Source organism: Bacteroides reticulotermitis JCM 10512 (genome assembly GCF_000517545.1).
GTDB classification, from domain to species: domain Bacteria; phylum Bacteroidota; class Bacteroidia; order Bacteroidales; family Bacteroidaceae; genus Bacteroides; species Bacteroides reticulotermitis.
Genome location: NZ_BAIV01000016.1, coordinates 57,672 through 115,342, shown reverse-complemented (window position 1 = coordinate 115,342; position 57,671 = coordinate 57,672). Strand labels below are relative to the sequence as shown.

Below are 57,671 nucleotides of genomic sequence, written 5' to 3'. Positions count from 1 at the left end.
AAACAAGTGTTATTCTGTTCAGAAATAATAGATTCGGAATTGAAAGATAAAGTTTTTATAGCTATTTATATAAGATAATAATCATGAAAATAAGTATGTATTGTCTTTCTTATATTTTGAGGATTACCATCTTCAAAGAATTACAGAATTTAATTTCATATAAAAACTCGGTGGAATATAATAAAGAAAATTGAACTGAAAAATAAGAATGAAAAGTAGTTTTATATTATGAAAAACATATATCAATGGTCGAAATTGTAACAGAAGAGTTGTCGAAAAAAATTCTTTTTCTTGGCGTCTCTAAAAAGACCAAGGGAGGGATGACTGCAGTACTTGTCTCATACGATAAATATATAGAGAAAATGCGCTTTATTCCAACATGGAAATTAAGTAATAAACTAGTGAAGATATGTTATTTTCTCCAAGCAGTGGTTAGGGTATGTTGGCTTTGTCTTTTGGATAGAGATATTCAAATAGTTCATATTCATGGGGCTGCAAATGCTTCGTTTTACAGGTGTAAAATATTCATAAAGTTGGGGAAAACTTTCCGCAAGAAAATAATTCTACATGAACATGCAGCTGATTTTGCGACTTTCTATGAAGATTCGAGAGAAAAACAGATGATTATTGATACCATTAATACTTGTGATTATTTAATTGTATTATCGTATTCGTGGAAAGATTATTTTGTCTCAATTGGCGTTCGAAAGGATATAATAGAAGTTTTGAATAATGTTATTTCTCCTCCTATATTGCAACCTACTTCGCGCATAGATAATAGGTTGCATTTGTTGTATCTAGGGGAAATTAGTAAACGTAAAGGAGGTTTTGACTTATTGCAGGCACTATCTGATAATAAGGGCTATTTTAAAGATAAAATTATGCTCCGATTAGGGGGAAACGAAGTCGATGGTGATATTAGAACTTTTATTAAAAAACATGAACTATCCTCTTTTATAACTTATGAAGGTTGGATTTCAGGGCAAAAGAAAGTTGATTGTTTAAATTGGGAAGATGTTTATATATTGCCTTCCTATAATGAAGGCCTTCCCGTTGCAATATTGGAAGCTATGAGTTATAGTCACCCTATTATTGCTACACCTGTCGGTGGAATATCAGAAGTGGTACATTCTGGAGTGAATGGAATATTGATAGAACCGGGAAATTTAGTACAAATAGCGGATGCACTAAAGCTGTTTATTGAGCATCCAAATTTGATTTCTGAGTATGGGAAGGAAAGTTTTCGAATAGTTCAACCTTATTTCCCTGAAAATGTTTTTAAACGGTTGATTTCTATCTATAACTCTTTGTTGCATTAGTTCCTTGTTTCTTATATAACCTAATTATGGCTGAAAATGTGGTTCGAGTATTGAATGTGAACATATGTTCTATTACTCAAAAAGAACTTTTGAATAACCTGAGAAAAGGTTTTATGGTGACCCCAAATATTGATCACTTGGTTAAACTCCAGAAAGATAAAGAATTTTATAATGTATATCAGCAAGCTGATTGGGTTGTTTGTGATAGTAAAGTGCTATATCTAATGTCAAAACTTCTTAAGGAAACATTGCCAGAAGCAATTCCAGGATCCAGTTTTTTTACAGCATTTTATCAATATCATAAAGATAATGAAAACTGTAAGATCTTTCTTTTAGGGGCTGCGAAGGGAATTGCTATAAAAGCAATGGCAGAAATAAATAAAGCCATTGGAAGAGAAATTGTAGTAGGCGCTTTATCACCCTCTTATGGCTTTGAGAAAAATGAAGTGGAGTGTAATATAATTATTGATATTATTCGGAATTCAGGAGCTAATGTATTACTCGTTGGAGTAGGGGCACCTAAACAAGAAAAATGGATTGCTAAATATAGAGAAAAACTTCCTGAAATAGAACTATTTATGGGATTAGGAGCTACAATTGATTTTGAGGCAAAAACACTCAAACGAGCTCCAGTATTTTGGCAAAGAATAGGATTGGAATGGTTATTTCGTTGTATAAAAGAGCCTAGGAGGCTTTTGAAAAGATACTTTGTTGATGACATGAAGTTCTTTTATTACTTCGGAAAGCAATTATTCGGAAAATATGAAAACCCTTTTGAATAGATAATCTTAACTGCATTATACTTAGAAAATAGATCACTATGCTAGAAATCAAACGATTTAATAAAATATTGATGTTTCTTATTCTCTTTGGAGACATCATTTTGCTAAATTTACTCTTTGCCTTTTTTATCGTTTGTTTTGGTGAACGCTTTTGGGCACAAGGGTATATATCTCCTTCGCATGGAGCCGTACTTATGACACTTTGCTATGCCGTTTGCACAATGCAGACCGGTGTGGTGCTTCATCGTCCGGTGATTCGCATAGAACAGATTGTGACTCATGTATTTCGGAATATGATTCTTTTTGCGCTTCTTTCGATCACTTTGCTCTCTATTAGTCATTGGGCAGGGGTGCCTTCGTTGATTACTATTCTGTTTTATTTGGTCTATGGATTGGTGAATGTACTTTATCGAATTGTATTTCGCTATTTCCTGAAGATTTATCGTCGGAAAGGAGGCAACAGAAGGGGAGCGGTTTTAGTGGGAGCTCATGAGAATATGCAAGAACTGTATCATGTCATGACGGATGATATTACTTCAGGGTATCACGTATTGGGCTACTTTGATGATTTTCCTTTCCCACAATACTCGGAGAAGATTGAGTATCTAGGTCAGCCACATGAGGTGATTGCTTTCTTGGAGAGACACCGCGGGCGAGTGGAGCAGGTTTATTGTAGTTTGCCATCGGCACGTAGTGAGGAGATTGTGCCAATTATCAACTATTGCGAGAATCATTTGATACGTTTCTTTAGTGTTCCTAATGTGAGAAACTACTTGAAACGAAGGATGTGGTTTGAATTGCTGGGGAATGTACCGGTGCTTTCAATTCATCGCGAACCATTAACTATGCCTGAGAACCGAATATTGAAACGAGCCTTTGATGTGGTTTGTTCTCTTTTATTCATTTTTACCTTGTTTCCTTTTATATATCTGATTGTAGGAGCTGCTATAAGGCTGAACTCTCCCGGACCGATTTTCTTCAAACAAAGGAGGAGCGGAGAGGATGGACGAGAGTTTTGGTGCTATAAATTCCGATCGATGCGGATGAATAAGGATAGCGATGTACTACAAGCTACGGAAAATGACCCGAGAAAAACGCGCGTTGGTGAGTTTATTCGGAAGACGAGTATTGATGAATTACCACAATTTATTAATGTATTGAAAGGAGATATGTCAATTGTCGGACCTCGGCCACATATGTTGAAACATACAGAAGAATATGCAAGGTTGATTAATAAGTTTATGGTACGTCATTTTGCGAAACCAGGAATCACGGGATGGGCACAAGTGAGTGGTTTCCGAGGAGAGACCAAGGAGCTCTGGCAGATGGAAGGGCGAGTGATGCGCGACATCTGGTATATTGAGAACTGGACATTTGTTCTGGATCTTTATATAATTTACCGTACAGTTCTTAATGCTCTACGCGGAGAGAAAGAGGCATATTGATAGAGAGACTAAAAATGAAATAATAATAATTACATATAATTTGTTATGAGAAAAGTGAATCGATTACTCTGTTTTTTACTGGTTTCTTTTTTGTTGGCTGCTTGTCAGTCGTATAAAAAGGTTCCTTATCTGCAAGATGTGGAAGCGGTTACTCAGGCAGGACAACAAGTGCAGCTGTACGATGCCAAGATCCTGCCTAAAGACTTGCTGACAATTGTTGTCTCTTGTTCAAGTCCAGAATTGGCTGCTCCTTTTAATTTGACAGTCGCTACACCTACCAATATGGCAACGAATTACGCAACCACGCAGCCGGTATTACAACAGTATCTGGTAGATAATGATGGAACAATCAAGTTTCCGATATTGGGTGAGTTGAAGATAGGCGGATTGACCAAACATCAGGCAGAACAGTTGATTGTGGATAAGTTGCAGCCATTTATCAAAGATACTCCTATTGTGACGGTTCGCATGGTGAATTATAAAATATCCGTGATTGGAGAGGTGACTCGTCCAGGTACATTCACAATCACAAATGAGAAAGTAAACCTGTTGGAAGCCTTGGCCATGGCGGGTGATATGACGGTTTATGGTATTCGTGACAATGTGAAACTGATCCGGGAAGATGCCAATGGCAGACAGGAGATTGTTACGTTAGATCTGAATAAAGCCGAAACGATTCTATCTCCATACTATTGGCTGCAACAGAACGATATTATTTATATAACACCTAATAAGGCTAAGGCACGAAATTCAGATGTGGGTACGAGTACAAGTTTGTGGTTCTCGGCGACTTCTATTCTAGTTTCTGTTGCCAGCTTATTAATTAATATTTTAAAATAACTGCAAGAAACATCTATGAGTTTATAATAAACTGTAGTGACGTTTATTATAAATGATGACAGCGTTTATTATAAACTTTCAAGACCGCTTAAAATAGAAGAAGGGGATGCACATTTCAATGCATCCCCTTCTTTCTTTTAGAATATTGCCTTTAATCGAAGAAGCTTTTAAACTTCTTGAATATCTTTTCTTTCACGGAAGTACTAGGTTGAAAATTGTCCGAAGACTCTAATTTTTCAAGCGTACTCTTTTCTTCTTTAGCGAGTGTTTCCGGTACATAGATACTAACATTGACAAGTAAATCACCCGTGCCGTAGCCATTAACATTGGGTAGGCCTTTGCCACGGAGACGAAGCACCTTACCCGGCTGTGTACCCGGTTCGATCTTTACTTTTACTTTATTGTCTATTGTCGGAATCTCTACAGCTCCACCTAATGCGGCTGTGGGGAAACTGAGCAGTAAATTGTAGATCAAGTCATTGTCATCACGAATTAAATCCGGATGTTGTTCTTCTTCCACCAAGATGAGTAAGTCGCCCGGTACTCCGTTATGCTTACCGGCATTGCCTTTACCACTCATCGAGAGCTGCATGCCTTCTGCTACTCCGGCAGGTATCTTAACCGTTACAACTTCTTCACCGTATACAATACCGTCGCCACCACACTTCTTACATTTGTTTTTGATGATCTTTCCTTCACCATTACATGTAGGACAAGCGACACGAGTTTGCATGGTGCCTAGAATGGTTTGTTGATTGCGGATTACCGAACCACTTCCCTTACAAGTCTGACAAGTTTCCGAACCGCTGGTACCTTCGCACCCGAACCGTGACAATGGTCACAGGCTACATATTTCTTAAGTTTAAATTTCTTTTCTACTCCCGTTGAGATCTCTTTGAGGCTAAGTTTCACTTTCACACGAAGATCACTTCCCCGATAGCGGCGTTGCTGAGAACCTCCGCCACCAAATCCACCGAAGCCTCCGAAACCTCCACTATGGCCTCCGAAGATATCGCCAAACATGGAGAAAATGTCATCCATAGACATTCCCTGTCCGCCGAAACCTCCGCCAAATGGGCCACCATTGCCTGCAGCACCACTCATGCCAGCATGTCCGAACTGATCGTAGCGGGCACGTTTGTCCGCATTGCTCAGAACATCATAAGCTTCAGCTGCTTCCTTGAATTTTTCTTCAGCAGCTTTGTCGTCCGGGTTTTTATCCGGATGATATTGAATTGCTTTTTTACGGTAGGCTTTCTTTATTTCTTCTACTGTGGCTTCTTTCGTCACCTCCAGCACCTCATAGTAATCTCTTTTATCTGCCATCTTACTTTTTTGTCGATTTTGATAGTTAATTTGTAAGCTTGAAGTCTGTGGAGATTATTCTCCTATCACCACTTTAGAGTGACGGATGACTTTGTCGTTCAGTGTGTATCCGTTTTGAACACAATCCAAAATTTTACCTTTTAGCTCTTCACTCGGAGCAGGAACAACAGCGATTGCATCGTGATAATCTGTATTCAAAGGTTGATCTTTGGTTTCGATCATTTTTACGCCATTTTGTCCCATAACAGCAATAAACTTATTGTAGATCAATTCCACGCCTTCTTTCACTGCGGTTACATCAGTAGCCTTTTCCATCGTTTGAATGGCGCGTTCAAAGTCATCGAGAATAGGTAGAATACTGATAATGCTTTTTTCGCCGCCATTCAGTATCAATTCCGCTTTCTCCTTCATGGTACGTTTACGGTAATTGTCGAATTCTGCGGATAACCGGAGATACTTGTCTTTTTGCTCTTCGATATCTGCTTGAGCTTGTTCGAGATCTTTAGCCAATTGCTCTTCTGCCGTTAGGGGAGTCGCTTCTTCTGCCGGTTCATTTAATACTTGTTCTTCAGTCGTATACTGAGTCTCTTCTGCATTCAGTTCTTCTTCCCTTACTTTTTGTTCTTTTGGATCCATATCTTATTCTTATTTTTTATTCTTGTTAATGGTGCAGACAAAAACTTTGCCAAGTTGGCTGTTTTGCCAAAAAACGTTGCAAAGGTAACACTTTTATGTCAGATTGGCACATTCTCCATAGCTCATAATTCATTTAAAATACCTACCTTTGCACCCTCAATTGGTAAATAGTAAAAGTAGAATAGAAAAATAGATAAAAGAAGATGATTACAGTTTCAAATCTTTCAGTCCAATTTGGTAAAAGGGTGTTGTTCAATGATGTGAACATGAAGTTTACCAGTGGTAACTGTTATGGTATAATTGGTGCGAATGGTGCTGGGAAGTCAACCTTTCTTCGCACGATTTATGGTGATTTGGACCCTACTACGGGAACAATTACTCAAGGACCTGGTGAACGCTTATCCGTGTTGAGCCAGGACCACTTTCAATGGGATTCTTTTACAGTAATGGATACTGTAATGATGGGGCACACCGTGCTTTGGGATATCATGAAGCAACGCGATACGCTATACGCTAAAGAAGATTTTACAGATGAAGACGGAATGAAGGTGTCTGAACTGGAAGAACGCTTTGCCGAATTAGACGGATGGAATGCCGAAAGTGACGCAGCTATGCTCTTGAGCGGTTTGGGAGTAAAAGAAGATAAGCATTATACATTGATGGGCGAGTTGAGTGGTAAGGAGAAAGTTCGTGTGATGCTTGCACAAGCATTATACGGTAATCCGGATAACCTGCTTTTAGATGAGCCTACCAATGACTTGGATATGGAGACCGTAATGTGGTTGGAAGATTATCTGGGAAATTGTGAACATACGGTATTGGTTGTAAGCCACGACCGCCACTTTCTGGACTCAGTATGTACCCATACGGTAGATATTGATTACGGAAAAATCAATATGTTTGCCGGTAACTATAGTTTCTGGTATGAGTCTAGCCAGTTGGCACTTCGTCAGCAGCAGAACCAGAAGGCAAAGGCCGATGAGAAGAAAAAGGAATTGGAAGAGTTTATTCGTCGCTTTAGCGCTAATGTGGCGAAGAGTAAACAAACAACCAGCCGTAAAAAGATGTTGGAGAAGTTGAACGTTGAAGAGATTAAACCGTCTTCACGTAAGTATCCGGGAATCATCTTTACGCCGGAACGTGAACCGGGTAACCAGATTTTGGAAGTATCGGGATTGTCAAAGAAGGCAGAAGACGGTGATGTATTATTCAACGACGTAAACTTTAATATAGAGAAGGGTGATAAGGTCGTATTCTTATCACGGAATCCGCGAGCTATGACAGCTTTCTTCGATATTATTAACGGAGAGGTAAAACCGGATGCTGGACGCTATGACTGGGGAGTGACGATCACAACAGCTTATTTGCCATTGGATAATACCAACTTCTTCAACTCGGATCTGAATTTAGTGGATTGGTTAGGTCAGTTTGGTGAAGGGAATGAAGTTTATATGAAAGGCTTCTTGGGCCGTATGCTATTCTCCGGTGAAGAGGTGTTGAAAAAGGTAAGTGTACTTTCAGGAGGCGAGAAAATGCGTTGTATGATTGCTCGTATGCAATTGCGTAATGCAAACTGTTTGATTCTGGATACGCCGACCAACCACTTGGACTTAGAATCTATTCAAGCTTTCAACAATAACCTGAAAACGTATAAAGGGAATATCTTGTTTTCATCACATGACCACGAGTTTATTCAGACGGTGGCAAACCGTATCATTGAATTGACGCCGAACGGTATCATTGATAAGATGATGGAATATGATGAATACATCACTTCTGATCACATCAAGGAGTTGAGAACCAAGATGTACGGAGATAAATAAATGGATAGAATGACCTGAAGAACTCAGGTTGTGAGTATATAAAAAAGTGAATAGGAAACTTATAGAAGCCATCGGCTTACCATAGTTTCCTATTCACTTTTTCTTTTGTCTATCGTATATTCTTATTTGTAGATTAGTCTGCTAGGACCTTCGGTGCCAAAAAGATTATCACCCACAGTCGTGATTTTGTTTCCCAATGCCACAACCCTGCGAAGGTTATCACATCCCATAAATGCACCGAATTCAATGGCGGTAACACTTGCCGGAAGTTCTAATGTGCCTGTAAGACGTCCACAGTTACTAAATACCCGTTGGCCGATAATTTTAAGATTGTGTGGTAATTGAATATTTAGCAGATACTTCTTTTGCGAAAAGGTGAAGTCGGGTATAGCTGTTGCATTGGTACGCGAAATATTAACCGAAACTAAATTAGGCATATAATCTCGTATTAATTTAAAATCAGCATTATCCAATTTACCTTCTATCGTCAGGAAGTTAATATCTTTGGGTTGTAGTCCGGCTTTCATTACTTCGTCTTCCAACTTACCCATCATTCCCACTTGTATATTGCTACTGTCGGTTCTCCTTCGATGAAAGCAAAATTCTGCCATCTGTCTTTGATACGATAAGCATCGCTGCTACCCAGCGGAACGAAAACAGCGGTAATGCTATCAGCCAATGCTTCGGGCAATAGATTGGGGGGAGTCTTTTTACGGAGTTGACAAACCTTGAGATTCTCGCATCCCTTGAATGCAGCATCTTCAATATTCTTTATTTTCTCAGAAAGAATTACTTTCTCAAGCGTCGTTTTACCTTTCGTTACGCCATCGATAATGTCGGAAAAAGCATATGCAGGAATAAAGTTAGCCATATAGATATAAAACTTACCATTGGGATAAGTCCCGGACTTTCCGGTATACATTCTGATGTCGGCATTAGAAATGTCTAATACTTTAAGGCTGGCAAATTCATTACGGAGATGCTTGAAGTCTTCAGCGTTGATTTTCCCTGTTAGTGTGAGGTGCGTGACACTGTTGGCTTCCTCTTCGGTCATCATGGAGATTAGTGTTCCGGGTTTTGCAACAAAGTAGGTTTTACTTACTTGTGCAGCTGCTTGCAGCGTGCCTGTTGCCAACAGAAAACTAATCAGTAATTGTTTTAATTTCATGGTTATGCAGAATTGTTCAGACAAATATATGAAAAATAGAGGATATATGTTTTTTTTCATGTTTTATAGCTAAATTTGCTATGTGATTAACAATTATAAAAATGGGACAGGACGAAATTAGAACCGAAAAACACAATAGGGGACTTTCTGTATGGGGGGCTGTCTTGCTGTTTGTGGCAGGATTCTTATTGTTTACAGCATTGTATACTACAATTGCTTTTGAACTTTTACCTTGGATAGTAGGAAAGGAAGTTCAAAACGATGGATTGATTCCATACATAATGATAGAAGGTAGTATGTTGCTGGCGGTACTCACTCCCGCTGTTATACTGCTTCGTCTGGAGCGTCGTCCTTTTTCCGATTTAGGTTTGGGATTGAAAGGACACTCCATCGGATTACTTTATGGTACTTTGTGTGCTGTATTATTATACGCCATCGGTTTTGGTTGGTCTTTGTTGGCCGGATCTGTAGAGATTAGAGGGATTCACTTCGATTGGCAAGCTTTGGGAGCTTCATGGTTTTTCTACTTATTAGTTTCGCTAACGGAAGAATGCTTGGTACGTGGTTTTATCTTGGGACATTTGTTGCGTACCCGTTTGAATAAATTTCTATCTCTGTTGCTTACATCCTTACTGTTTGGCGCATTGCATCTGACTAATCCTAATATCGCTTTCTTGCCTATGCTCAATCTGGTGCTTGCAGGAATTCTATTAGGTTCTTCTTTTTTATATACGCGGAATTTATGTTTTCCCATTGCACTCCATTTGTTCTGGAATTGGATACAAGGCCCTATTCTGGGATACGAGGTAAGCGGCAATAAGTTCACGACTTCTATGCTTTCTTTGCATCTGCCGGAAGAAGATTTAATAAACGGAGGAGCTTTCGGTTTTGAAGGTTCTCTCGTCTGCACCGTCTTGCTCTTAATATTTATACCTTTAATTATATGGTGGGGAGAAAAGCGGGAAGCGATCGCTAATGTCTAATTAAGAAGATAGATCGAAATGGAATCGAATCATTGCGACAGTCTTTTTGAGATTATAACTGTCGCAATGAAAGATAGAAAATCTATTTATTCCTGTGGAACACCCACCATTGAGAGTTGGATACGTTTTCGATCGTTATCTACACTTATGATTTTAACCATGACATGTTGATGGATGGAAACAACCTCTGTAGGGTCGGAGATAAAACGGTCTGCCAATTGAGAAAGGTGTACGAGTCCGTTTTCTTTAATTCCTATATCTACAAATGCTCCGAAGTTAGTGATATTTCCTACGATACCCGGCAGAATCATTCCTTCGTGAAGATCGTTGATGGTACGTACATTTTTGTCGAATTCAAACACTTTAATACTCTTACGAGGGTCGCGGCCCGGTTTATCCAGTTCTTGTATAATATCCTGTAGAGTAGGCATGCCAACGGTAGGAGTGATATAATTGGCAATGTTGATTTTCCGGCGGAGTTCTTTATCGGCTATCAATTCAGCTACGCTACATTTCAGGTCTTTAGCCATTTGCTCTACAATGTGGTAGCTTTCCGGATGTACAGCTGTGTTGTCTAATAGGCTCTTACCCTGCGGGATACGTAGAAAACCGGCACATTGTTCAAAAGCTTTAACGCCCATGCGGGGAACTTTCAATAATTCCTTTCGCGAATCAAAAGCTCCATTCTCAGCGCGATAGTTTACTATATTCTGAGCCAGTTGAGGTCCTAACCCCGATATATATGTAAGTAAGTGACTACTGGCGGTATTCAGGTTAACTCCCACCAAGTTCACACAATTCTCGACAGTCTGGTCGAGAGCTTTCTTCAGTTTTGTCTGATCTACATCGTGTTGATATTGCCCTACACCAATTGATTTCGGATCTATTTTTACTAGTTCGGCAAGCGGATCCATTAGTCTTCGTCCGATTGATACTGAACCTCGTACGGTCACATCATAATCAGGGAACTCATCACGTGCGGTTTTGGAGGCAGAGTATATGGAAGCTCCCTGTTCGCTAACTACAAATACCGGAATTTGTCGGTCGAATGTTTGGCGGTTAATGAAGTCCTCAGTCTCCCGGCTGGCTGTACCATTGCCAATACAGATGGCCTCGATCTCGTAAGCTTCAATCATTTTACGTAGTTTTGAAGCAGCTTCGGAGGTCTTGTTTACAGGAGGGTGGGGGTATATATTCTCGTTATGCAACAAGTTACCTTGAGCATCCAAGCAAACAACCTTGCAGCCTGTACGGAACCCCGGGTCGATAGCTAATACCCGCTTTTGTCCTAACGGAGGAGAGAGAAGCAGTTGGCGAAGGTTCTCTGTGAATACGCGAATTGCTTCTTCGTCAGCTTTCTCCTTGGCTTGTGCAGCAAATTCGGTTTCTATGGAAGGTTTTAGTAATCGTTTGTAAGCATCGGCAACAGCTTCTGCCACTTGGCGTCCGCATTCGTTATCGTTGTGTACATACTGACGCTCCAAGCGTTCAACGCATTCTTCGTCTACCGGACTGATGGAGACTTTAAGCAGACCTTCCGACTCAGCACGACGGATGGCTAGTAAACGGTGCGATGTACAACGCTTCATTGATTCGGAAAAATCAAAATAGTCTTGATATTTAGCAGCCTCTTCTTCTTTTCCTTTAACTACTTTGGCTGTAATTATAGCTTGGCGATTGAATTGGTTACGAAGCATGTTGCGAGAACGTTCATCCTCGTTTACTTGTTCGGCAATAATGTCGCGGGCACCTTTAATGGCATCTTCCACGTCTTTTACTTCTCCTTTGACAAAAGAGGCAGCTCGGGCAGCCAAATTATTTTCACGCTGCACCAATAAGAGTATAGCTAGCGGCTCCAAACCTTTTTGGCGTGCTGCTTCCGCACGTGTTTTGCGCTTAGGCTTATAAGGAAGATAGATGTCCTCGAGTTCGGTTGGCGTCCATGTATTAGAGATTCGGTTTTTGATCTCGGCAGTTAATTTACCTTGTTCATCAATCGTTTTAAGGATTGTTTCTTTTCGTTTGGCTATATCGGAAAGCTTGTCGTTTTGCTCCTTTATTTGTTCTATTTGTACTTCGTCCAGCCCCCCGGTTACTTCTTTTCGATAGCGGCTGATGAATGGAATAGTGGCTCCTTCTTCCAGAAGTTGGAGCGTGCTCTTTATTTGTTTTTCGGGTATTCCCAGTGAGCTGGAAATCATTTGATAAAATAGTACCATATTTTTTTGCAATAAGTGAACGACAAAAATAGGCATAATAATGTTACTAACTGGCAACTTTTACTATATTTGCACATCGTATTAAGAGTAAACTATTAAACGAATGAAATATGTCGTTCCATACAAGAAGTATATTATCTCTGCTTATCATAGTTCTTGGGATCTCGTATCCTTCTAGAATCAGTGCCGGTATTTCCGATCATAGACCCATCCTCATTGTTTGTTCATATAATCCTGCTGCCCATCAAACATCCATTGCTATATCGGATTACATGGAGGGATATCGCAAGTTGGGAGGGAAGCGGGATATTGTTATTGAAAACTTAAATTGCAAAAGCTTTGCGGAAGCTTCCCGGTGGTCGAACGCTTTAAAACAAATCCTGTCGAAGTATAGTGAAAAAACTTTGCCTATACAGATTATTTTATTCGGTCAGGAAGCTTGGGCTGCTTATCTTTCCGTGCGTGACTCTATTCCGGTTAAGGTTCCGATCATGTGCAGCTTGGTTAGTAATAATGTGGTGGTATTGCCGAAAGACTCGACCGCCCTGTTAGATACGTGGATGCCGGAGTCTTTAGACTTTCTATCAGGCGATATCAAAGTTCCGGAGTTGCGTGCCGGATTTATGAATCAATATGATATCGATGGTAACATACGAATGATTAAGAGTTTCTATCCGAATACCCGGCACATTGTATTTATATCGGATAACACGTACGGAGGGGTTACGATGCAAGCTTTAGTGCGTAAAGAGATGAGGAAGTATCCTGATCTGGAACTGGATCTGCTTGATGGACGCAGGCATACGATTTATACAATTGTAGATGAACTGCGTAGCCTACCGAAGAATTCGGTTGTTCTCATTGGTACATGGCGCATTGATAAGAATGAAGGCTACTTTATGCGAAATGCTACCTATACCATGATGGAAGCCAACCCAACAGTTCCAGTGTTTACGCCTTCCTCAGTAGGGTTGGGATATTGGGCTATTGGCGGGGTGATACCCGACTACACCCGATTGGGTGAAGATATGGCAAAAGCTTCTATCAACATAGATAAGCATCCTGAAGATACAACCACTCATCTCAATATGATTAAGAGTAAGGCTGTGTTGGACAGTGAGAAAGTGAAGGAACTTCAACTTGATGTTCATGCTCTTCCTTTTGGAGTGACCTTGGTCAACCAACCTGTTTCGTTCTACGAGCAGTATACCTATCAGATTTGGGCTGCTATGATTGCTTTTGCTGCTTTAACGTTGGGCTTGTTTGTCTCGTTGTTCTATTATATTCGAACGAAGCGATTGAAAGACCGATTGTTGGACTCGGACAAAGAGTTGCGAATAGCTAAAGATAGGGCTGAAGAGTCCAATCGTTTGAAAAGTGCCTTTTTGGCTAATATGAGCCATGAAATACGTACTCCATTGAACTCCATAGTCGGTTTCTCTGAAGTTTTAACTGCAGAGGGAAGTACGATGGAAGAACAAAGATTGTACTCGCGCATCATTCAAACAAACTCTGAAATGTTGCTTCGCTTGATTAATGATATTTTGGATCTTTCGCGGCTGGAAGCCAATCGAGTGACATTGAACTGGGAAGCCTGTGATGTGATTCAGATTTGCGAACAGGTGATATCTTTAATCAGTGTATCTCACCAAACCGGAAATCGCTTTTTGTTTACGAGTCAATATACCGAGTTTCTTATGAGTACCGACGTACAACGCCTGCAACAAGTTTTGATTAACTTACTATCGAACGCTGATAAGTTTACGGAGAATGGAACGGTTACATTAGAATTTGCGATTACAGATGAAAAAGCCGTCTTTTCGGTGACAGATACAGGCTGCGGCATTCCGAAAGAAAAACACAGGCAAGTGTTCGAGCGGTTTGAAAAGTTGAATGAATATGCTCCCGGTACCGGGTTGGGACTCTCTATTTGTCAGTTGCTGGTACATAAGTGGCATGGAGAAATATGGATTGATGAAGCCTATACAGGTGGAGCGCGTTTTATGTTTTCACATCCTTTATCCGCAGAAAAGCCTGAAATAAATTAATATTTTCTTCAGCAAGTGTTCCAATAGGAGATAGGATTGTTCTATTTGTCTGATAATTAGAGGGGCACGCTTGCTTTTATATGATTGGTTGGTAACTTTGGCTTTTAAAAAGAAAGCTATGGAAGTACAAAGTGTTCCTAAGATTGGGATTTCTACCTTTTTGCATTCCAACCAATTGGCAAAGGCAGGAGTCAGAGTGATTGGTGATGATATTGTAATGCTTGATACGTTAGATGCGGTGCAAGCCTTGTGTTCTCCAAATCGTTTGGATGTTGCGGGGATTGGATTATGTCTTACCGGACATAGTCAGATTAATGTCAATTTGAGGGAATATGAATTCAGGTCAGGGAAGGTCTTAGTCGTTCTGCCGAATCAAATAATCGAAAATCGAGAGGTTAGCGAAGACTTTCATGCAGTCTTTCTTGCTGTTTCCAAGAAGGTTATGGAGTCGTTGCCCAAAATGGCGGATATACTGTCTCTCTTCTTTGTTATGAAAGATACTCCTTGTGTAGCGATTACAACTGAGGAACAACAGATGTTCCTGGAGTATTATTCTCTGATCTGGAAAAAGATGAAGGATAATGCAAACAGTTATCAGCGCGAAACTGTATTAGGAATTCTGCAAGCTTGCTTCTATGAACTTTGTAATATCTTTCGCCGCCATATTCCCGCTACCGCAGCTCAATTGGGATTAAAAAGCCGCAAAGAGTATCTCTTTGAACGCTTTTATGAAGAGTTGACACAAGCATACCAGTCAGAGCGCAGTGTGAAGTATTATGCCGATCAGCTTTGTTTAACTCCAAAACATCTCTCCGGTGTAATTAAGGAAGTTAGCGGAAAGACGGCAGGCGATTGGATTGATGAATTTGTAGTGCAGGAAGCCAAAGCATTATTAAATTCGTCGAGTATGAATATACAGGAGATAGCCAATTGCTTGAACTTCGCCAATCAGTCTTTTTTCGGGAAATACTTTAAGCACAACACAGGCATGTCTCCTAAGGAGTACCGAAAGGCCAGACTATAATCTATAAGGCTCCCGAACGCACGCGGCTTAATGTTTCCGGTGTCATCAATAGGTAAGAGGCGATATGTGCTAATGGAGCACGTTTAATCACCTCCGGGTGGCTTTTGAATAAGAAATTATACCGGTCGTGCGCATTTTCAAACCTCCATGAGTCAGCTTTGATTTGTGAAACGATCAGAGAGTATTCCAGTATCTTCCGGTAAAACATATTAATTTCACTGTTCTCCCGAGTCAGTTTCTGTACCAATTCGTAAGGGAATAGGTAAATTACGGCAGGCTCCAACGTTTCTACCATTAGGCGAGTCGGTTCCTGTTTCAAGAAACTCTCGATGCAAATCACAATACATCCTTCATAAGAAAAGTGCTCGGTGATATCTTTTCCGTTTTTATAATAGAACTGTCTAAGCATTCCTTTGCCTACAAAAACTAATTCATGGCATACCTCTCCTTCATTCAGCGCAATTTGTCCCTTAGGGATTTCCTTTCGTATTAATACGCTTTCGAGTAAGCGTCGGCCTTCAAGGCTCATTTCCGGGAAGCGTGAGTTTACAACAGCGTTTACAGTCTCTCGTAATAATGGATCCATGTTTATTCAGTTTTGTTCTATGCAAAAGTAATAAAACAGTTGACATAGATCAAGCGTGAGATCAAAAAAACTATTTTAGTTCGGACAAATTGGTTTGTAAATGCTTCTATTCTTTGAAATGAACGTTAAAGAAAAGATGATTTACGCATGACTACCTGTTTTATTACTATTTTTGCTTCCTTAATTTAATATATACGAATCGAAAATGAGTAAGATCATTCTTTTTGTTGGACTGCTGTGTTGCTTTTGTAGCTGTGTACGTGATAATGATGCCATTTATTATCCGGTGGGTAATATTGATATTGAAAGAGGGAATGCGAATCTTTCGGAAACTAGTGAAGCAACATTGATTGCCCGGAGTGCTAATCTGGACGATTATGTATTAGATACGTTGGCCGGTTATCCGGGAGATCCGACTATCGGTAAGTTGACATTTATGTTTAATTTGAAAAATCAGCAGCGTGATGTCTCAGTCGAAGGCTTTGATGGAGTAGGAGAGACTCAAATGAATATGAGTCTGGGATATAAAGATGGAGATTTTGCTGCTGAGAATCAGTTGCCGGTTTTTGCAACGGATATTGCCGGTAAATATGCGGTAAAGTTACGCCTGAAGGGAACACTCCTATTGAAAGGTGATGCTTGGATAGTTGATTATGCCTACGCTCAGTTGGCGTCTGCTTTTCATCTCTACCCACCGGCTACCCAAACGGAAGTTTTTATGTGTAAAGGAGGTTCTGCTTTCGGTACTTTCGATTCGGCTAGACGGACTTGTACATTCGATATAACTTACGAACGCTACGATTTATCGTTTAGTCAGCTTTACTTTAATTTGTTTGTAAACTTGTCCGGACAGGAAAGTGAGGAAAATATTCAGCTTCGAATAGATAAAGAATCTTATTTGGAAATATACAAGCAGCAGGAAAAATAAAAAAAGGCTGTGGTGTGACTACTAATTGTTAGACACCAGAGCATCTGAAGCTGTATAGCAGCGTTAGATAGTTATCTCGAACGTCTGGAGAAGAAGTTATCTATCCAACGTACCAGGTAGACTATAATAACTCCGGCTATGACCATAGCAATGATTCGGCTCAACATAATTTGCAGTTTTATTGTTTATATAAATCTTTGTATATCGTTGTCTCATGTAATAATTAGATGCAAAGATAATTAAACCGTATAGATCTGGATAATAATTGCACCAAATTTGTATAGCGGAATTAATTAATACTCGCTACGAATCGTATAAAGCGGGACTAAACCAAGAGTAATGGTATAAAAAAAGCAGCTACTATGATTTGTAACTGCCTGATAGCTAATTTGTAGTGAGTACGAGAATCGAACTCGTATTACATGCGTGAGAGGCATGTGTCCTAACCGTTAGACGAACCCACCGGATTCTGAAAGAGTCAAAAAGAGCTAAGTATTACACCTAGCTCTTTTCTTTTTGTTACTTTGGCGGAAGCTGGGGGATTCGAACCCCCGGTACAGTCACCCGTACGTCAGTTTAGCAAACTGGTGGTTTCAGCCACTCACCCAAACTTCCTTCAACCTGCATTTTCTCTCAAATGCGGTGCAAATATAGGGGGAACTTTTGGACTACGCAAATGTTTCAGCAATATTTTTTTGTCTGTTTAACGGAATGAATCTGTAAGGCGCTATGGCTCAAATGTTAAACGAATTATTTTTTTTGTAATCTTCTCGTTCTTTCTTCAGACTATTTAGAGGGAGCTAAAAATTGGGCATAAAAAAAGGCTATCTATCCCAGACAGCCAATCTTTTGTTAACCTTAAATCTAATACTATGAAAAACACATTGCAAAGATACGGATATGATGGATATTCGCAAATAAAATAAGGGGAAAACGCTTATCTATAACAATGTTTGACATAACTAATTGGTTTATTAACAAAAAAGAGCTATGAGAGGGTAATTTCCCTCTTGAATTTAGGCTATTCCCCTCCATCTAATAGGCGAATTCAGTTTGCAAGGGAAATACCATTCTCTACTTTTGTCTTATTGAAAGTAGAACTCTAAAAAATAATGATATGAAAACGAAAGCTTTTAAATATTTACGTTTGGCTTTGATGGCCGTGTTGTTAGTGAATCTAACATCTTGTGAAGTGGAAATACGCGATTTTTATGATCGTGATGATATTGGTAGCTCTTATTACAACCGTTCTTCTGAGTTGTGTAGCCGTACTTGGGTGAGCTTTTATTGGGATGCGAACGGTAATCGTTGTCGCCAGGAGTGGGACTTTTACATGGATCGAACCGGAGTCGATTATTTGCGGGTAGAATATCCGAATGGTGTTGTAGAGACCTTTGAACATAACTTCCGTTGGAATTGGGAAAATTACGCACAGACATCCATCCGTATGTATTACGCAGCTAATGATATCTCTTACTTTGATAATGTTTACCTGGGTGGAAATCGATTAAGCGGTTATTTGGACGGGCGGAATAATTATGTGGAATTTGAAGGAGTCAGATAATCCTGCTTTTTGCGATAGTAAAGTTTTGTATGCGGCTAAATAGTTTCTATCTTTGCACCGCATTAGCAAAAAGTACACATGGAGTGGTTATTTGAATTGTTTTTTGAACATTCTGCTTTACAAGCTGTGGTTGTCCTTTCATTGGTTTCCGCCATTGGATTAGGACTTGGTAGAATACATATTGGAGGGATCTCACTGGGGGTAACTTTTGTTTTCTTTGCCGGTATCCTGGCGGGACACTTTGGCCTCTCCATCGATCCGCAGATGTTAAACTACGCAGAGAGCTTCGGGCTAGTCATATTTGTCTATTCACTAGGCTTACAAGTGGGGCCGGGGTTCTTCAGTTCTTTCCGCAAAGGAGGAGTCACTTTGAATATGCTTGCGCTGGGAGTGGTGCTGCTAGGCACGTTGATGGCTGTGGCTTGTAGTTATACCACAGGAGTTTCCTTACCGGACATGGTGGGTATTCTTTGCGGTGCTACTACCAATACGCCTGCATTGGGAGCCGCGCAACAAACTCTGAAACAGATGGGGCTTGAGAGTAATTCACCTGCATTGGGATGTGCGGTCGCATATCCTTTAGGAGTAGTTGGCGTAATTCTTGCCGTGCTTTTCATCCGCAAGCTGCTGGTTCGCAAAGAAGACATGCAACTGAAAGAAAAAGATGATGCGAACAAACCCTATATTGCTGCCTTTCAGGTACACAATCCCGCAATTTTCAACAAAAGCATCAAAGATATTGGCCACATGAGTTATCCGAAATTTGTGATTTCTCGTTTGTGGCGTGATGGTCATGTGAGTATTCCCACTTCAGAGAAAATATTGAAAGAAGGTGACCGACTGCTGGTGGTTGCTTCTGAGAAAGATGCGTTGCCCTTAACTGTACTGTTTGGCGAACAGGAAAATACGGATTGGAATAAAGATGATATTGACTGGAATGCAATAGATAGTGAATTGATTTCACAAGGCATTGTGGTGACTCGTCCGGAATTGAATGGTAAAAAGCTCGGTTCACTTCGTTTGCGGAATAATTATGGCATCAATATCAGTCGTGTATATCGCTCAGGTGTACAGTTACTGGCCACTCCGGGTTTGATCCTGCAATTGGGAGATCGATTAACCGTTGTAGGAGAAGCAGCGGCTATTCGAAATGTTGAAAAGGTTTTAGGGAATGCTATCAAAAGCCTGAAAGAGCCCAATCTGGTAGTTGTCTTCATTGGTATTATCTTAGGTTTGGCATTAGGAAGTATTCCGTTTTCAATACCGGGAATCAGTACGCCTGTTAAATTAGGACTGGCTGGTGGACCGATCATTGTGGGTATCTTACTAGGCACATTCGGCCCCCGGATACATATGATTACCTATACTACCCGGAGTGCAAACTTGATGCTTCGCGCTTTAGGACTTTCCATGTACTTGGCTTGTTTAGGACTAGATGCAGGAGCTCATTTCTTCGAAACGGTATTTCGTCTGGAAGGCCTCCTCTGGATTTTGATGGGATTTGGCCTGACGGTAATTCCAACGACTATAGTGGGAATCATCGCATTTAAAATAATGAAAATAGATTTCGGTTCGGTGTCAGGTATGCTATGTGGAAGTATGGCAAATCCGATGGCGCTGAACTATGTAAACGATACATTGCCTGGTGATAATTCCTCGGTAGCATACGCTACGGTCTATCCGTTGAGTATGTTCTTGCGGGTGATTATTGCGCAGGTCTTACTTATGTTCCTTTTATAAATTCTGATTAACCTAATAGATATGACTGCACAAAACAACATTAGTCCTGAAAGCATAATGAGCGATCTACGCTACTTGCAGTTGCTTTCCCGTAGTTTTCCTACCATAGCCGATGCTAGTACGGAAATTATTAACCTAGAGGCTATTTTGAATCTGCCTAAGGGGACAGAACACTTTCTGACCGATATTCATGGTGAGTATGAAGCATTTCAGCATGTGTTGAAAAATGCTTCGGGATCTGTGAAGCGTAAAGTAAACGAGATATTCGGCAATACGTTGCGCGAAGTGGAGAAGAAGGAGATTTGTACGCTGATTTATTATCCTGAAGAGAAGATTCAGTTAGTCAAGTTGCGTGAGAAAGATTTGGATGATTGGTATCTGATTACACTGAATCAATTAGTGAAAGTTTGCCAGAATGTATCCTCCAAATATACCCGTTCGAAAGTACGCAAATCGTTGCCACCCGAATTCTCGTATATAATTCAGGAGTTGCTGCACGAATCATCCGTCGAGCCCAATAAGCATGCTTATATCAATGTCATTGTCAGTACGATTATATCAACCAGACGAGCAGACGATTTTATCATAGCCATGTGTAATTTGATTCAGCGTTTGACGATCGATTCCTTGCATATTGTTGGCGATATATTCGATCGAGGTCCCGGTGCTCATATTATCATGGACACTTTATGCAATTATCATAACTTCGATATTCAGTGGGGAAATCACGACATCCTTTGGATGGGAGCTGCTGCGGGTAACGACTGCTGTATTGCCAATGTGATCCGTATGTCGATGCGTTACGGTAACCTGGGAACTCTTGAAGACGGATATGGAATAAATCTGTTGCCGTTGGCGACTTTTGCCATGGATACTTACGGTGACGATCCTTGTACGATCTTTGCTCCGAAGGCCAGTTTTGCCGATGCGCATTATAATGAAAAGACCTTGCGTCTGATCACTCAAATGCATAAGGCAATTACCATTATCCAGTTTAAATTGGAGGCTGAGGTTATTGATCGCCGCCCGGAATTTGAAATGGCTAATCGTAAACTGCTGGACAAAATAGACTTTGAACGTGGGGTATTTGTATATGAAGGCAAAGAATACGCTTTGCGTGATACCTATTTCCCCACGATAGATCCTGCCGATCCGTATCGATTGACGGAGGAAGAGCAAGAACTGGTGGAGAAGATCCATTGCTCATTCATGAATAGTGAGAAGCTCAAGAAACATATGCGATGCCTATTTACCTATGGAGGTATGTATCTGGTATGTAACTCCAACCTTCTTTACCATGCTTCGGTACCTTTGAACGAAGACGGTAGCTTTAGGCGTATACGAATTTGTGGCAAAGAATATTGGGGACGGAAATTGCTTGATAAGTCCGATCAACTGATTCGGACAGCCTACTTCGATGAAGACGGGGAAGAAGATAAAGAATTCGCACTCGACTATATTTGGTACATGTGGTGCGGTCCGAATGCTCCCTTATTCGATAAAGATAAGATGGCAACCTTTGAGCGATACTTTGTAGAAGATAAAGCGTTGCATAAAGAGAAGAAAGGGCATTACTATACCTTGCGGGATCAAGAAGATATATGTGATAAGATATTAGAGGAATTCGGCATGCACGGACCACACTCGCACATCATCAACGGGCACGTACCGGTCAAGACCATTCAAGGTGAGCAACCCATGCGGGCCAATGGAAAACTGTTTGTGATAGACGGTGGTTTCTCCAAAGCCTATCAGCCGGAAACGGGTATTGCCGGATATACGTTGGTATATCATTCACATGGCATGCAGTTGGTGCAGCATGATCCTTTCCAGTCAAGACAGAAAGCCATTGAAGAAGGATTGGATATCAAGTCGACCAACTTCGTGTTGGAGTTCAACTCACAGCGAATGATGGTGAAAGATACCGATAAGGGTAGGGAACTGGTAACCCAGATTCAGGATCTGAAGAAGTTACTCGTAGCCTACCGTAACGGATTAATAAAAGAATTAAAATAAGATAACGCCTGCTTCAACGATCGCGCCTTTGTCATAAGTGCGCGATTTGTTGTAGTAGCGGCTACCGCCATAACCTCCTGTGGCGAATACGCCGAACTTATCGGTCAGCTGATATTCCAAGTTGACGCGTGCTTGTAGAGCATATAGACGTTTGGGTATTCCGTAATCTTTATTCTTGAATGTTTCGATGTGTTGGTATCCCAAATCTCCGCTTAAGGAAAGCTTTTTGCAGAGAGGGACCGACAGCCCCGCACGATAAAATACAGATGCTGAGAATTTATCGCTAAAATCCAGGTAATGCGTACCGGCTCCTATAATGGTATAGAACAACTCGTTTTTAAAGCGGGCAGCTACGTTAGTTTTTGTGGCGTTTCCACCAAATACCATCATCTGTACTCTTGTATCAGGATTCGCATTGACCAGTCCCAATTGGAGACCCTTCATTTCCGTACGGTAATAGTTTATCAGTCCGACTTGCACGCCATGTACTTTCGTGGCATAGTTACACAAACCAATCTGCATACCATTGAGCGAGTTAGCAGCGATGTTACCAATTCCAGAGATCTGAATTCCGTTGATGTTCCCTCCGGTTACATTCAGTAAGCCCGAAGCCATGACACCGTTGTACGTTGTTCCGGTAATATTGGCTAGTCCGGCTAACTGTACACCACTGACTTTATCGCCTGTAACAGTCATGAGTCCACCGACAACTACTCCGGAGGCGTTATTTCCTGTAATGGTGGTTAGTCCCGAGAGGATTACACCTCGAACATTATTGCCTGTGATGCTCACAAGCCCAGTAGCCGCAACACCGGTCGTATTGTTACCTGCAATGTTGCTGATACCCGAAAGTTGAACACCTCGCATACTACCGCTTGCCACATTAACCAGCCCGGATACCTGTACACCGTTCATGTCTCTTTGTGTTATTCCACCCAATATATTGAGACCAACTCCGTTCAGTCGGTTCATACTAGACACAACACCTAGGTTGATGTAGGTGGTTTGTGTACTGTCGAGCGGTTGTGTAGAGATACCTTTCCAAATAGAAAGATTAATACCGGCACTTTTATTCTGAGCCGGTAAACAAACGGCAGCCATAAGTATAGCTGCCGTTAATATGTTTCTTTTTATATCCATAGGAACTATAAGTTGAAGTTTACACTTATCCTTTGGCTTCCTGATACAGGAATCTCTTGATAGACTTCTTCGGCGTTTTTTCAAACTCTTCCGGATAAATCTTCATCTTCGCGATTTGGCTATATGTCGGTAGTAATGCATTCAGCGCTATCCGGTTTTCTTCCATCACACGTTCAATGTCGTCGTGAGTAAGGCCGCTTGCAAACGCCTCGTCAAAATCGGGGTATACCAAGCCTACCAGTCTTTCATTCTGCTGTACAATAATACTTTCAGCAACATAAGGCAAGTTATTCAGCTTGTCTTCAATCTCTTCCGGATAGATGTTTTGTCCGCTGCCACTGAGTAGCATGTTCTTGCTGCGTCCTTTGATTGTTACATTTCCCTGCGCATCGATTAAGGCCAGGTCACCGGTATGCAACCAACCATCTTTATCGATAACCTCTTTGGTCGCTTCTTCATTTTTATAATATCCCAGCATCACATTCGGTCCCCGGCAGACAATTTCTCCCGGTATGTTTTCCGGATCAGAAGATAATATCTTAACCTCCATACGTGGAGCGGCTGTTCCGCAAGATCCTTGTTTGAATGTAGCCCAATCTTCGTAGCAGATAATCGGTCCGCACTCAGTCATACCGTAACCTACGGTATAAGGGAACTCAATCATCTTAAGGAATTGTTCTACTTCCTGATTGAAAGCAGCTCCTCCTACAATGACCGAAGCAAAGTTTCCTCCGAATCCCTTAATTACCTCTTCGCGAACGGTTGATTTAATCTTATCATTAATAATAGGTACCTTCAACAGTAGCTTCATAGTCGGAGTTTCCAATTTGGGAAGTACGCTCTTTTTGATAATCTTTTCAATAATCAACGGTACTGCGACAATTAGTCTTGGTTTCACTTCGGCAAAGGCTTGGAAAATAATCTTGGGACTTGGCATTCGGGTCAGGAAGTAAATCTGGCAGCCCACCGCGAATTCGTATAAGAATTCAAACGCCAGTCCATACATATGCGCCATCGGGAGCATAGATACTATTTTATCTCCCGCTTGTAGTGGGAGTACTTCAAATGCGAATTTGGTGTTAGACCACAAACTGCGGTAGGGGAGCATTACCCCTTTGGAATAGCTGGTGGTTCCCGATGTGTAATTGATTACAGCAAGTTCTTCAGGGTGATCTTGGTGGTATACAATATGCTCCTTACGGAAGTTCTTCGGATATTTCTTCCCGAATAATTCATTTAGATGTTCGCGTGCATAAGTCAGACGCTCGCTTCGTGACACCAATACGGTAAAGTCATTCATCATTAGGATACCTTCAAGTAGCGGCATGGCCGATTCGTTAAGGTTTTCCCAAACCATGTCCCCCACAAAAAGAAGTTTAGCTTCGGAGTGGTTGACGATATTGTGTACATTGTCTGCTTTAAACTCGTGAAGGATCGGAACGACTACTGCACCATAAGTCAGTGTGGCAAGGAAAGTAACTCCCCAATGGGAACTGTTTCGTCCGCAAACTGCGATCTTGTCACCTTTGCGGATTCCGCTTTCTTCAAAAATGATATGTATCTTTTCAATCTTACGGGCTACGTCTTTATATTGAAGTGTAGCTCCTTTGTAGTCTGTCAGGGCATCCAGATCCCAATTGTTTTTGATACTATTCTCAATGTAAGCTATAAAACTTTGTTCCATTGTTTTTTGCACATTTGATATTAAACTGTGCAAATATAGTTATTCTGTGGAAAACTAAAAATAAAAACGGAGAATTAATAGAGTGCAACTATTAATTCTCCGTGGAGTCTTTTTATGAGTTAATTGGCTATTTGCCATATACCATTGATACATACGGCTTACACCTTCTTCTATTTCAATTTGGTGATGCCAACCTAACGCATGCAATTTGGAAGGATCGGTCAGTTTGCGCATTGTGCCATCAGGTTTGCTGCTATCGAAGGTCAACTTACCTTGGTAGCCAACTGTTTTAACAATCAACTCGGCCAGGTGGCGAATGCTGATTTCCTTTCCGGTACCAATGTTGATGTGGCAATTGCGCACTTCTTTGTCCCCTTGCTGATAAGTATCCTTAAAGTCAACATGTTCCATCACGAAGACGCTGGCGTCCGCCATCTCTTCACTCCAAAGGAATTCACGTAATGGAGTACCTGTTCCCCAGAGAGTTACTGCTGTATCGCAAATACCGTATTTATTGAGAATTGCCAAGATATCTTCTTTCGGACTGCTTCCGTCAATGCCTTCTACCGGACGGAGATTGAGGTCTTTACTTATCGCATTCCAATCCCCTTCTTTCAGGCAGTGTGCTAGATGAATTTTACGAATCATAGCCGGTAATACATGGCTGCGTTCCAAGTCGAAATTGTCATTAGGCCCGTAGAGATTGGTCGGCATCACTGCAATATAGTTTGTGCCATATTGGAGGTTGAAACTCTCGCACATTTTCAGGCCTGCTATTTTTGCGATGGCATACGGCTCATTCGTGTATTCCAACGGAGAAGTAAGTAAGGTATCCTCTTGCATTGGCTGTTGAGCGTCGCGCGGATAGATGCAGGTACTTCCCAGGAAAAGCAGCTTTTTCACCTTGTGACGAAAGCTTTCACCGATCACATTCTGTTGAATCTGCATGTTTTTGTAGATGAAGTCGGCACGATAAATGCTGTTCGCCATGATCCCTCCTACAAAGGCGGCGGCAAGGAAAACATAATCCGGCTGTTCTTCGTCGAAAAACTTGCGGACAGCAGCTCCATCCAATAAATCCAGCTCCTTGTGAGAGCGTCCCAATAGGTTGGTAAAACCTTTCTTCTCAAGGTTTTCCAGATAGCCGAACCTACCAGGCCATGATGTCCGGCTATGTATATTTTGGCATTCTTCTCCATATATTCTTAATGTTTGGTTTCAATCATGCGTTTTACCTTCTTCATGTCATGTTGAGTCATGATTTTGACTAATTCTTCAAAAGAAGTATGGCATGGGTTCCAACCAAGTAATGTTTTTGCTTTTGTGGGGTCACCCAACAACTGTTCGACCTCAGCCGGGCGGAAGTATTTAGGATCTACTTCGACTAGCGATTTTCCGGTAGCAACATCAATCCCTTTCTCATCAATACCTTCCCCTTCCCAACGAAGTTCAATGCCTGTTTCCTTAAAGGCAAGCGTAGCAAATTCACGTACCGTATGCATTTGTCCGGTAGCAATTACAAAGTCCTCCGGTGTGTCGTGTTGAAGCATGAGCCACATACATTCCACATAGTCTTTGGCATATCCCCAGTCTCGTCGAGCATCCAGATTGCCCAGATACAACTTATCTTGTTCGCCTAATGCGATGCGGGCGGCTGCCAATGTAATTTTACGAGTGACAAACGTTTCACCCCGGCGTTCGCTTTCGTGGTTGAATAAGATGCCGTTTACCGCATACATGCCGTAGCTCTCGCGATAGTTCTTTGTAATCCAGAAGCCGTATTGTTTGGCTACGCCGTATGGAGAACGAGGGTAGAAAGGAGTTGTTTCCTTTTGCGGAACCTCCTGTACCAATCCGAAGAGTTCGGAAGTAGACGCTTGGTAAATGCGGGTTTTCTTTTCCAATCCCAAGATGCGAACCGCTTCCAACATACGTAAGGTACCGATAGCATCCGCTTCGGCCGTATATTCAGGTACGTCAAACGAGACCTTTACATGGCTTTGTGCGGCTAAATTGTATATCTCGTCCGGTTGCACCTGTTGAATGATGCGGATCAATGAGCTGGAATCAGTCATATCACCGTAATGCAGGTTGATTGTACGTTTCTGTTTCATGTCGCGCACCCATTCGTCAAAATACAAATGTTCGATACGACCCGTATTGAAAGAAGAAGAACGGCGCATGATGCCATGTACTTCGTAACCTTTTTGCAATAAAAGTTCGGCCAAATAAGAACCGTCTTGTCCGGTAATGCCTGATATGAGGGCCTTTTTCATATGTTATAGTCTTTAGTTGAAATATGCGTGCAAATGTCGCTAATTATTGTCGTATATGCAAACTGAACCGGGGTTATTTTCTGATTGATCGAAGGTAAGGGAAGGGTAATAAAAGGCCCTTCTATTCCATTTGCTGTGAACAATTGCCCTGTTTTTGTGTTAGTAATTTAATAAAGAACATAACAGAAAATTATAAAAAAATGGCAAATCAGAATAAAACGCATATCGGCTTGATCGGTTTGGCGGTGATGGGCGAGAATCTCGCTTTGAACATGGAGAGTAAAGGATGGAATGTATCGGTATACAATCGTACAGTTCCCGGAGTAGAAGAAGGTGTTGTCGAACGATTCATTAACGGACGAGCCAAAGGGAAAAACTTGCATGGTTTTACCGACCTGAAAGCTTTTGTTGAATCAATTGCCGCTCCTCGTAAAATCATGATGATGGTTCGTGCCGGAAGTCCGGTTGACGAGTTGATGGAACAACTTTTCCCCCTATTATCTCCCGGTGATATTTTAATCGACGGTGGTAACTCAAACTATGAAGATACCAACCGACGAGTGGTACTCGCCGAGTCCAAAGGCTTCCTTTTTGTAGGTAGCGGTGTGTCGGGCGGTGAAGAAGGTGCATTGAATGGTGCCTCTATCATGCCCGGTGGTTCTGTGAAAGCTTGGCCCGAAGTTAAGCCGATTCTACAAAGTATTGCAGCGAAAGCTCCCGATGGAACGCCTTGCTGTGAGTGGGTTGGTCCCGCCGGCTCCGGACACTTTGTGAAGATGATCCACAACGGAATCGAATATGGAGATATGCAGCTGATAGCTGAGGCTTATTGGGTGATGAAGAATCTCATGAATTTGTCTAACGACGAAATGGCGAATGTCTTTGACGGTTGGAACGAGGGGAAACTCCGTAGCTATTTGATTGAGATTACAACTAATATATTACGACATAAAGATAAATCTGGTGATTATCTGATTGATAAGATACTCGATGCTGCCGGACAAAAAGGAACCGGTAAATGGTCGGTTATTAATGCCATGGAGCTTGGAATGCCACTGGGACTTATTGCTACGGCCGTATTCGAACGCAGTTTGTCGGCCCAAAAAGGTCTTCGTGTTTCTGCCGCTTCCCAGCTTATTCCACAACATGCGTCTGTTACTTTGGACAAAAACGAATGGATTGACCGCATCTTTTCTGCGTTGTACGCTTCCAAACTGGTTTCGTATGCTCAGGGATTCGCTGTCTTGCAACGTGCGTCCGACACATTCGGCTGGCAACTGAACTTAGCTTCCGTTGCTCGTCTGTGGCGCGGAGGATGTATCATTCGAAGTGTGTTCTTAAATGATATAGCCGATGCTTTTGAAGCAGCCGACAAACCGGAACATTTACTTCTTGCTCCTTACTTCTGCAAAGAGATGCAAACGTTACTTCCCGGTTGGAAAGCATTGGTTGCTCAAGCTATGACGGCCGAATTGCCAGTTCCGGCCTTCTCCTCGGCCTTGAACTATTTCTATTCGCTGGCTTCATCAGACTTGCCGGCTAACCTGGTACAAGCGCAACGTGACTATTTCGGTGCACATACCTTTGAACGGAAAGATACCGCTCGTGGACAATTCTTCCATGAAAATTGGACCGGACACGGAGGTGATACCCAATCGGCACATACAATGTGTGAGAATAGTTACTAGTAAGAATAAGATTTTGAGACGACTTTCAGCAGACGCCTCGTTGAAAAGAAAAGATTATGAATAATTTTGCAATGATTATTTTGGGTGCTTCGGGCGATTTGACTAAGCGCAAATTGATGCCGGCCTTATATTCTTTACACAAGGATGGAAGACTTACCGGAGGGTATTCAATCTTAGGTATCGGACGTACGCCGTATTCTGACGAAGATTACCGTTCGTATATATTGGCGGAATTACGGCAATTTGTGAAAAGTGAGGAGCAGAGTGAAGAATTGATGTCGTCATTCGTTTCCCACCTATATTATTTGTCGATGGACCCTGCCGAAGCAGAAGGATATGCGTTAATGCGTCAACGGTTGGTTGACCTGACGGGTGATGAGCAGCCCGACAATCTGCTGTTCTATTTGGCTACTCCTCCCTCGTTGTATGGGGTAGTGCCGTTGCATTTGAAGAAGGCAAAACTGAATAGCCCTCATTCGCGTATCATCGTTGAGAAGCCTTTTGGGTATGATTTGAAATCAGCTCAGGAGCTGAATAAAATATATGTTTCTGTTTTTGCCGAGCATCAGATTTATCGCATCGACCACTTTCTGGGTAAAGAAACCGTGCAGAATGTATTGGCATTTCGCTTTGCGAACGGCATTTTCGAACCGCTCTGGAATCGGAACTACATTGATTATGTAGAAGTGACTGCTGTTGAGAATCTGGGTATCGAACAGCGTGGCGGCTTTTATGAAAATGCCGGTGCTTTGCGCGATATGGTGCAGAACCACTTGATTCAGTTAGTAGCCTTAACGGCTATGGAACCTCCTGCTGTGTTCAATGCCGATACTTTCCGCAACGAAGTCGCGAAAGTGTATGAATCACTGACTCCGCTGACCGAAGTCGATTTCAACGAACATATTGTGCGCGGACAGTATACCGAGTCCGGTAGTAAGAAGGGATATCGTGAAGAGAAAGGGGTAGCCCCCGATTCGCGTACGGAAACCTACATTGCCATGAAGTTGGGGATAAGCAACTGGCGTTGGAGTGGAGTTCCGTTCTATATTCGTACAGGTAAGCAGATGCCTACCAAAGTTACAGAGATCGTGGTACATTTCCGTGAGACGCCTCATCAGATGTTCCATTCTGCGGAAGGAAAGTATCCGCGTGCGAATAAGCTTATTATGCGTGTGCAACCCAATGAAGGAGTTGTGCTTAAGATCGGGATGAAAGTTCCCGGTGCCGGATTTGAAGTGAAACAAGTGATGATGGACTTCAGCTATGACCAACTTGGCGGCTTACCGGGGGGCGATGCGTATGCCCGTCTTATTGATGATTGCATTCAAGGCGATCCGACGCTGTTTACACGTAGTGATGCTGTGGAGGCCTCGTGGCGTTTCTTCGATCCGATACTTCGCTTCTGGAAGAATAATCAGGATGCGCCGCTTTATGGCTATCCGGCCGGAACTTGGGGACCGCTCGAGAGTGAAGCGATGATGCAGGAGCATGGTGCCGAATGGACTAATCCTTGTAAGAATCTAACGAATACCGATCAATATTGTGAATTATGAAACAAACAGTTTCCTCTTCGGCCATTGAAACGTCACGAGCATTGATTTTGCATATCGTGCAATTGATGAACGAAGAACCGGCAAAGATCTTTCATATAGCTTTAAGCGGAGGAGTAACCCCCGCTTTGATGTTCGACTTATGGGCGAACGAATACGTTGACATTACCCCTTGGGAGCGTATGAGATTTTATTGGGTGGATGAGCGTTGTGTTCCTCCTGAAGATTCCGACAGTAATTATGGAATGACGCGCAACTTGTTATTGGGACATGCACCGCTATCGTATGCGAACATTTTCCGGATTCAAGGGGAGAACAAACCGGCTGATGAAGCCAAACGGTATGCTGCCTTAGTTCAGGCGCAAGTACCCAATAAAAACGGTTGGCCGGAGTTTGATATTGTTCTGCTGGGAGTAGGAGATGACGGTCATACTTCTTCCATTTTTCCGGGGCAAGAAGAGTTTTTGTCCTCGAGTGAAATGTATGTTGTCAGTCGCAATCCCAATAATGGACAGCAAAGAATCGCATTGACCGGTTTACCGATTCTAAACGCTCAGCGCGTTATATTTTTGGTTACCGGTAAGAAGAAAGCCGATGTAGTGAGCAACATTTGTCATCTAGGAGATGTCGGCCCGGCAGCCTATATCGCTCATCGTGCTAGAAATGTGGAACTCTTTATTGACGAAGGAGCAGCCTCTAAACTGTAAGATAGCTTAATAACACTTGCTGATAAGATGAGTGGTGTTTATGAGTGCATCCATCGCATCGGCTGGTATTTACTTGGAATAGCCCCGGGCATTTCGTAGAAAGCCCGGGGCTATTCATTCGATTGCCGAGGGGAAGAAGACCGAATGCCCCGGGCATTTGATTCAATGCATTACTTGTTTTGGAATCCCCGAACTATTCTGATAGAACGTCTGAGTAAAGCTTAGAAGACGCAGAGCGACTGTCTTTCTTTTTATAACTTCTCTCTACAACTTCGATTCATGAACGATCATACTTTTATAAAAAAGCAATTGGAGCCAATTTCTCGAAAATATCGAGTGAAAATAGCTGGAAAAATAGAGTTTTGATTTTCTCTTTCAGCTTTCAGTTTTGAATGTAATGAGCTGATTTATAAGTTGTTTTGCCTGAAGGCTAAGCAGATTCAGCTTTCAGCCTTGTTTCTCTATTGCGATCAGTCGTACCAATTGAAACGGTTCAATGAATCTGCGACCTGAAACCTCTATGCATTGTATTCAGCCTAGGTTTCAGCCTTATTTGGTTGTATATTAGTTTGTTAGATGGAAAACTGAAAGCTGAAGGCAAAAAATAAACTTATGTATGGGACTTGTTACTATGGTGTTTCAGAATCATAATCCTCAACTTTTTAGTAAGCTTATTATCCCACTACTATCCGACCATAATCCGACCATTAAATAGCGTCAAAAGTGACGCTTTGACCTCTTAAATATAGCTACTGATAGAGATGGAAATAGTTCGATTTAGAAGTGTAAGTATCTGATAGCTAGAATGTAAAAAGAGCTTCCTAGATCGTCCGCCGACGAGGAAGCCCTTCAACACAAAAACTAAACTAGACTTAACTAAACTATTCTATTTTGGAATTTCACAATCCCATTCTGTTCGTTGCAAAGTTACATATTAAATAAACTTTAGCAAACTATTATCGATAAAAATCAACTTTTTGACGATAAATGGTACAAGATTAACTCCTTTTATCTAGAAAAGCCTGAAAACTCTGTTTGTAGCTATCACTTATAGGAATATACGTTTTATCAAAGACAATTCGTCCGCGATCGATAACCCGTATCTTATCTTTTTGAACAATAAACGAGCGGTGCACGCGTATAAAACGTGTAGCAGGCAAAAGTTCTTCCATAGCCTTCATACTCATTAGTGAGAGAACTGGTTTGGCCACTCCCTCTGTATGAATTTTAATGTAATCTTTCAATCCTTCGATGTACATGATTTTGCTGAGTTCTATCTGTACCAGTTTATAATCGCTTTTAACGAAGATACTGTCGATCTCTTCCGCCGGTTTTTGAGTCAACTCAAACCATTGCAAAGCTTTGTTGGCTGCTTGCAAAAAGTCGACATACGAGATAGGTTTTAGCAGATAATCGAGGGCATTGACTCGATAACCATCGATGGCATATTGATCAAATGCAGTGGTAAAAACAATACGCGTGTGCGGATCGACCATTTTCGAGTACTCCAATCCATTTAGTTCCGGCATTTGTATATCCAGAAATAAGAGGTCCACTTGTTGCTCAGGCAATTCTTTCATAGCTTGTACAGCGCTGGAATACTTGCCCGATAACTTCAGAAACGGAGTCTTGTTCACATAACTCTCCAGCAAATTCAATGCCAGAGGTTCATCATCAACAATTGCGCAATTTAACGTCATATCTTGGTCTTTTTATACTTAATGTCTGATACTGAGCCGAGAGTAATACTCCTCTCCATCTTCTGAGACTCCCTTTTCCCAAACATACTGGCCGGGGTATAGCAACTCCAATCGTTTGCTAACCTGTTCGAGCCCGATGCCCGAACCGCTTTTGTCCATAGTCGATTTGGGATGATTGCTGTTGCGTATCTCACAAATCACCTCGTTTTCTTCTTCGGATAGTGAAATGTCGATATAGCTGGGTTCGGTTGGTGAGATCCCATGCTTGAACGCATTTTCTATCAACGAGATAAAAAGGAGAGGGGCGATGAGGGTTTGACTGTCCGGTTCGACTTGAAAAGAAGTCATCATCTTCACATTAGCCGATAAGCGGATTCTCATCAACTCAATGTAGTTGCGGATAAAATCGATTTCTTTGCACAACGGGACCTGCGTCTGTTGATTATCATATAGTACGTACCGAAGTAGCCTACTCAACTCCTGCACCGCTTGCTGAGCTTTATCTGTATCGAATGCGATCAATGCATAAATATTATTAAGCGTATTGAGCAAGAAGTGCGGGTTGAGTTGGTTGCGTAAGTTTTTCAATTCTGCTTCCGTCCGGTTGCGTTCTGCTTCCCTGCGGGCTGCTTCCGCCCTTGTCCACCTGCCACTCATGCGAATGGCTGCACTTAGTCCAACGGTAAAGGTGAGGCTTAGCATGTCACGAGCGAAGAAGAGCCATCCCGGCGGCATATTTGGTCGTTTCGGGAACATAGCCGGGTCGAACGTTATACTTTGCCAAAGCCGGATGAGAAGACCTACCACACACAACAGGATGATGTTGTATAGAATATATCTTTTGGCTTGGTTCTGAAAAAGATAACGAGGCACCAACCGGAAATAATTGACGTAGAACACGATCATGAAAGACAGCGGTACGGCGGCATGGCGTACGTACGCCATCCAGTTCATACTGCCGTTCTCACGATCTATAAAAAAGAACGGAAAGCCGAACATAATCCCCCAGCTGATAATATGTATCAGTGCTTCCAAGGGACGACGTGCAGATATAAAGGTCTTCTTCATGTAGACAAAGATACTATTTTATTCATATCTAATAGCTTCTATCGGATCTAAATCAGCTGCTTTTTTTGCCGGATACCAACCGAAGAATACTCCGGTGACCGTGCAGACGGCAAAAGAAAGGAATACACTCCATGCTTGAATAAAGATAGGCCAATGTGCCACACTCTTGACAAGCCAACTTGCACCGCAGCCAATAATAACCCCAATGATACCTCCTGTGATACTGATCAGGATAGCTTCGATTAGGAATTGGCTTAGAATATCTACTCCCCGGGCACCTACGGACATACGCAGCCCGATTTCTCGTGTACGTTCCGTAACGGATACATACATGATGTTCATAATTCCAATTCCTCCTACTACCAGTGAAATGCCGGCAATGCAGGCGAGTAGGGTAGTCATTAAATCGGTGGTAGAGTTCAACATCGTACTCAACTCTTGCTGCGAACGAATGCTAAAATCATCACTGTCCGACTCCTTCAGCTTATGATTACGGCGGAGAATGGTGGTGACTTCTTCGGTTGCGTAGTCAGTCATATCTTCCGTCAGCGCAGAAGCTAGATACCTTGTAGGTAAGTTACGGCAAGCAAGCGTTTCATCACAGTGGTGTAGGGTGCCAGCACAACTGCGTCCTGGTCCATACCCATTGAGTTATACCCTTTGGCTTTGAGTACGCCCACTACCCGGAAAGGAATCTGATTGAATCGGATCACTTTGCCAACCGGATCTTTTCCATCCGGGAAGAGGTTGTCTACAATCGTTTTACCGATAACACAAACCTTTGCCGAGGCCTGTATGTCAGCTTCGGTGAACATCTCTCCATTTTCAACACTCAGCTGACGTATCTCCAGGTATTCTGTTCCCACACCGCTAACCGACGACGGATAGTTGTTGTTACCGGCAATCAATTGTCCGGATGAGGAAACATTGGGCTGATGGCCGACAAGAAGCTGGTCTCGTTGCGCAGAGATTCATAATCGGATAGTTTGAGGGTCTGCATGGCAGAGGGGTCTTGGCGAACTCCTCCACGCATATCCGCACCCGGATGGATCATAATCATGTTCGATCCCATCTCGGATATTTGCGCCTGAATGCTTTTCTTCGATCCTTGTCCGATGGCAAGCATGGTAATAACCGAAGCTACACCTATTATTATGCCGAGCATAGTAAGGAAGGCACGTAGCTTATTGTTAGCCAATGCTCGAAGTGCTATTTTAAATAGATTGGTTCCATTCATAATTTTAGTCGTTTAATCTTCATCATTCTTTGGTAAAGCTGCCAGAGACTTTGCCGCCGATAGAATATTAGCATTGATGGTATCCTCTGTCACATACCCATCTCGCAGGCGAATGTTTCGGCTACTGTATTGAGCGATTTCCGGATTGTGCGTTACGAAAATAATCGTGCGTCCCTCGGCATGAAGCTTTTGGAAAAGAACCAGGATATCGAATGATGTTCGTGTATCCAGGTTACCGGTTGCTTCATCGGCTAGGATCACTGCCGGATTGTTGACTAATGCACGGGCAATAGCTACCCGCTGCATTTGTCCACCGGACATCTGGTTGGATTTATGTTCCAACCGATCTCCCAATCCCACAGCCTGTAAAGATTCAATCGCTCGCTGACGCCGTTCGGAAGCAGTGACAGTTGCATTGTACATCAACGGGAGTTCCACGTTTTCCACAGCAGTCGTTTTAGGAAGTAGATTGTAACTCTGGAAAACGAAGCCGATTTTACGGTTTCGCAAAGTGGCCCGTTGCGGTTTGCCCATAGTTCTCACGGCGATCCCGTCGAGAAAGTACTCTCCACTTGTCGGGGTGTCCAAACAACCGAGCGTATTCAGCAGCGTCGATTTACCCGAGCCGGAAGTCCCCATGATGGTGACGAATTCTCCTTCGTTGATTGTGAATGAAACACCCCGCAATGCGTGGACAATTTCGTCACCAACGTGAAAATCTCGTTTGATTTGTTGAAGTTCAATTACTTTTTTACACATAAGGCTTCGGTGGTTTTATTTCTTTTTGTTTCTCCCCGGAGGGTAGGCATGAACGGGCTCTTTTCACCGCTACTCTTTTCACTGCTTACTGCCACTTGAGAATTCTCTCCCGGCATGACACCTATGGTCGCTTCGGTAATGATAGAAGTTCCTTCTGCAACTCCACTGATGATTTCCGTACTCACTCCGTTGCTTATTCCCACTACCACCGGATGCGCTGTAAAGGTTGTGCCTTCGCGAGTCCAGACTTTATGTTCGCCTTCGCAATCCTTCACGATGTCATTTTTACCGATAAGCGGTACTTCGGGTGTGAAGCGTAAAGCTTTGTTAGGAACAGACAGTACATCTTTCTTGTCCAGCGTGTAAATCGTAACATTGGCAGTTAGGCGCGGTTTCAGTTTTAGATCGGGGTTCGGTGCGGAAATAACCACTTCATAAGTGACCACGGTGCTGCTTGAGCTTGAACTACTACTGCTGCTACTTGCGTCACCCAAACGAATCTGAGTTACCTTTCCTTCAAATGTGTCATTCGGATAAGCGTCGACTGTGAAAGTAGCGCGCTGGCCTTCGATGATATCACCTATATCCGCTTCATCCACATCGGCTACTACCTGCATTTGCGTTAAGTCCGCCGCAATGGTGAAAAGGGTTGGTGTCTCGAAGCCCGAAGCTACCGTCTGTCCGGCTTCAACCGCACGGCTTATAACGACTCCGTTGATGGGTGAAGTGATCGTTGCGTACGATAAGTTGCGTTGCGCTTTGGCCAACGAAGCCTTGCTGCTGTCAAAAGCACTTTGCGCTTTCTGGTAGTTGTAAAGAGTTTGTTCGTACTCCGTATCACTAATCAGCGATTTGTCATGCAGCGCTTTGCTCCGCTCGTAGTTCTTCTTCTGATATTCGTATTCGGCCTTTGTACCATCATACGTTGCTTTCTGCGAAGCGAGTTCGCTTTGCAATGTCACCCGGTCCATCTCGGCAAGCAACTCACCTTGAGTCACGGTGGAGTTGTAGTCCACGTAAATCTTATCGATAATACCCGATACCTGTGTACCCACTTCCACTTCCGTTACCGGTTCGATAGTCCCCGTGGCGGTCACTGAATTTGATATTTCCCCTTTGCTGACAGTCGCGGTCGCATAAGTCACTTTATGCTTGGCAGGTGACTCTTTGAGGAACCAGACTCCCACGCCGGCTACCACGACTACTGCCACGGCTATGAGGATGATCTTCTTTTTTTTCATTCTTCCTATGTTTTACATTATTATATGATCCTATTTGTTCACGTCACTTCTAATTTAGAGTCAGCTCTTCACCTTGATAGAACTTCAGGAGTTGCGTATTCAGTATAGCCATGTACTTGGCTTGTAGCTGCTCCTGTTGTGCTTGCAGCAAGTTGTTCTTTTCGGTGAGGAGTTCTACTGTATTCTTCATGCCGTGATTAAACTGTTCGCTGATGAGTTCATAGCTCGTTTGCGTACTTTTCAGTTTCTCAATGGCAGCGACATACCGTTGTTGTGCCGAGTTGGCATCCAACCATAAGCCTTCAATCGCCTTGTACAACGTTTTTTGTTCGTCGAGCAGATTCAGCATACTTGTTTCATATTGCAGCTTTGCTTTCTGTACAGCGCTTTTAGTCTGGCGGTTGTTAAAGATCGGTACGCTGACCGATAAACCGAGTGAATTGTTCCATCCATTTTTAACCTGTTCGCCAAAGGTGAAGTCACTACCACTGGTGTGGTTCGTTCCTATACCTGCGCTGAGGCTGACCGTTGGCGTATATCCTGACTTGGCAATACTGATTCCCAACTCCGATGCTTTTACATTTAACTTCTCTGCCTCAATCTCAGGACGTAGCGTGAGTGCACTTGTATATACATTTTGCTTCGTTGGCAGGGGAGTCAGCACATTCGCATCAGACAGGGCAGGCAGGTAAATATTCATTTCCTGCTCTCCATCCAGTTCGAGAAGTTGTTTCAATTGCAGTTTATAGTTCGCTAAAGTGGTTTCTGCCGTTACGAGTTGGTAGCGGTCAGTGCTAACTTGCGCTTCCAACTGGGCGAGATCGCTTTTAGAAATGCTTCCCGCAGCTAACAACTCCTTTCCACGAGCAAGTTGAGCTTCCGAAACCTTCAAGGTGTTTTCGTTTACCTTGATCGACTCCGCAGCATATAGAATCTGCACATAAGTCTGTGCAATCGACTCGCGAATGCTGTTGGCCGAAGTTTCAACATCCAATTCGGCAACCTGACTGTTCAGCTTCTCCTGTTTGATCGTGTTCAATCGCTTATTCCCGTTATAGACTGTCCACGAAGCATTCAGACCATAATTACCGTTGTAGCTTGTTTTGCTGCTGCTACTGATAATCTCGCTTCCGCTCACCATGTTGCTAGTCTCCTGATAGGGACGATTCACCACGTTATGGCTTGTCGAAAAAGATAAGTTCGGAAATAAGGCAGCTTTAGCCGTCTTCACATCAATCTGACTACTTTGCGCATTCACACGATTCTTGCGAATCGTGATATTCTGCTGTAGCGCGTAGTCTATGCATGTCTGCAAATCCCACTGAGACGGGAGTTGCACTTCATTGCGACTGCCGGCAACTGTCTGTGCAGAAGTACTCTGCGCAAATATGCCCGGTAGCATGCTTCCGGCAAGAAGTGTTATCACTGTCAATCTTCTTACATTTATCATATCCTTTGATTCTTTAAAATTATACGGCAAAATTATGTCCTTACTATAATGCGTGCAAAAACGATAGACGGATTAGGTAATTTCGCCGTTAAATGTTTTTTTTCTGTCGATAGGAGGGCCGTAACAGAAAAAACAAGAAGAAGGGTGCAACATTTTAAGGAAATTAATTGTTTTATTTATAAAAATTGTATATTTGTATCTATTACAATTGAAAAGCCGATTATATGAAGAATACATTACTTTCAATATGGACTTTTTATGTGGAAGGATTCCGCAGCATGACCTTGGGGCGTACCTTATGGATCATTATCCTACTGAAACTGTTTGTTATGTTTTTTATTCTCAAAATGTTTTTCTTTCCCGACTTTATAGCTACTCAGTCCGATGACCCTGACAAAGGGAACTATGTTGGCAATGAGTTGATACGGAGAGCTATTCCCGAAAATAAGGCAGATTTTTAACTATTAAACGCGATATAATTATGATTGAAAGTATTGACACTTCGTTAATCGACTGGTCGAGAGCCCAATTTGCATTGACGGCTATGTACCATTGGATTTTTGTTCCACTCACCCTCGGACTAGCTATCGTGATGGGTGTTATGGAGACGCTGTATTATAAAACGGGAAATGAGTTTTGGAAGCATACCGCTAAATTCTGGATGAAGCTGTTCGGGATAAACTTTGCCATTGGTGTGGCAACCGGCTTAATTCTGGAATTCGAATTTGGTACGAATTGGAGTAATTATTCTTGGTTTGTAGGTGATATATTTGGTGCTCCGTTGGCCATTGAAGGTATTCTTGCTTTCTTCATGGAAGCCACATTTATCGCAGTCATGTTTTTCGGCTGGGATAAAGTAAGCAAGCGTTTCCACTTAGCCTCTACCTGGCTGACCGGGTTTGGAGCAACGATTTCCGCCTGGTGGATTCTGGTAGCCAATGCATGGATGCAACATCCGGTAGGTATGCAATTCAATCCGGACACAGTGCGTAATGAGATGGTCGATTTCTGGGCAGTAGCCACTTCTCCCGTAGCCGTTAATAAGTTCTTCCATACGGTACTTTCCGGTTGGGTGTTGGGAGCTGTGTTTGTAGTCGGTGTCGGATGCTGGTTTCTGTTGAAGAAACGCAATCGGGATTTTGCATTGGCGAGCATTAAAATCGGTGCCGTTTTCGGATTAGTATCTTCTCTGCTTGCTGTTTGGACTGGCGATGGTTCCGGCTATCAAATTGCACAGACACAACCCATGAAGTTAGCCGCCGTAGAAGGATTGTACGAAGGTGGCAATAGCGTGGGGCTGGTAGCAGTCGCTGCATTAAACCCCGAAAAGAAAACATACAATGACGGCAAAGACCCCTTCTTATTTAGAGTCGAAATACCCAGCCTGTTATCTTCCTTGCCGAGCGCGATTTGAATGCGTATGTGCCTGGTATTACAAATATTATTGAAGGCGGATACGAACTCAAAGACGGTACGAAAGCCCTTTCGGCTGTGGAGAAGATCGAACGTGGAAAAATAGCTATCGGCGCTTTAGCGGCTTATCGAGCTGCGAAAAATGCCGGTAATGACGAAGATGCCAAAGTAGCTTATACGGTATTGATGGAGAATATCTCCTATTTCGGCTACGGATACATCAAGAATGTAAATGATCTGGTGCCTAATGTTCCTCTCAACTTCTACGCATTCCGTATTATGGTGATTCTAGGCGGATATTTCATCTTGTTTTTCTCAGTAGTGCTTTTCTTAGCCTATCGGAAAGACTTGAGTAAGATGCGCTGGATGCATTGGATCGCTTTGCTAACTATTCCTTTGGGCTATATCGCCGGGCAAGCCGGTTGGGTGGTGGCCGAATGTGGACGTCAGCCTTGGGCCATACGTGATATGCTTCCCACTTCAGCTGCTATCTCCAAACTCGATGTTAGTTCGGTGCAGACTACTTTCTTTATCTTCCTCTTCTTGTTTACCGTTATGCTGATTGCCGGAGTTGGTATCATGCTGCGTGCCATCAAGAAAGGACCGGAGTTAAAACAGTAATCCTTGAACCCTAATACTTAATTATTATGTATATATATCTTCAACAATATTGGTGGCTCGTCGTTTCCTTGCTAGGAGCCATTCTTGTGTTCCTATTATTTGTGCAGGGAGGGAATTCATTGCTGTTTAGCTTAGGCAAAACCGAAACTCAACGCAAGATGATGGTCAACTCGACCGGGCGGAAATGGGAGTTCACTTTTACCACATTGGTCACATTCGGTGGAGCATTCTTCGCCTCATTCCCTTTGTTTTATAGTACCAGCTTCGGTGGAGCTTACTGGCTTTGGATGATCATCCTTTTCAGCTTTGTGCTGCAAGCTGTGAGTTACGAGTTTCAGAGTAAAGCCGGCAATCTATTGGGAAAGAAAACCTATCAAGTCTTTTTGGTTATTAATGGCGTAGTAGGTCCCGTATTGCTGGGAGGTGCTGTGGCTACCTTCTTCACAGGCTCCGATTTTTACGTAAATAAAGCCAATATGACCGATACCCTGATGCCGGTTATCAGCCAGTGGGGGAATGGATGGCATGGACTCGATGCCTTGACTAACATTTGGAATGTGGTTCTCGGCGTGGCTGTCTTCTTCCTTGCGCGTGTGTTGGGAATCCTTTATTTCATAAACAATATCGTAGACAAAACCTTCACAGACAAATGTCGTCGTGCTTTGGTTGTGAACGCAGGTTTATTCCTTGTGTTCTTTTTAGCCTTTGTCATTCGTACCTTGTTCGCCGAAGGGTTCGCTGTCAATCCGGATACGTTGCAAGTCTATATGCAGCCTTATAAATACTTCACCAATTTCATTGAAATGCCTGCTATTCTGATTCTATTCCTGATCGGCGTGGTATTGGTACTCTTTGGTATCGGTAAAACGATTCTGAAAGATAAGTTCACGAAAGGAATTTGGTTTGCAGGTATTGGTACCGTGTTTACAGTTCTTGCATTGTTCTTGGTTGCAGGATATAATAACACAGCATTCTATCCGTCGAGTACCGATTTGCAAAGTTCGCTGACATTGGCAAATAGCTGTTCCAGCGAGTTTACATTGAAGACGATGGCTTATGTTTCCATTATGGTTCCATTTGTGATCGCTTACATCTTCTACGCATGGAGAAGCTTAGACCGTCATAAAATTACGGAAGAAGAGATGAATAAAGGTGGACACTCCTATTAAGAATCGAATCAATCCATTCGGATATTCTGTCCGGTCATTGATTCATAAGATAGAGACTGTCTCAAAAGTATAATGCGAAAACTCCCCCGTTACAACAAGCTGTAGCGGGGGAGTTTCTTATAATAGCGAAGGCTTTTTAAAATAACCTTCTGTTTGGATCAATAATAACCTTATTTGGTTACAACGTTTTCAGGCTTTCCGGCAATGTATGCTTGCAGGTTGCTAATTGCCAAATTCATCAATCTATCACGTGCTTCCGTAGTAGCCCAGGCAATATGCGGAGTGATGTAGCAATTTTTAGCTGTTAGCAGCGGGTTATCAGCGCGAGGAGGTTCTGTGGACAACACATCTACACCGGCGGCGTAAATACGGTTGTTGTTCAAAGCGTTCGCCAGATCCTGTTCGTTAATGAGCGGTCCGCGTCCGGTATTGATTAGAATCGCTGAAGGTTGCATCAGAGCCAGACGACGTGCATTAACCAACTCATGCGTTTCTGTAGTCAGCGGACAATGCAAACTGATGATGTCACATTCACTGAAGAGTTCGTCCAATTCCATCTTTTTGATTTCGGGAGGCAACTGGAAGTGCGACTTAGAAGTATATGCGAATACCTGCATACCGAAGCCTATCGCCACACGAGCCGTATTATAACCGGTGTGTCCCAATCCTACCAAGCCAATCTTCTTTTTGCGTAGCTCCATGAGAGGTGTATCCCAGAAACAGAAATCTGCATTGTGAGTCCAGCGACCTTTGCGTACCTCATCCGAATGATGCTTTACCTGCATGGCAATGTTCAGTATATGGGCAAATACCATTTGCGCTACCGAATCGGTACTATAAGCTGGGATGTTGGTAACTACAATGCCTCGTTCTTTGGCGGCAATTGTATCCACAACGTTGTATCCGGTGGCCAGTACACCGATGTACTTCAAACCGGGAAGAGCATCCATCTGCTCAGCGTTAATTACCACTTTATTAGTCAGGATAGCTTCCGCCCCTGCAGCACGTTTCAGAACTTCGTTGGGAGCTGTACGTTCGTAAACGGTACAATCTCCTAGAACTTTCAGACTTTCCCAGGATAAATCACCGGGATTGGCGGCATAGCCGTCTAAAACTACTATTTTCATATAAGTGTGTTGTTAGTGTATTTCATTTGAGTTTCGATTATGCCGCAGCTACTTTTTGTACCGTTCGCCCCAAAGTTGTTGCATTCGTTCCGCAAGCTTTAGTTCGGCAGCATTTTTCTGAGGTTGCCAGATTCGTCGGTTCTTCACCTCATCCGGTAAGAACTGTTGTTCAACGAAATTGCCCTCATAGCTATGCGCATATTTATATTGATCTCCATAACCGAGCTGTTTCATTAGCTTGGTTGGTGCGTTTCGCAAATGCAGAGGAACAGGTAAGTTACCCGTTTCGCGTACCAAGGCCAACGCGTCATCTATGGCAGAGTAAGCTGAATTGCTTTTAGGACTTGTAGCCAGATAAATCGTCGTTTGAGCCAAAGGAATTCTTCCTTCCGGCCATCCGATCTTCATCAGCGTTTCGAAGCAGGCATTTGCGAGTAATAAGGCATTCGGATTTGCCAATCCGATATCCTCCGAGGCGGAAATAACCAGTCGGCGAGCAATAAAAGCCGGATCTTCGCCCCCTTCAACCATTCGCGCCAACCAATAGATCGCACCGTCGGGATCACTTCCCCGGATTGATTTAATGAAAGCCGAAATGATGTCGTAGTGCATCTCCCCATCTTTATCGTAGGCTAATGGATTCTGTTGCAGACGCTCCGTCACTTTATCATCGGTAATTACCACCGTATTTTCACCTTCCGATTCTACTACAAGCTCCAGAATATTCAGCAGTTTGCGGGCATCTCCACCCGAAAAGCGTAACATAGCCGCAGTTTCTTTCAATTCGATTTTTCGCTCCTTCAAAACCGAATCGGTTACGATAGCCCGTTCCAACAGTTCCAATAAATCATCCTTCTCAAGAGATTTTAGCACATATAGTTGGCAACGAGATAGGAGAGGGCGTATCACCTCAAAAGACGGGTTCTCGGTCGTAGCACCGATCAGCGTTACCGTACCCTGTTCCACGGCTCCCAACAGAGAATCCTGTTGCGATTTGCTAAAGCGGTGAATTTCATCGATAAAAAGAATCGGGCTACCTTGTGAAAAGAAGCGATTGCTTTTAGCACGTTCAATCACTTCGCGCACATCCTTTACGCCGGAGCTTACCGCACTCAGTGTGTAGAAAGGAGTCTCCAGTTTGTTAGCGATGATTTGCGCCAAGGTTGTTTTTCCGACTCCGGGAGGTCCCCAAAGAATGAATGAAGAGATGCGTCCTGCGTCGATCATCTTGCGCAAGATAGCACCTGGCCCAACTAAATGCTTCTGGCCGATGTATTCATCCAATGTTCTGGGTCGTAGTCGTTCTGCTAAAGGTTGCATAGTTAAAAGACCATTAATACCATGAAGCGGATACCGTTCTTGTTGATGCCCGGGTTATCACAGTATGTGAAACGATGCACATATTCAATATGTAGTAATTTGAATATATTGTAGATACCTACGCTACCTTCTATATAAGGTACTTTCGGATCCATTACGAAACTGGTGAATTTACCGTCGCGAGTAGGGAAGCGGAACAAGTCCGGATTATCGCTTTTGAACGGATTGTTCTTATCCGTCAGCGAACCCCACAGCGCACGTACACGAAACATTTCCCGCCATTTCAGATTCTTAAGTAACGGAATACGGTTGAACAACTTACCGTTCATGTCGTACGATACAGACATTGAAGCGAAGCGGTCGTTCAGGAATTCCATATTATTAATAAGGCAGAATGTTTCCCGTTGTGTAATATAAGATAAGTTAGCTTCCGGTAAGATAAGGAGTGGGAACGGAACCGTATTCCATTCGGCACCCGCTTTAATACTACAGTCAATTTTACCCCAAGAAGAAGACAACCAGAAGCGTTTCCATATGCTGGCTTCGGTACGGTGGAAATTGTATTCACCACCTAATATCCCTTTGAAACCCATTGCATGTGTTAACGTGAAAACAGGCGCATCCAGTGATACCGGTACACGACGCTGTTTGGAGTTTACAAACGATTCGCCCGGAGCGTAACGGAAAGTCACACTGGCTTCCGAAGTCGTCATATCGTGCACCCTTGTCTGTTCGGCATCGTTGCGCAAGTATTCCAGTTTACCGGTCGGTTCATCATTTCGATGGCGAAGCATTGCCTTCACACCGAATCCGGTAGGAGTCTCTAAATCGTAATTGATGGTAGCGTCACGCATATATGACATTTGGTCGACCGTAGTCGTCTTCATCGAAAGGAAGATGTTGTCTTTGTCCGTGAACAGAAACTTATCCATGGGCGACATAACATCGTAGCTGTACGTTGCCGAAATGAAATGTTTCGGAAACTCCCATACCACATAGTCGCGTTTGTTGAACGAATAAGTAGCTGTTCCGCTATACTTCCATTTCTCATCTTTTAAACCGTATGCCACATAACCATTCATAAACCAATGCTTATGCAGATTGGCCGTAGTCATGGCACTTAGGCGGAAGCGTGTTCCATCAATATAGTTGCTCGAGATCATTGTATTGATCGGTCCGATGTCCACCTTGCTCGGATGTTCTTTGGTTCCCGTCTCCACGAAGTTTTCAATTAGCGCCTTTGCCCCGAAAATAATGTATTTAAAACCCGGAATCTGTTCAAGGCGATTCACGAATAGGTCCATCGTACTTTCCTTATTCGTGAGAGGCACCTGGCGCACACTAGCCCAGTACTCATCACTCTTCGAAAGCATATCCGCCTCTTTGATGATAGGTCCTTTCAAACGGAATAGGCGAGGCTCTATCGAAGTAAAGTCATAATTGCTGTATTTCGTGATTCGTTCCACCTGCAAACCGCCCGACGTCTTATTTGAGTTCCACGACATATCCACAGTCATGTTATCGTCCGATAAAACCCAGTTACCGTTCGGTAACTGTTCGTACTGCTGAATGATGTCCATTCGGTTCACAAAGTTTACGCCTGTTTTCTTAGGAAGATTCATCGTACATTTCTGTACCGCATAACTCGAATCGTTCAAGACATAAAGATGTCCCGTAAAACCAAAATCCTGTGAGTTTTGCGGGACAAAAGTAAGGTGCACACATTCGTTCCGATCAACCATCAGCGTATCCATCAGGTAGAATTTGTAGAACGAAATCGCATTGTTTCCAATCGGGCTGACGAAGCGTTGTTGCAGCAAACGTATTTCATCGTCATAGATATTAACGTCCGAAAAAACATCTTTCAGCACCGTCCCCAACATATCACCAGTCGAAAAGAATTCTTCAATTCCGTTCGAGTTCTTTCCTTTTATAATTGTCTTTTTGTTTTCCGGCGATTTGCGGAAGATTGTCTGAGAAGCCGTTTCCTGTACCGATATTGGCAGAATAAGCTTATTGGTTGTTTCCGAAACCTCTACCTGATCTCTCAGAAAAGAGTATTTCTTATATATCCCTCTTTCGAGCTTCTCCGGTGTCAGATCGTTGATCGACATCTTCATTTTCTCGTATTTATCGTACTGGTAGTAGTCGTTTTCCTCAAGCTTTTGAGCCTTTTTGTGCTCAATCACCTTCTTCATGAACTCCACAGCCGGGTTGTTTTTACGGGAATACTTTTCTTTGGTTGGTTTCACCACCACTTCGCTCAGTAGAATGTTTTCGGCGCTCAGTTGGATATTAACCGTATGGCTCCCCGGAGCCACCTTTACCGTTTGAGGTTTGTATCCCACAGCCGAGAAAACCAGCGTTCCCCCGTTCTTACGGGCTTCCAACTTGTATTCTCCGTCAATATTAGTCACAGTCCCAATATCCCGTTTATCTTGGTAGAAGACATAGATATACATGAGTGGCTCATGTGTCAAAGAGTCTGTGACAAGTCCTTTAATCTGCTGCGCAAAAGCATGCGGAGCGAGGAATACAAATAGAAAGAAAATGATTAATTTATTGTATTTCAATTTCATAACGTTCGTAGTAGAGGCTGCAAAGTTAGCAAATAACTGATAAGATGTGTGTTTATATAACTTTTTTTACTCATCGTTTTTTGTTGTTTGCAAACAGTGTTCTATTCTTCCGTCAAAATCTGCACAATGCGTTCGGCAGTCCGACCATCCCAGCGTTCGGGCAGTTCTCCGTGCTTCCATTCCCCTCTCATTAAAGTATCCATGGCCTTGGCAAGTGCCTCCGAATCTTCTCCCACCAGTTCATTCGTTCCCATGCGCCAAGTTTCGGGATGTTCGGCATACGTGTTGAGTGTAATACAAGGAATGCCCAGGAAGGTAGCCTCTTCAGCCACATTGCCCGAGTCGGTGATAATCCCTTGCGCCTTATTCATCAGGTAGCCAAAGCATAGATAACTTTGCGGAGGCATAATGTGAAAGTTCGGTGCATCGATACCCATTGCTTTAATGGCATCACTTACGTAAGCGTGCAGAGGAGCAACTACCGGAGTTCCGTTCGCGTGTGCGAGAGTTGTTTCAATCAGTTTACGCAGGTTGTCCGGATCGTTGAGCAATGCACGGCGATTGAGTGTAAATAAGAGATACGCATTTTCTTTCAGTCCCAGTACCGAAAACCATACCGGTTTCAGTAGCCGGTTTCGATTGTAGCGGATGGTATCAATCAAGATATTACCTACGTAATAAACATTATTGGTTTCGGTTCCCGTTTGATTCAAGTTACGGTTGGCTACCATACCCGCTGTGAATAAGTAGTCCGACAACCCGTCCGTAATCATGCGGTTCACCTCTTTTGGCATATTCATATCAAAAGAGCGGATGCCCGCTACCAGATGCGCTACCTTCACCCCTAGCTTTTTAGCTACGATAGCACAACTCATCGTGGCATTCAGGTCGTCTACCACAAGCACAACATGAACCGGATTCTCTGTTAGTTCTTGTTCAAAAGCAATCATGATAGCAGCCGACATTTGCGTCGGGTTACTACCCTCAACACCCAAATACACATCGGGCGTTTTCATATCCAGATCGGCAAATAAAGATGCGTCCAGGCTTGTGTCATCCTTTCTACCCGTATATACCAGTCTGTAAGAAATACTTTTACCCAGTCCACGCGCCTTGTCAATTGCACGTGTGATGGGAGCTATTTTCATGAAATTGGGACGTGCCCCAGCAACAATAGTTATCTTCATATCGTATTCTAAATCTATATTGGAAAAACAAAAGTACGGTTTCTTACGGAATTTATTCGTTACTTTGTAGACAAAAAACAAATTTATGCCTACTTTCGTTCAAATACTTGATTTTATCGGCACATTTGCATTCGCCATTAGCGGCATACGCCTAGCTTCCGCCAAACGTTTCGATTGGTTTGGAGCCTATGTCGTAGGACTGGCTACAGCTATTGGTGGAGGAACCATTCGCGATGTGTTGCTTGATGTTACCCCTGCCTGGATGCTCGACCCCATATATTTAGTCTGTACTGCGTTGGCATTAGGCTGTGTGATTCTTTTCGGAAAGGTATTGATTCGCATGAATAATACTTTTTTTATATTCGATAGCATCGGACTCGCCCTGTTTACCGTAGTCGGTGTCGGCAAAAGTTTTTCACTGGGCTATCCTTTTTGGGTCGCTATTATTATGGGTAGCATTACCGGAGCTGCGGGAGGAGTCATTCGTGACGTCTTTATTAATGAGATCCCCCTTATTTTCAGGAAAGAAATTTATGCCATTGCCTGCGTTATAGGTGGCATAGCCTATTGGATCTGCGATTTCATCGGTATGCAGCCCTATGTTTGTCAGCTTGCAGGAGGGATTTCGGTATTCATCACCCGCATCCTAGCTGTGAAATACCAGATCTGCCTACCCATTCTGAAAGGGCATGAAGACCATAAGAAATGACATAAATAAAAAATCCGACGAAAGGCGCAGGCCGATCGTCGGAAACATGATTGAATAACTTATTTCTCAGCGGTTTTCGTATCCATTTCCCCGCTGAAAGAGATTGATTGGCGGTTTTGCATCATTACGTCGATGCTGGCAGCCCCATTATCGAATACCGAAATACTGAAGTCATACTTATCCTCAGCCGTGCGTGCAGAGAATTTGATTTTAGAACTTCCTTTCTTACCTGGCTCCATGATATAGTCTTTTAGAGGAGCTTTGAATACCAGCCCCTCACCACCACCGTAAGGTATGCTGTATGCCCGTCCAAAATAAGGTAAATACGAAATTACCGAGTCGTTTCTGACCTCAAGCGCATAAGGCGATGACAAAGGAATTGAACGCCCGCGCATGGGGAAAGCCGTATTCGCGTAAATTTTGTATTTTTCTGATGTAAGAAGTTCTTTTACAACTAGTTTCATCTGCTCTTTTTTTTCTTTTTTACTTTGAGCGGAAAGACCCACTGCTCCAAGTAATAAGATAAGTAGTGTGATAAGTCTAAGATTTTTTACTTTCATACCTGTTACATTTTTAAAAGTGAAACCTATTTTCCTTTCCAAAATTAAGAAAAATAAAAAGAAAGTATGCCCGAAAACTATCAAATACCACCCGAAAACTGTTTTTTGATAGTTTTTCCCCTAAAGTATGATAAAATTCAGCCCTTCAAATCCTAATAATTTCAGTAAACTTGCCCTTGACGAGAAAGAAACGGAATATTAACATTAAAAGTATTTGAGTATGAAAAATTTGAGTTTCAGAAAAGATTTAATAGGAGTTCAAGATGAACTGTTTCGTTTTGCATATAAGTTAACATCGAATCATGAGGAAGCGAATGATTTATTGCAAGAAACATCACTAAAGGCATTGGATAATGAAGATAAATATACGCCGGATACAAACTTTAAGGGATGGATGTATACCATCATGCGTAACATATTTATAAATAACTACCGCAAAGTTATGCGTGATCAGACTTTTGTAGACCAAACCGATAATCTTTATCATTTAAATCTTCCGCAAGGCTCCGGTTTCGACAACACCGAGAGTTCTTACGATTTGAAAGAGATGCATCGCGTTGTTAATTCCTTGCCGAAAGAATATCGCGTACCATTTTCTATGCATATCGCCGGCTTTAAATATCGTGAAATTGCCGAAAGATTGAATCTTCCCCTTGGAACCGTAAAAAGTCGCATATTCTTCACTCGTCAACGGTTGCAGCAAGATTTGAAAGATTTCGCATGAGTTTTGACTAGGAGTATTTGATGGAATGATCTGATAACCAAAAGTATAGTAAAGATGTTTTTTTGATTAAACTTGGGTTGGGATAGCAATTTTAGTTTTCCATTTTATGAAGAAGGAGTACTGTTGAAGGTACTCCTTTCTTGTTTTCTACCATTATGATATTAAGCACACTTTTTAAGTGTTTTTTTTTGCTTAATTTGTATCATTGTGTCAAATAACTCCGTATATTTGTAGAGGCTAGTTATCCATTTAATTACAGTTCTAATCTAATGTTTAAAGCAATGAAAAAGGAAATAAAATTCAGTCTCGTTTACCGGGATATGTGGCAGTCTTCCGGTAAGTATCAACCTCGTGTTGACCAGCTAGTCCAGATCGCCCCATTGATAGTTGAGATGGGTTGTTTTGCCCGCGTCGAAACCAATGGAGGTGCTTTCGAACAAGTAAACCTATTGTATGGTGAAAACCCAAATGTAGCCGTGCGGGCATTTACTAAACCATTTAATGATGCAGGTATCCAAACCCATATGCTCGACCGTGGATTAAACGGTTTGCGTATGTATCCCGTACCTGCCGATGTACGTCGTCTAATGTATAAGGTGAAACACGCTCAAGGAGTAGACATCACCCGTATCTTCTGTGGGCTTAATGAAGTTCGTAACATCATTCCTTCCATTCATTACGCACTTGAAGCCGGCATGATTCCGCAAGCCACCTTGTGTATTACTTTCTCACCGGTGCATACGGTAGAATACTACACCGCCATTGCCGACCAATTGATTGAAGCAGGTGCTCCTGAAATCTGCTTGAAAGACATGGCAGGCGTTGGTCGTCCCGATATGCTGGGCCGACTTACCAAAGCAATCCGCGAACGCCATCCCGAAGTGGTCATTCAGTACCATGGACACAGTGGTCCGGGATTATCGATGGCATCTATCTTGGAAGTTTGTAAGAACGGAGCCGATATTATTGATGTAGCCATGGAACCCATGTCGTGGGGAAAAGTTCATCCGGACGTGATTTCTGTTCAGGCTATGCTGAAAGATGCTGGTTTCCAAGTTCCTGAAATCAACATGAAAGCCTATATGAAGGCACGCGCCATGACTCAAGAGTTTATCGACGACTTCTTAGGTTACTTCATGGACCCTACCAACAAGCATATGTCGTCCTTGTTGTTGAAGTGCGGACTTCCCGGTGGTATGATGGGATCTATGATGGCCGACCTCAAAGGTGTACATTCCGGTATCAATATGATCCTGAAATCAAAGAACGAACCCGAGTTGAGTCTCGACGATCTATTGGTTATGCTGTTTGATGAAGTCGAATACGTTTGGCCTAAGCTAGGTTATCCTCCTTTGGTGACACCTTTCAGCCAATACGTCAAGAATGTGGCTTTGATGAATGTGATGTCTCTTATTAAGGGCGAAGATCGTTGGACTATGATCGACAATCATACTTGGGATATGATCTTAGGTAAAAGTGGTCGTTTGCCCGGAGCGCTTGCACTGGAAATTATCGAGTTGGCCAAAGAAAAAGGATATGAGTTTACAGACGAAGACCCGCAACAGAACTATCCCGACCAACTGGATGAGTACCGCAAAGAAATGAAAGAAAACGGCTGGGAACTCGGACCGGATGATGAAGAATTATTCGAGCTTGCCATGCACGATCGTCAATATCGCGACTATAAATCGGGCGTAGCTAAGAAACGCTTCCAAGACGATCTGCAACGTGCTAAAGACGCTGCATTGGCTAAGCAAGGATTCTCCGAAGATGAAGTAAGACGGTTGAAGCGTGCAAAAGCAGAACCTATTACCGCTATGGAACGGGGACAAATCTTATGGGAAGTAGATATCAACTCCACCTCCATGGCACCCGAAGTAGGGCATAAGTATGAGCCCAATGATGTCTTTTGCTACATTGCTACGCCTTGGAACACTTTCGATAAGGTGTGGGCTAACTTTAGCGGCCGTATCATTGAGATCTGCGCCAAACAAGGAGCCGTAGTTCGTAAAGGCGATGTGTTGGCTTATATCGAAAGATGTGAGGTAATTGCCTGATGACCGTTTGATTCCTCTTGCCGCAGAGCTGCGAGTCGGGTCAATATAAAACAGAAGCGATGAACACGCTATAAACTTCTCTTCAGGGAATGAGAGTAAGTATATAGCTTGTTCATCGCTTCTTTGTTTTCTTGTTTTCTGCAGGAGGGAACGGCGGCATCTGATTCATTAACCGCATGATCTGTGTCTGTCGTCTCAGTATATAGCTCGATGGCTTTGCCGAGTCAAAACGGATTGGGTTCGGTAGCGTAGCCGCAATCAAAGCACTTTGTGCTTTCGAAAGCTTGGCGGCAGTCGTCCCGAATTTCTGTCTGGCGGTCGCTTCCGCACCGTATATACCCTTTCCCATTTCGATTGAGTTCAGGTAAACTTCCATAATTCGTTCCTTCGACCAGCATAACTCAATCATAAACGTGAAGTATACCTCAAAGCCCTTTCGTGCCCACGACGATTTCGGCCATAGAAATACATTCTTGGCAGTCTGCTGACTGATTGTACTTGCCCCTCTTTTTCTTTTGCGTTTCTCATTCTCCTTCATTGCCTTTTTGATCTCGACAAAGTCGAAGCCATTGTGTATCGCAAATCGGTTATCCTCCGAAGCGATGACGGCAGTTGGCAGGTTAGGGGAGATTTTGTCAAAAGAAACCCACGTGTGTTTCCACGTGGGTTTATCTTTTGCAAATAACTGCTCTATACTTCGTATCACCATCAATGGGGTAACGTACACCGGAATAAACCGGTAAGCTACCACTGCGAGAATGGTCGACACGAAAAAGAATACCAGCAAGTTACGAATGTAGCGAAGAATTTTTTTAATTAGAGGCTTCCGCATTCTTAATCATCTGTTCGCTGGCATACATATAAACTTCTACACGACGGTTTTGCTCGGCAGTTTCAGAATCGTTGTATTCTGAGAAACCTACTCCCTTCACTTCTTTAAACTGAACAGGAGCTACGCCACATTGTTGCAAGTATTTCTGTACGGAGAAAGCGCGGTCTGTAGAAACCTTTTGATTAGCTTCGTAAGTACCTACTTTGTCAGTATGACCGATAACAGCAATATCCAGTGTCGGATCTTCTTTCAGCAAGTTTGCGAACTCAGCCAAAGACGTTTTTGAGTTGCTGCTCAGAGCAGACGAATTGAATGGGAATAAAATACCCGAGCTGAATGTAACCTTTACAGCACTAAGTCCGTTTGTATCCGTTACTTTTTCTACCTGTGCGCCTTGAATCTTAGCAGCTTCGGCAGCTTTTTTATCCATTTTCTTACCAATAAGCGCACCAGTACCTGCACCTACAGCAGTACCTACTGCAGCACCGATTGCAGCGCCTTTACCTTTACCGATCACGCCACCTAGGATTGCGCCTAGTGCAGCACCGGAACCACCACCGATAACGGCGCCTTTTCCTGTATTGTTCATGCTGGCACAACCGCTAAATAATAGGGTGATACTCATGAAAAAACCATAAATTTCATCTTGTTCATAACACAAAGTTTTTAATAGGTTTATAATTTTAAATGCTTTCTTCCAATAACAATGCAAAGATACATATTATTCATAAAAGGTGTGATTTTTAAGTTAAAATAACGTCGGCTGTATTTCGAATTTATTCTGCTGGTTTCTTCTTTTTTTTCTTTCAAATCGAGGCTGAGAAAAGCAAATTAACTATCTTCGCACATCTAAATGATTAATAGTTAAATATTAAGATGCTATGAAACTAAAAACTTTTCTCCTTTTCTTATGCCTGCTTTTTTGGCAGAACGGCTTCCGGCTTACAGCCCAAAACGCCCGCAATCCTTTTGATATCAACCAACCCTCTTTGCGAGTATTTCTTCCTGCGCCCGAATTGGCTCCGGACGTGCTATTGTCGCTTGCCCCGGTGGGGGATATAGTGGGTTAGCTGTCAATCACGAAGGGTATGATTGGGCACCTTTCTTCAATAAACAAGGAATCGCCCTAATTGTTCTCAAGTATCGCATGCCGGGAGGTGATCGTACGCTTCCCATCTCCGATGCCGAAGCAGCTATGAAGACCGTACGCGACAGTGCCGATGTATGGAACCTCAACCCGCACGACATTGGTATCATGGGATCTTCCGCAGGCGGACATCTGGCGTCTACCATTGCCACTCATGCTACTTCTGAGTTGCGACCCGATTTCCAGATTCTGTTTTATCCGGTCATCACCATGGATAAATCGTATACACATAGAGGTTCGCACGACAATCTGTTGGGCAAAGACGCTTCCGAGGAATTAGAGGTGCAATACTCCAACGAAAAGCAAGTGACCAAAGAAACGCCTCGTGCTTTCGTTGTTTTCAGCGATGATGATAAAGTCGTCCCTCCCGCCAATGGAGCCAACTACTACCTCGCACTTAATAAACTAGGAGTTCCTTCCGTATTTCATGTTTATCCCTCAGGCGGACACGGTTGGGGCATACGCGAAGGCTTCCTCTATAAGAATGAGATGCTCAACGAACTCACATCCTGGCTCAATAGTTTCAAAACTTCGGGTAAAGATACCGTTCGGATGCGCAAATAGATAAAACCTCCTATATATAAATAGGTATAATACGGCATTCTGTGTACAAAGCAGGATGCCTTTTTGTATGCTTACCCCCGTCAAAAAGCTTCTAGGGCATATGGGTTAAATTTGATGGAATTCGTATATGGTTAGATTTTTCAAAAGAGAAAACTTCCTTGATTTTCTGACTCTGCTTATGCGTATTATTTGCCGGAAATAAGAGTAGGTTTCCTTCTTTTTGTGCTCAAAATAGACGCTCGTTTTTTCATTAAAATGAATAATATTTACTTAGCTTCTTTATCAATAAATACTCAATATTTTACAATGAGAAAAAGCGTTTCGGGTCACATAATTAACGTAAATTACCTATGTGGGCCAAAAATAACTTAAAGAAAGCTTTAATTAACAAAGGAAATTCTTTAATTAACTTTTAATTAGAAATTAAACTAGTCTTGATTGTTTCTTTTGCATAACTTTGTATTGAAGACAAAGCTGCTATTATATTATATTTAAAATGAGCATGTGAGTGTGATGACTATAGTCTGGTAAATGAGAAAAAGACTTATTGATACAAGAACTAGAGAAGATGAAAACTTAACTATTTGGAGCCATGCTAAACATGGCAGAATATCTGTTTTTTATGTAAGATTATTTCTTTTAATTTCTTATCAAAACGGAACAAACACAGAGAGAGACGGTATGATTTATACGCCATACAAGTATTTTCATTAATGCTAAATTGGGATAAAAGGGATATTTTCGGTTTCTGGAATAAATTTTCCAGTCCGGATTATTTCTATAGGTTATGGTTTTGATTTGAGTTTATTATGTTACGGTTAGTAGAAAAAGATAAAAGAAGTCATTCTTTTTGATTTAATTATTTTTTTTAACCGATTGAAATTAAAAAGAATAGGATTACGTATTTAAAAATAGATAAGGATAGGAGTTTATATATGCATTTTGGATTTTTTAAAATACAAGTTTGGTCAGCTCGCAAGCTGATTTATGGGCTTGTCTTCTTTGTACTGGTATTCTACCCCATTACACAGGCATCGGCCGACAAAAGTGATTATTTTTGTCAGTACGAAAGCGATTATTACTTGTGTGATGAAAAAAATAAATGTCTTCCTGATGATGATAATATAAGCTCATCCGAGCCAATAGTACTTCATTTCAGGGTGTCAAGTTCGTACCTTGATGCAAACTACATGAGCAACACCCGTTCATTGAACATTCTAAGACGTGCACTGTCTAACAAAGACTTCGTGGCAAATATCAAAAAAATTACTATTTCCGCCACAGCTTCTCCCGAAGGAGTATTGCCGGCAATAAAGTTTTGGCAGAGGATAGAGCACTTTCGTTAAAGAGCCATCTTTTGCAGAATTACCCCTTCCTCCATGCCGATGAAATTCAGACTTTTCCTACCGGTGAAAACTGGTCGGGGCTTAGAGAAATGGTAGAAGCAGACATCAATGTGCCCCATCGTGACGAAGTGCTCCACATTATCGACGGACCGTTGGATACCGAACAGAAGAAAATAGCGTTGAGCCGCTTGCCCGATAATGCCTATGGCTACATCATACAAAACATCTACCCCGACTTGCGTGGTGTAGTGGCCTGTATGATCTACTACAATAAGACCAACACCAACCCCATTGTTATTTACGATACCATTCGCGTGGCCGATAAACCGCAGATTATTGAAGTGGTTCGGGTAGATACCGTCTACATTGAGAAGCAAGCTATGGTTATGGAAAAGCTGGAGCCGAAGGACGAAGACCGTAACAGGAAAATCAGATATATAGCCTTGAAGACCAATATAGCCTATGATGCGTTGTTTTTGCCGAATGTTGCACTTGAATTTGCGCTCGGCAACCGATGGACGCTTGAAGTAGAAGGCATGTGGTCGTGGTGGAATACGGATGACTCTCGTCGTTACTACCATCGCATTCAGAGTGGCGGCATAGAAGTACGCAAATGGTTGGGTAGCAAATCTAAGACCCCGTTTACCGGGCATTACTTCGGATTGTATGGAATGGGCGGAACCTACGACATCAAGTACAATACCGATACAGGCTACCTGAGCGATTGCAGTTACTCCGCCGGATTGAGTTACGGATATGCATTCCCGATAGCCAAACGCCTGAATCTGGAGTTCGGCATCGGAGTAGGTTACTTGGGTGGAGAGTACAAAAAGTACACCTTCGACCCTGAATTCAATCGGTATCCGTGGCAAAGCACTCATAGCCGTACCTACTTTGGTCCCACCAAAGCGAAGATCTCCTTGGTATGGTTGATCGGAAGTGGAGTAAATGTGAATAAATTAAAAGGCAGAAGATGAAAAAATATATAATACTTATAATTTCCGCCTTGTGTGCAGTATCATGCAAGAACAAGAGTTTGTACTACGGAGAGGATATTCCGGCGAACAGACAAAAGGTCGACGTCGTGATCCATTGGAATGAAGACGATACGCGCCCTACGCAAGGCATGCGTGTCAATCTCTTCTCGCTCAATGAGATGAGCGCCTATGGCATGGACGACCTGGAGTGTGAGGGAGGAACCTTACACCTTCGCCACGGCTCTTGTCACATGACCTTGTGTTACAACTATCACGGCAACAATATTTATTTCCGTAACGAGGGACATAGCGACCTGATAGAGGCTTATTGCAATTCCGTAGTGCGGGCTACTTATTCCAAAACGTTTCCTGACGAAAGTACGGTAGCGGAG

Annotated in this window: 37 protein-coding genes, 2 tRNA genes and 9 pseudogenes (1 of these 48 only partly in view); 24 read left to right on the top strand and 24 right to left on the bottom strand. The window is 42.6% G+C overall.

The genetic code is table 11. The features are described 5' to 3' along the window. Positions 1-245 precede the first annotated feature (245 nt). From JCM10512_RS11345 to JCM10512_RS11330, 4 genes are read left to right on the top strand one after another with little or no spacing between them, the layout of a single operon-like run. Positions 246-1,319 carry a glycosyltransferase family 4 protein gene (locus JCM10512_RS11345; RefSeq protein WP_044163136.1) on the top strand — a complete coding sequence of 358 codons (1,074 nt, stop codon included), beginning with the start codon at positions 246-248 and terminating at the stop codon, positions 1,317-1,319. Between the two features lie 26 nt (positions 1,320-1,345). Further along, the gene (locus JCM10512_RS11340; protein WP_044163133.1) at positions 1,346-2,101 is read left to right on the top strand and encodes a WecB/TagA/CpsF family glycosyltransferase; all 756 of its coding nucleotides are present in this window, start codon (positions 1,346-1,348) and stop codon (positions 2,099-2,101) included. Positions 2,102-2,139: 38 nt separating this feature from the next. Next, on the top strand, positions 2,140-3,546 hold the full coding sequence (locus JCM10512_RS11335; protein ID WP_044163131.1) for an undecaprenyl-phosphate glucose phosphotransferase: 1,407 nt from the start codon (positions 2,140-2,142) through the stop codon (positions 3,544-3,546). Between the two features lie 45 nt (positions 3,547-3,591). Next, positions 3,592-4,386 (top strand): polysaccharide biosynthesis/export family protein, encoded by a 795-nt coding sequence (locus tag JCM10512_RS11330; RefSeq protein WP_044163129.1) that lies wholly within the window; start codon positions 3,592-3,594, stop codon positions 4,384-4,386. A gap of 151 nt (positions 4,387-4,537) precedes the next feature. Here the strand turns inward: JCM10512_RS11330 and dnaJ are convergent. Then, positions 4,538-5,712: pseudogene (dnaJ, locus tag JCM10512_RS11325) on the bottom strand (molecular chaperone DnaJ). 54 nt (positions 5,713-5,766) lie between these two features. Beyond that, complete coding sequence (locus JCM10512_RS11320) at positions 5,767-6,348, bottom strand: nucleotide exchange factor GrpE (RefSeq protein WP_044163126.1); 582 nt, start codon at positions 6,346-6,348, stop codon at positions 5,767-5,769. Positions 6,349-6,551: 203 nt separating this feature from the next. Between JCM10512_RS11320 and JCM10512_RS11315 the strand changes: the two genes are divergently transcribed. Continuing rightward, positions 6,552-8,171 (top strand): ABC-F family ATP-binding cassette domain-containing protein, encoded by a 1,620-nt coding sequence (locus JCM10512_RS11315; protein ID WP_044163124.1) that lies wholly within the window; start codon positions 6,552-6,554, stop codon positions 8,169-8,171. 122 nt (positions 8,172-8,293) lie between these two features. Here JCM10512_RS11315 and JCM10512_RS11310 read toward each other — a convergent pair. After that, positions 8,294-9,339 (bottom strand): annotated as a pseudogene (locus tag JCM10512_RS11310) (leucine-rich repeat domain-containing protein). 101 nt (positions 9,340-9,440) lie between these two features. On the opposite strand from JCM10512_RS11310, the gene JCM10512_RS11305 reads away from it, so the two are divergent. Next, positions 9,441-10,322 carry a CPBP family intramembrane glutamic endopeptidase gene (locus JCM10512_RS11305; protein WP_044163122.1) on the top strand — a complete coding sequence of 294 codons (882 nt, stop codon included), beginning with the start codon at positions 9,441-9,443 and terminating at the stop codon, positions 10,320-10,322. An 86-nt stretch (positions 10,323-10,408) separates the two neighbouring features. On the opposite strand, the gene JCM10512_RS11300 is transcribed toward JCM10512_RS11305, so the two are convergent. Beyond that, complete coding sequence (locus tag JCM10512_RS11300; protein ID WP_044163120.1) at positions 10,409-12,541, bottom strand: Tex family protein; 2,133 nt, start codon at positions 12,539-12,541, stop codon at positions 10,409-10,411. A gap of 110 nt (positions 12,542-12,651) precedes the next feature. Here JCM10512_RS11300 and JCM10512_RS11295 point away from each other — a divergent pair, with 110 nt between their 5' ends. Continuing rightward, positions 12,652-14,589, top strand: a complete 1,938-nt coding sequence (locus JCM10512_RS11295) for a sensor histidine kinase (protein WP_081741290.1) — start codon at positions 12,652-12,654, stop codon at positions 14,587-14,589. A gap of 118 nt (positions 14,590-14,707) precedes the next feature. Then, positions 14,708-15,613, top strand: coding sequence for a helix-turn-helix domain-containing protein (locus JCM10512_RS11290; RefSeq protein ID WP_044163118.1), 906 nt, complete (start codon positions 14,708-14,710; stop codon positions 15,611-15,613). Position 15,614: 1 nt separating this feature from the next. On the opposite strand, the gene JCM10512_RS11285 is transcribed toward JCM10512_RS11290, so the two are convergent. Next, the gene (locus JCM10512_RS11285) at positions 15,615-16,199 is read right to left on the bottom strand and encodes a Crp/Fnr family transcriptional regulator (RefSeq protein ID WP_044163116.1); all 585 of its coding nucleotides are present in this window, start codon (positions 16,197-16,199) and stop codon (positions 15,615-15,617) included. 205 nt (positions 16,200-16,404) lie between these two features. On the opposite strand from JCM10512_RS11285, the gene JCM10512_RS11280 reads away from it, so the two are divergent. Continuing rightward, positions 16,405-17,127 carry a DUF3845 domain-containing protein gene (locus JCM10512_RS11280; protein WP_044163113.1) on the top strand — a complete coding sequence of 241 codons (723 nt, stop codon included), beginning with the start codon at positions 16,405-16,407 and terminating at the stop codon, positions 17,125-17,127. Positions 17,128-17,519: 392 nt separating this feature from the next. Here the strand turns inward: JCM10512_RS11280 and JCM10512_RS11275 are convergent. Beyond that, a tRNA-Glu gene (locus tag JCM10512_RS11275) sits at positions 17,520-17,591 on the bottom strand. A 61-nt stretch (positions 17,592-17,652) separates the two neighbouring features. Further along, positions 17,653-17,742 (bottom strand) — tRNA-Ser (locus JCM10512_RS11270). Positions 17,743-18,244: 502 nt separating this feature from the next. Between JCM10512_RS11270 and JCM10512_RS11265 the strand changes: the two genes are divergently transcribed. From JCM10512_RS11265 to JCM10512_RS11255, 3 genes are all read left to right on the top strand, one after another. Continuing rightward, a complete protein-coding gene (locus JCM10512_RS11265) occupies positions 18,245-18,691 on the top strand; it encodes a hypothetical protein (protein WP_044163111.1) in 447 nt (148 codons plus the stop codon). A gap of 78 nt (positions 18,692-18,769) precedes the next feature. After that, entirely contained in the window at positions 18,770-20,431 is a 1,662-nt protein-coding gene (locus tag JCM10512_RS11260) for a putative transporter (protein ID WP_044163109.1), read from the top strand. 21 nt (positions 20,432-20,452) lie between these two features. Then, complete coding sequence (locus JCM10512_RS11255; RefSeq protein WP_044163107.1) at positions 20,453-22,447, top strand: fructose-bisphosphatase class III; 1,995 nt, start codon at positions 20,453-20,455, stop codon at positions 22,445-22,447. On the opposite strand, the gene JCM10512_RS11250 is transcribed toward JCM10512_RS11255, so the two are convergent. The 4 genes and pseudogenes from JCM10512_RS11250 to gmd all read right to left on the bottom strand — a co-directional run bounded on the left by JCM10512_RS11250 (position 22,439) and on the right by gmd (position 27,547). Further along, entirely contained in the window at positions 22,439-23,587 is a 1,149-nt protein-coding gene (locus JCM10512_RS11250) for an LA_2272 family surface repeat-containing protein (RefSeq protein WP_044163104.1), read from the bottom strand. The genes JCM10512_RS11255 and JCM10512_RS11250 overlap by 9 nt on opposite strands. Before the next feature lie 25 nt (positions 23,588-23,612). Continuing rightward, positions 23,613-25,271 carry an AMP-binding protein gene (locus JCM10512_RS11245; protein WP_044163102.1) on the bottom strand — a complete coding sequence of 553 codons (1,659 nt, stop codon included), beginning with the start codon at positions 25,269-25,271 and terminating at the stop codon, positions 23,613-23,615. Positions 25,272-25,325: 54 nt separating this feature from the next. Then, positions 25,326-26,470, bottom strand: a pseudogene (locus tag JCM10512_RS11240) (GDP-L-fucose synthase family protein). A 6-nt stretch (positions 26,471-26,476) separates the two neighbouring features. Beyond that, positions 26,477-27,547, bottom strand: coding sequence for a GDP-mannose 4,6-dehydratase (gmd, locus tag JCM10512_RS11235; RefSeq protein WP_044163100.1), 1,071 nt, complete (start codon positions 27,545-27,547; stop codon positions 26,477-26,479). 200 nt (positions 27,548-27,747) lie between these two features. Between gmd and gnd the strand changes: the two are divergent. The 3 genes and pseudogenes from gnd (at position 27,748) to pgl (ending at position 31,492) form a co-directional block, all read left to right on the top strand. After that, a pseudogene (gene gnd, locus JCM10512_RS11230) lies at positions 27,748-29,222 on the top strand (decarboxylating NADP(+)-dependent phosphogluconate dehydrogenase). Positions 29,223-29,291: 69 nt separating this feature from the next. Continuing rightward, positions 29,292-30,788, top strand: a complete 1,497-nt coding sequence (gene zwf, locus JCM10512_RS11225; RefSeq protein ID WP_044163098.1) for a glucose-6-phosphate dehydrogenase — start codon at positions 29,292-29,294, stop codon at positions 30,786-30,788. Next, entirely contained in the window at positions 30,785-31,492 is a 708-nt protein-coding gene (gene pgl, locus JCM10512_RS11220) for a 6-phosphogluconolactonase (RefSeq protein WP_044163095.1), read from the top strand. The genes zwf and pgl overlap by 4 nt, the downstream gene beginning before the upstream one ends. A 998-nt stretch (positions 31,493-32,490) precedes the next feature. On the opposite strand, the gene JCM10512_RS11215 is transcribed toward pgl, so the two are convergent. From JCM10512_RS11215 to JCM10512_RS11190, 6 genes and pseudogenes are all read right to left on the bottom strand, one after another. After that, entirely contained in the window at positions 32,491-33,192 is a 702-nt protein-coding gene (locus JCM10512_RS11215; protein WP_044163094.1) for a LytR/AlgR family response regulator transcription factor, read from the bottom strand. Between the two features lie 18 nt (positions 33,193-33,210). After that, positions 33,211-34,260, bottom strand: coding sequence for a sensor histidine kinase (locus JCM10512_RS11210; protein WP_044163092.1), 1,050 nt, complete (start codon positions 34,258-34,260; stop codon positions 33,211-33,213). 18 nt (positions 34,261-34,278) lie between these two features. Continuing rightward, positions 34,279-35,497: pseudogene (locus JCM10512_RS24595) on the bottom strand (ABC transporter permease). A gap of 12 nt (positions 35,498-35,509) precedes the next feature. Continuing rightward, positions 35,510-36,256: an ABC transporter ATP-binding protein gene (locus JCM10512_RS11200; RefSeq protein ID WP_044163158.1), complete on the bottom strand. Its 747-nt coding sequence runs from the start codon at positions 36,254-36,256 to the stop codon at positions 35,510-35,512. Between the two features lie 15 nt (positions 36,257-36,271). Then, a pseudogene (locus tag JCM10512_RS11195) lies at positions 36,272-37,497 on the bottom strand (efflux RND transporter periplasmic adaptor subunit). Between the two features lie 49 nt (positions 37,498-37,546). Next, entirely contained in the window at positions 37,547-38,947 is a 1,401-nt protein-coding gene (locus tag JCM10512_RS11190; protein WP_044163087.1) for a TolC family protein, read from the bottom strand. 224 nt (positions 38,948-39,171) lie between these two features. Here JCM10512_RS11190 and JCM10512_RS11180 point away from each other — a divergent pair, with 224 nt between their 5' ends. The 3 genes and pseudogenes from JCM10512_RS11180 to cydB all read left to right on the top strand — a co-directional run bounded on the left by JCM10512_RS11180 (position 39,172) and on the right by cydB (position 42,150). Continuing rightward, the gene (locus JCM10512_RS11180) at positions 39,172-39,408 is read left to right on the top strand and encodes a DUF4492 domain-containing protein (protein WP_044163082.1); all 237 of its coding nucleotides are present in this window, start codon (positions 39,172-39,174) and stop codon (positions 39,406-39,408) included. A 20-nt stretch (positions 39,409-39,428) separates the two neighbouring features. Continuing rightward, positions 39,429-40,981: pseudogene (locus JCM10512_RS11175) on the top strand (cytochrome ubiquinol oxidase subunit I). A 26-nt stretch (positions 40,982-41,007) separates the two neighbouring features. Continuing rightward, positions 41,008-42,150, top strand: a complete 1,143-nt coding sequence (cydB, locus tag JCM10512_RS11170; protein WP_044163079.1) for a cytochrome d ubiquinol oxidase subunit II — start codon at positions 41,008-41,010, stop codon at positions 42,148-42,150. A 170-nt stretch (positions 42,151-42,320) separates the two neighbouring features. On the opposite strand, the gene JCM10512_RS11165 is transcribed toward cydB, so the two are convergent. The 4 genes from JCM10512_RS11165 to JCM10512_RS11150 all read right to left on the bottom strand — a co-directional run bounded on the left by JCM10512_RS11165 (position 42,321) and on the right by JCM10512_RS11150 (position 48,363). Continuing rightward, positions 42,321-43,277 carry a D-2-hydroxyacid dehydrogenase gene (locus JCM10512_RS11165; protein WP_044163075.1) on the bottom strand — a complete coding sequence of 319 codons (957 nt, stop codon included), beginning with the start codon at positions 43,275-43,277 and terminating at the stop codon, positions 42,321-42,323. A 48-nt stretch (positions 43,278-43,325) separates the two neighbouring features. Next, the gene (locus JCM10512_RS11160; RefSeq protein WP_044163073.1) at positions 43,326-44,597 is read right to left on the bottom strand and encodes a replication-associated recombination protein A; all 1,272 of its coding nucleotides are present in this window, start codon (positions 44,595-44,597) and stop codon (positions 43,326-43,328) included. 2 nt (positions 44,598-44,599) lie between these two features. Continuing rightward, positions 44,600-47,176 carry a DUF5686 and carboxypeptidase-like regulatory domain-containing protein gene (locus JCM10512_RS11155; protein ID WP_044163070.1) on the bottom strand — a complete coding sequence of 859 codons (2,577 nt, stop codon included), beginning with the start codon at positions 47,174-47,176 and terminating at the stop codon, positions 44,600-44,602. A 101-nt stretch (positions 47,177-47,277) separates the two neighbouring features. After that, entirely contained in the window at positions 47,278-48,363 is a 1,086-nt protein-coding gene (locus JCM10512_RS11150) for a UDP-N-acetyl glucosamine 2-epimerase (protein ID WP_044163156.1), read from the bottom strand. Between the two features lie 85 nt (positions 48,364-48,448). Here JCM10512_RS11150 and JCM10512_RS11145 point away from each other — a divergent pair, with 85 nt between their 5' ends. After that, positions 48,449-49,072, top strand: coding sequence for a trimeric intracellular cation channel family protein (locus JCM10512_RS11145; RefSeq protein ID WP_044163068.1), 624 nt, complete (start codon positions 48,449-48,451; stop codon positions 49,070-49,072). A 59-nt stretch (positions 49,073-49,131) separates the two neighbouring features. Here JCM10512_RS11145 and JCM10512_RS11140 read toward each other — a convergent pair whose 3' ends face one another. Further along, positions 49,132-49,632 (bottom strand): DUF4251 domain-containing protein, encoded by a 501-nt coding sequence (locus JCM10512_RS11140; RefSeq protein ID WP_044163154.1) that lies wholly within the window; start codon positions 49,630-49,632, stop codon positions 49,132-49,134. A gap of 220 nt (positions 49,633-49,852) precedes the next feature. Here JCM10512_RS11140 and JCM10512_RS11135 point away from each other — a divergent pair, with 220 nt between their 5' ends. Continuing rightward, positions 49,853-50,356, top strand: a complete 504-nt coding sequence (locus tag JCM10512_RS11135) for an RNA polymerase sigma factor (RefSeq protein WP_044163066.1) — start codon at positions 49,853-49,855, stop codon at positions 50,354-50,356. 281 nt (positions 50,357-50,637) lie between these two features. Beyond that, entirely contained in the window at positions 50,638-52,413 is a 1,776-nt protein-coding gene (locus JCM10512_RS11130) for a hydroxymethylglutaryl-CoA lyase-like TIM-barrel protein (RefSeq protein ID WP_044163064.1), read from the top strand. Between the two features lie 112 nt (positions 52,414-52,525). On the opposite strand, the gene mtgA is transcribed toward JCM10512_RS11130, so the two are convergent. Next, the gene (gene mtgA / locus JCM10512_RS11125; RefSeq protein WP_044163061.1) at positions 52,526-53,245 is read right to left on the bottom strand and encodes a monofunctional biosynthetic peptidoglycan transglycosylase; all 720 of its coding nucleotides are present in this window, start codon (positions 53,243-53,245) and stop codon (positions 52,526-52,528) included. Beyond that, positions 53,226-53,899: pseudogene (locus JCM10512_RS11120) on the bottom strand (OmpA family protein). The gene mtgA and the pseudogene JCM10512_RS11120 overlap by 20 nt, the downstream one beginning before the upstream one ends. 227 nt (positions 53,900-54,126) lie before the next feature. On the opposite strand from JCM10512_RS11120, the pseudogene JCM10512_RS11115 reads away from it, so the two are divergent. The 3 genes and pseudogenes from JCM10512_RS11115 to JCM10512_RS11100 all read left to right on the top strand — a co-directional run. Continuing rightward, positions 54,127-54,947: pseudogene (locus JCM10512_RS11115) on the top strand (alpha/beta hydrolase); the annotation flags it as partial. A gap of 1,366 nt (positions 54,948-56,313) precedes the next feature. After that, positions 56,314-57,279, top strand: a complete 966-nt coding sequence (locus tag JCM10512_RS11105) for a DUF3575 domain-containing protein (protein ID WP_044163056.1) — start codon at positions 56,314-56,316, stop codon at positions 57,277-57,279. Beyond that, a protein-coding gene (locus JCM10512_RS11100; RefSeq protein ID WP_044163054.1) for a DUF5119 domain-containing protein crosses the window boundary here: on the top strand, positions 57,276-57,671 show its 5' end (the start). The gene runs 528 nt beyond the window's last position; the window shows 396 of its 924 coding nt (coding positions 1-396); the start codon lies at positions 57,276-57,278; its stop codon lies off the right edge, out of view. The genes JCM10512_RS11105 and JCM10512_RS11100 overlap by 4 nt, the downstream gene beginning before the upstream one ends.

Bases quoted from the DNA above. Each gene is read 5' to 3' on its own strand.
- JCM10512_RS11345 (WP_044163136.1), top strand. From the start codon at position 246: ATGGTCGAAATTGTAACAGAAGAGTTGTCGAAAAAAATTCTTTTTCTT.
- JCM10512_RS11340 (WP_044163133.1), top strand. From the start codon at position 1,346: ATGGCTGAAAATGTGGTTCGAGTATTGAATGTGAACATATGTTCTATT.
- JCM10512_RS11335 (WP_044163131.1), top strand. From the start codon at position 2,140: ATGCTAGAAATCAAACGATTTAATAAAATATTGATGTTTCTTATTCTC.
- JCM10512_RS11330 (WP_044163129.1), top strand. From the start codon at position 3,592: ATGAGAAAAGTGAATCGATTACTCTGTTTTTTACTGGTTTCTTTTTTG.
- JCM10512_RS11320 (WP_044163126.1), bottom strand. From the start codon at position 6,348: ATGGATCCAAAAGAACAAAAAGTAAGGGAAGAAGAACTGAATGCAGAA.
- JCM10512_RS11315 (WP_044163124.1), top strand. From the start codon at position 6,552: ATGATTACAGTTTCAAATCTTTCAGTCCAATTTGGTAAAAGGGTGTTG.
- JCM10512_RS11305 (WP_044163122.1), top strand. From the start codon at position 9,441: ATGGGACAGGACGAAATTAGAACCGAAAAACACAATAGGGGACTTTCT.
- JCM10512_RS11300 (WP_044163120.1), bottom strand. From the start codon at position 12,541: ATGGTACTATTTTATCAAATGATTTCCAGCTCACTGGGAATACCCGAA.
- JCM10512_RS11295 (WP_081741290.1), top strand. From the start codon at position 12,652: ATGTCGTTCCATACAAGAAGTATATTATCTCTGCTTATCATAGTTCTT.
- JCM10512_RS11290 (WP_044163118.1), top strand. From the start codon at position 14,708: ATGGAAGTACAAAGTGTTCCTAAGATTGGGATTTCTACCTTTTTGCAT.
- JCM10512_RS11285 (WP_044163116.1), bottom strand. From the start codon at position 16,199: ATGGATCCATTATTACGAGAGACTGTAAACGCTGTTGTAAACTCACGC.
- JCM10512_RS11280 (WP_044163113.1), top strand. From the start codon at position 16,405: ATGAGTAAGATCATTCTTTTTGTTGGACTGCTGTGTTGCTTTTGTAGC.
- JCM10512_RS11265 (WP_044163111.1), top strand. From the start codon at position 18,245: ATGAAAACGAAAGCTTTTAAATATTTACGTTTGGCTTTGATGGCCGTG.
- JCM10512_RS11260 (WP_044163109.1), top strand. From the start codon at position 18,770: ATGGAGTGGTTATTTGAATTGTTTTTTGAACATTCTGCTTTACAAGCT.
- JCM10512_RS11255 (WP_044163107.1), top strand. From the start codon at position 20,453: ATGACTGCACAAAACAACATTAGTCCTGAAAGCATAATGAGCGATCTA.
- JCM10512_RS11250 (WP_044163104.1), bottom strand. From the start codon at position 23,587: ATGGATATAAAAAGAAACATATTAACGGCAGCTATACTTATGGCTGCC.
- JCM10512_RS11245 (WP_044163102.1), bottom strand. From the start codon at position 25,271: ATGGAACAAAGTTTTATAGCTTACATTGAGAATAGTATCAAAAACAAT.
- gmd (WP_044163100.1), bottom strand. From the start codon at position 27,547: ATGAAAAAGGCCCTCATATCAGGCATTACCGGACAAGACGGTTCTTAT.
- zwf (WP_044163098.1), top strand. From the start codon at position 29,292: ATGAATAATTTTGCAATGATTATTTTGGGTGCTTCGGGCGATTTGACT.
- pgl (WP_044163095.1), top strand. From the start codon at position 30,785: ATGAAACAAACAGTTTCCTCTTCGGCCATTGAAACGTCACGAGCATTG.
- JCM10512_RS11215 (WP_044163094.1), bottom strand. From the start codon at position 33,192: ATGACGTTAAATTGCGCAATTGTTGATGATGAACCTCTGGCATTGAAT.
- JCM10512_RS11210 (WP_044163092.1), bottom strand. From the start codon at position 34,260: ATGAAGAAGACCTTTATATCTGCACGTCGTCCCTTGGAAGCACTGATA.
- JCM10512_RS11200 (WP_044163158.1), bottom strand. From the start codon at position 36,256: ATGTGTAAAAAAGTAATTGAACTTCAACAAATCAAACGAGATTTTCAC.
- JCM10512_RS11190 (WP_044163087.1), bottom strand. From the start codon at position 38,947: ATGATAAATGTAAGAAGATTGACAGTGATAACACTTCTTGCCGGAAGC.
- JCM10512_RS11180 (WP_044163082.1), top strand. From the start codon at position 39,172: ATGAAGAATACATTACTTTCAATATGGACTTTTTATGTGGAAGGATTC.
- cydB (WP_044163079.1), top strand. From the start codon at position 41,008: ATGTATATATATCTTCAACAATATTGGTGGCTCGTCGTTTCCTTGCTA.
- JCM10512_RS11165 (WP_044163075.1), bottom strand. From the start codon at position 43,277: ATGAAAATAGTAGTTTTAGACGGCTATGCCGCCAATCCCGGTGATTTA.
- JCM10512_RS11160 (WP_044163073.1), bottom strand. From the start codon at position 44,597: ATGCAACCTTTAGCAGAACGACTACGACCCAGAACATTGGATGAATAC.
- JCM10512_RS11155 (WP_044163070.1), bottom strand. From the start codon at position 47,176: ATGAAATTGAAATACAATAAATTAATCATTTTCTTTCTATTTGTATTC.
- JCM10512_RS11150 (WP_044163156.1), bottom strand. From the start codon at position 48,363: ATGAAGATAACTATTGTTGCTGGGGCACGTCCCAATTTCATGAAAATA.
- JCM10512_RS11145 (WP_044163068.1), top strand. From the start codon at position 48,449: ATGCCTACTTTCGTTCAAATACTTGATTTTATCGGCACATTTGCATTC.
- JCM10512_RS11140 (WP_044163154.1), bottom strand. From the start codon at position 49,632: ATGAAAGTAAAAAATCTTAGACTTATCACACTACTTATCTTATTACTT.
- JCM10512_RS11135 (WP_044163066.1), top strand. From the start codon at position 49,853: ATGAAAAATTTGAGTTTCAGAAAAGATTTAATAGGAGTTCAAGATGAA.
- JCM10512_RS11130 (WP_044163064.1), top strand. From the start codon at position 50,638: ATGAAAAAGGAAATAAAATTCAGTCTCGTTTACCGGGATATGTGGCAG.
- mtgA (WP_044163061.1), bottom strand. From the start codon at position 53,245: ATGCGGAAGCCTCTAATTAAAAAAATTCTTCGCTACATTCGTAACTTG.